This window comes from Natrialba asiatica DSM 12278, assembly GCF_000337555.1.
GTDB classification, from domain to species: Archaea; Halobacteriota; Halobacteria; order Halobacteriales; family Natrialbaceae; genus Natrialba; species Natrialba asiatica.
In genome coordinates this window covers 109,222-166,704 of sequence record NZ_AOIO01000023.1, presented here as the reverse complement: position 1 = coordinate 166,704, position 57,483 = coordinate 109,222, and the positions used below count along the sequence as shown (strand labels likewise).

Annotated in this window: 50 protein-coding genes and 2 tRNA genes (1 of these 52 only partly in view); 29 read left to right on the top strand and 23 right to left on the bottom strand. The window is 62.8% G+C overall.

The features are described from left to right. The first annotated feature begins 52 nt into the window (after positions 1-52). On the top strand, positions 53-2,338 hold the full coding sequence (locus C481_RS09950) for a DUF6789 family protein (RefSeq protein WP_049904566.1): 2,286 nt from the start codon (positions 53-55) through the stop codon (positions 2,336-2,338). Further along, positions 2,335-2,913 carry a hypothetical protein gene (locus C481_RS09945; RefSeq protein ID WP_006109065.1) on the top strand — a complete coding sequence of 193 codons (579 nt, stop codon included), beginning with the start codon at positions 2,335-2,337 and terminating at the stop codon, positions 2,911-2,913. Before C481_RS09950 ends, C481_RS09945 begins: the two co-directional genes overlap by 4 nt. 169 nt (positions 2,914-3,082) lie before the next feature. Here the strand turns inward: C481_RS09945 and C481_RS09940 are convergent, their stop codons facing one another. Continuing rightward, on the bottom strand, positions 3,083-3,943 hold the full coding sequence (locus C481_RS09940; protein ID WP_006109064.1) for a manganese catalase family protein: 861 nt from the start codon (positions 3,941-3,943) through the stop codon (positions 3,083-3,085). Positions 3,944-4,148: 205 nt separating this feature from the next. Here C481_RS09940 and C481_RS09935 point away from each other — a divergent pair, with 205 nt between their 5' ends. Next, positions 4,149-4,571, top strand: a complete 423-nt coding sequence (locus C481_RS09935) for a hypothetical protein (protein WP_152422166.1) — start codon at positions 4,149-4,151, stop codon at positions 4,569-4,571. A 6-nt stretch (positions 4,572-4,577) separates the two neighbouring features. On the opposite strand, the gene C481_RS09930 is transcribed toward C481_RS09935, so the two are convergent. Beyond that, positions 4,578-5,492, bottom strand: a complete 915-nt coding sequence (locus C481_RS09930) for a cytochrome c oxidase subunit 3 (RefSeq protein WP_006109062.1) — start codon at positions 5,490-5,492, stop codon at positions 4,578-4,580. A gap of 96 nt (positions 5,493-5,588) precedes the next feature. Continuing rightward, entirely contained in the window at positions 5,589-6,974 is a 1,386-nt protein-coding gene (locus C481_RS09925) for an NAD(P)/FAD-dependent oxidoreductase (protein WP_006109061.1), read from the bottom strand. Positions 6,975-7,119: 145 nt separating this feature from the next. Between C481_RS09925 and C481_RS09920 the strand changes: the two genes are divergently transcribed. Further along, complete coding sequence (locus C481_RS09920; protein WP_006109060.1) at positions 7,120-8,160, top strand: D-2-hydroxyacid dehydrogenase; 1,041 nt, start codon at positions 7,120-7,122, stop codon at positions 8,158-8,160. A gap of 238 nt (positions 8,161-8,398) precedes the next feature. Further along, positions 8,399-8,827 (top strand): universal stress protein, encoded by a 429-nt coding sequence (locus C481_RS09915; RefSeq protein ID WP_049904578.1) that lies wholly within the window; start codon positions 8,399-8,401, stop codon positions 8,825-8,827. A gap of 70 nt (positions 8,828-8,897) precedes the next feature. On the opposite strand, the gene C481_RS09910 is transcribed toward C481_RS09915, so the two are convergent. Continuing rightward, the gene (locus C481_RS09910; protein WP_006109058.1) at positions 8,898-9,329 is read right to left on the bottom strand and encodes a DUF7344 domain-containing protein; all 432 of its coding nucleotides are present in this window, start codon (positions 9,327-9,329) and stop codon (positions 8,898-8,900) included. A gap of 131 nt (positions 9,330-9,460) precedes the next feature. Then, complete coding sequence (gene asd, locus C481_RS09905; protein WP_006109057.1) at positions 9,461-10,495, bottom strand: aspartate-semialdehyde dehydrogenase; 1,035 nt, start codon at positions 10,493-10,495, stop codon at positions 9,461-9,463. A 368-nt stretch (positions 10,496-10,863) separates the two neighbouring features. Here asd and C481_RS09900 point away from each other — a divergent pair, with 368 nt between their 5' ends. After that, complete coding sequence (locus C481_RS09900; RefSeq protein ID WP_049904577.1) at positions 10,864-11,127, top strand: hypothetical protein; 264 nt, start codon at positions 10,864-10,866, stop codon at positions 11,125-11,127. Positions 11,128-11,458: 331 nt separating this feature from the next. Here C481_RS09900 and C481_RS09895 read toward each other — a convergent pair whose 3' ends face one another. From C481_RS09895 to C481_RS09885, 3 genes are all read right to left on the bottom strand, one after another. Further along, entirely contained in the window at positions 11,459-11,650 is a 192-nt protein-coding gene (locus C481_RS09895) for a 30S ribosomal protein S17e (protein ID WP_004267024.1), read from the bottom strand. A 171-nt stretch (positions 11,651-11,821) separates the two neighbouring features. After that, positions 11,822-12,517: a DUF447 domain-containing protein gene (locus tag C481_RS09890; RefSeq protein WP_006109053.1), complete on the bottom strand. Its 696-nt coding sequence runs from the start codon at positions 12,515-12,517 to the stop codon at positions 11,822-11,824. Continuing rightward, positions 12,514-13,365 carry a triphosphoribosyl-dephospho-CoA synthase gene (locus C481_RS09885; protein ID WP_006109052.1) on the bottom strand — a complete coding sequence of 284 codons (852 nt, stop codon included), beginning with the start codon at positions 13,363-13,365 and terminating at the stop codon, positions 12,514-12,516. Before C481_RS09885 ends, C481_RS09890 begins: the two co-directional genes overlap by 4 nt. A gap of 569 nt (positions 13,366-13,934) precedes the next feature. Between C481_RS09885 and C481_RS09880 the strand changes: the two genes are divergently transcribed. Together C481_RS09880 and C481_RS09875 are read left to right on the top strand one after the other, a co-directional pair. Continuing rightward, positions 13,935-14,864: an HhH-GPD family protein gene (locus C481_RS09880; RefSeq protein WP_006109051.1), complete on the top strand. Its 930-nt coding sequence runs from the start codon at positions 13,935-13,937 to the stop codon at positions 14,862-14,864. A gap of 138 nt (positions 14,865-15,002) precedes the next feature. Continuing rightward, complete coding sequence (locus C481_RS09875; protein ID WP_006109050.1) at positions 15,003-17,732, top strand: type IV pilin N-terminal domain-containing protein; 2,730 nt, start codon at positions 15,003-15,005, stop codon at positions 17,730-17,732. Between the two features lie 10 nt (positions 17,733-17,742). Here C481_RS09875 and C481_RS09870 read toward each other — a convergent pair whose 3' ends face one another. Then, complete coding sequence (locus C481_RS09870; RefSeq protein WP_006109049.1) at positions 17,743-18,393, bottom strand: hypothetical protein; 651 nt, start codon at positions 18,391-18,393, stop codon at positions 17,743-17,745. A 255-nt stretch (positions 18,394-18,648) separates the two neighbouring features. On the opposite strand from C481_RS09870, the gene C481_RS09865 reads away from it, so the two are divergent. From C481_RS09865 to C481_RS09845, 5 genes are all read left to right on the top strand, one after another. Further along, positions 18,649-19,314, top strand: a complete 666-nt coding sequence (locus C481_RS09865) for a hypothetical protein (RefSeq protein ID WP_006109048.1) — start codon at positions 18,649-18,651, stop codon at positions 19,312-19,314. Between the two features lie 81 nt (positions 19,315-19,395). Beyond that, a complete protein-coding gene (locus tag C481_RS09860) occupies positions 19,396-20,466 on the top strand; it encodes a DNA-methyltransferase (protein ID WP_006109047.1) in 1,071 nt (356 codons plus the stop codon). A gap of 423 nt (positions 20,467-20,889) precedes the next feature. Next, positions 20,890-22,575 carry a gamma-glutamyltransferase family protein gene (locus C481_RS09855; RefSeq protein ID WP_006109046.1) on the top strand — a complete coding sequence of 562 codons (1,686 nt, stop codon included), beginning with the start codon at positions 20,890-20,892 and terminating at the stop codon, positions 22,573-22,575. A gap of 108 nt (positions 22,576-22,683) precedes the next feature. Then, a complete protein-coding gene (locus tag C481_RS09850) occupies positions 22,684-26,034 on the top strand; it encodes a GAF domain-containing protein (RefSeq protein WP_006109045.1) in 3,351 nt (1,116 codons plus the stop codon). A 113-nt stretch (positions 26,035-26,147) separates the two neighbouring features. After that, the gene (locus C481_RS09845) at positions 26,148-26,438 is read left to right on the top strand and encodes a HalOD1 output domain-containing protein (RefSeq protein WP_006109044.1); all 291 of its coding nucleotides are present in this window, start codon (positions 26,148-26,150) and stop codon (positions 26,436-26,438) included. Between the two features lie 17 nt (positions 26,439-26,455). Here the strand turns inward: C481_RS09845 and C481_RS09840 are convergent, their stop codons facing one another. Next, entirely contained in the window at positions 26,456-26,773 is a 318-nt protein-coding gene (locus tag C481_RS09840) for a HalOD1 output domain-containing protein (protein ID WP_006109043.1), read from the bottom strand. 827 nt (positions 26,774-27,600) lie between these two features. Here C481_RS09840 and C481_RS21940 point away from each other — a divergent pair. Next, positions 27,601-28,020 (top strand): hypothetical protein, encoded by a 420-nt coding sequence (locus C481_RS21940; RefSeq protein WP_006109042.1) that lies wholly within the window; start codon positions 27,601-27,603, stop codon positions 28,018-28,020. 964 nt (positions 28,021-28,984) lie between these two features. Here the strand turns inward: C481_RS21940 and C481_RS21685 are convergent. Further along, a tRNA-Met gene (locus C481_RS21685) sits at positions 28,985-29,136 on the bottom strand. A gap of 102 nt (positions 29,137-29,238) precedes the next feature. On the opposite strand from C481_RS21685, the gene C481_RS09830 reads away from it, so the two are divergent. Beyond that, entirely contained in the window at positions 29,239-30,477 is a 1,239-nt protein-coding gene (locus C481_RS09830; protein WP_006109041.1) for a DUF7115 domain-containing protein, read from the top strand. Between the two features lie 114 nt (positions 30,478-30,591). Here C481_RS09830 and C481_RS09825 read toward each other — a convergent pair whose 3' ends face one another. After that, on the bottom strand, positions 30,592-31,050 hold the full coding sequence (locus C481_RS09825) for a DUF5830 family protein (protein WP_006109040.1): 459 nt from the start codon (positions 31,048-31,050) through the stop codon (positions 30,592-30,594). Between the two features lie 200 nt (positions 31,051-31,250). Between C481_RS09825 and C481_RS09820 the strand changes: the two genes are divergently transcribed. Further along, on the top strand, positions 31,251-31,988 hold the full coding sequence (locus C481_RS09820) for a TVP38/TMEM64 family protein (RefSeq protein ID WP_006109039.1): 738 nt from the start codon (positions 31,251-31,253) through the stop codon (positions 31,986-31,988). An 81-nt stretch (positions 31,989-32,069) separates the two neighbouring features. Here the strand turns inward: C481_RS09820 and C481_RS22190 are convergent, their stop codons facing one another. After that, positions 32,070-32,240 carry an HVO_2523 family zinc finger protein gene (locus C481_RS22190; protein WP_006109038.1) on the bottom strand — a complete coding sequence of 57 codons (171 nt, stop codon included), beginning with the start codon at positions 32,238-32,240 and terminating at the stop codon, positions 32,070-32,072. A 118-nt stretch (positions 32,241-32,358) separates the two neighbouring features. Then, entirely contained in the window at positions 32,359-35,496 is a 3,138-nt protein-coding gene (locus C481_RS09815; protein ID WP_006109037.1) for an adenosylcobalamin-dependent ribonucleoside-diphosphate reductase, read from the bottom strand. Positions 35,497-35,941: 445 nt separating this feature from the next. Here C481_RS09815 and C481_RS09810 point away from each other — a divergent pair, with 445 nt between their 5' ends. After that, entirely contained in the window at positions 35,942-36,124 is a 183-nt protein-coding gene (locus C481_RS09810) for a hypothetical protein (protein WP_006109036.1), read from the top strand. 111 nt (positions 36,125-36,235) lie between these two features. Here the strand turns inward: C481_RS09810 and trpG are convergent, their stop codons facing one another. The 4 genes from trpG to trpD are packed head-to-tail and all read right to left on the bottom strand — an operon-like array spanning position 36,236 to position 40,404. Next, positions 36,236-36,913 (bottom strand): anthranilate synthase component II, encoded by a 678-nt coding sequence (gene trpG, locus C481_RS09805; protein ID WP_006109035.1) that lies wholly within the window; start codon positions 36,911-36,913, stop codon positions 36,236-36,238. Continuing rightward, complete coding sequence (gene trpE / locus C481_RS09800) at positions 36,910-38,706, bottom strand: anthranilate synthase component I (RefSeq protein WP_006109034.1); 1,797 nt, start codon at positions 38,704-38,706, stop codon at positions 36,910-36,912. Before trpE ends, trpG begins: the two co-directional genes overlap by 4 nt. Before the next feature lie 4 nt (positions 38,707-38,710). Then, positions 38,711-39,373, bottom strand: a complete 663-nt coding sequence (locus C481_RS09795; protein WP_006109033.1) for a phosphoribosylanthranilate isomerase — start codon at positions 39,371-39,373, stop codon at positions 38,711-38,713. Next, a complete protein-coding gene (gene trpD / locus C481_RS09790) occupies positions 39,370-40,404 on the bottom strand; it encodes an anthranilate phosphoribosyltransferase (protein ID WP_006109032.1) in 1,035 nt (344 codons plus the stop codon). The genes C481_RS09795 and trpD overlap by 4 nt, the downstream gene beginning before the upstream one ends. A gap of 179 nt (positions 40,405-40,583) precedes the next feature. Between trpD and C481_RS09785 the strand changes: the two genes are divergently transcribed. Continuing rightward, a tRNA-Val gene (locus tag C481_RS09785) sits at positions 40,584-40,658 on the top strand. A gap of 235 nt (positions 40,659-40,893) precedes the next feature. Then, complete coding sequence (locus C481_RS09780; protein ID WP_006109031.1) at positions 40,894-41,802, top strand: AEC family transporter; 909 nt, start codon at positions 40,894-40,896, stop codon at positions 41,800-41,802. Between the two features lie 61 nt (positions 41,803-41,863). Here the strand turns inward: C481_RS09780 and C481_RS09775 are convergent, their stop codons facing one another. The 3 genes from C481_RS09775 to C481_RS09765 form a co-directional block, all read right to left on the bottom strand. Further along, positions 41,864-42,760, bottom strand: coding sequence for a hypothetical protein (locus C481_RS09775; protein ID WP_006109030.1), 897 nt, complete (start codon positions 42,758-42,760; stop codon positions 41,864-41,866). Between the two features lie 105 nt (positions 42,761-42,865). Further along, positions 42,866-43,642, bottom strand: a complete 777-nt coding sequence (locus C481_RS09770) for a CAP domain-containing protein (RefSeq protein WP_006109029.1) — start codon at positions 43,640-43,642, stop codon at positions 42,866-42,868. Between the two features lie 45 nt (positions 43,643-43,687). Beyond that, a complete protein-coding gene (locus tag C481_RS09765; protein ID WP_006109028.1) occupies positions 43,688-44,008 on the bottom strand; it encodes a lycopene cyclase domain-containing protein in 321 nt (106 codons plus the stop codon). A gap of 142 nt (positions 44,009-44,150) precedes the next feature. On the opposite strand from C481_RS09765, the gene C481_RS09760 reads away from it, so the two are divergent. From C481_RS09760 to C481_RS09750, 3 genes are all read left to right on the top strand, one after another. Next, positions 44,151-45,308 (top strand): CBS domain-containing protein, encoded by a 1,158-nt coding sequence (locus tag C481_RS09760; protein ID WP_006109027.1) that lies wholly within the window; start codon positions 44,151-44,153, stop codon positions 45,306-45,308. Between the two features lie 273 nt (positions 45,309-45,581). Further along, complete coding sequence (locus C481_RS09755; protein ID WP_006109026.1) at positions 45,582-46,514, top strand: ABC transporter ATP-binding protein; 933 nt, start codon at positions 45,582-45,584, stop codon at positions 46,512-46,514. Next, on the top strand, positions 46,511-47,371 hold the full coding sequence (locus C481_RS09750; RefSeq protein ID WP_006109025.1) for an ABC transporter permease: 861 nt from the start codon (positions 46,511-46,513) through the stop codon (positions 47,369-47,371). The genes C481_RS09755 and C481_RS09750 overlap by 4 nt, the downstream gene beginning before the upstream one ends. A 5-nt stretch (positions 47,372-47,376) precedes the next feature. Here C481_RS09750 and C481_RS09745 read toward each other — a convergent pair whose 3' ends face one another. After that, positions 47,377-48,228, bottom strand: coding sequence for an AAA family ATPase (locus C481_RS09745; protein ID WP_006109024.1), 852 nt, complete (start codon positions 48,226-48,228; stop codon positions 47,377-47,379). 125 nt (positions 48,229-48,353) lie between these two features. Between C481_RS09745 and C481_RS09740 the strand changes: the two genes are divergently transcribed. Continuing rightward, the gene (locus C481_RS09740; RefSeq protein WP_049904575.1) at positions 48,354-49,118 is read left to right on the top strand and encodes a hypothetical protein; all 765 of its coding nucleotides are present in this window, start codon (positions 48,354-48,356) and stop codon (positions 49,116-49,118) included. Positions 49,119-49,267: 149 nt separating this feature from the next. Here C481_RS09740 and C481_RS09735 read toward each other — a convergent pair whose 3' ends face one another. Next, complete coding sequence (locus tag C481_RS09735) at positions 49,268-49,969, bottom strand: phosphatase PAP2 family protein (protein ID WP_006109022.1); 702 nt, start codon at positions 49,967-49,969, stop codon at positions 49,268-49,270. Between the two features lie 183 nt (positions 49,970-50,152). Between C481_RS09735 and C481_RS09730 the strand changes: the two genes are divergently transcribed. From C481_RS09730 to C481_RS09700, 6 genes are all read left to right on the top strand, one after another. Then, complete coding sequence (locus C481_RS09730) at positions 50,153-50,992, top strand: hypothetical protein (RefSeq protein WP_006109021.1); 840 nt, start codon at positions 50,153-50,155, stop codon at positions 50,990-50,992. A gap of 597 nt (positions 50,993-51,589) precedes the next feature. Then, positions 51,590-52,474 carry a MarR family transcriptional regulator gene (locus C481_RS09720; protein ID WP_006109019.1) on the top strand — a complete coding sequence of 295 codons (885 nt, stop codon included), beginning with the start codon at positions 51,590-51,592 and terminating at the stop codon, positions 52,472-52,474. A gap of 285 nt (positions 52,475-52,759) precedes the next feature. After that, positions 52,760-53,533, top strand: coding sequence for a UTP--glucose-1-phosphate uridylyltransferase AglF (aglF, locus tag C481_RS09715; RefSeq protein WP_006109018.1), 774 nt, complete (start codon positions 52,760-52,762; stop codon positions 53,531-53,533). A gap of 172 nt (positions 53,534-53,705) precedes the next feature. After that, on the top strand, positions 53,706-54,371 hold the full coding sequence (locus C481_RS09710; protein ID WP_275040064.1) for a class I SAM-dependent methyltransferase: 666 nt from the start codon (positions 53,706-53,708) through the stop codon (positions 54,369-54,371). Between the two features lie 53 nt (positions 54,372-54,424). Beyond that, complete coding sequence (locus tag C481_RS09705) at positions 54,425-56,863, top strand: hypothetical protein (protein ID WP_006109016.1); 2,439 nt, start codon at positions 54,425-54,427, stop codon at positions 56,861-56,863. A 212-nt stretch (positions 56,864-57,075) separates the two neighbouring features. Then, positions 57,076-57,483, top strand: the start of a protein-coding gene (locus C481_RS09700) for a sugar transferase (RefSeq protein WP_006109015.1). 690 nt of this gene lie beyond the right edge of the window; 408 of the gene's 1,098 nt are visible here — the first part of the coding sequence; it begins with the start codon at positions 57,076-57,078; the stop codon falls past the right edge of the window.

Genomic DNA, 57,483 nt, shown 5'->3' with positions numbered 1-57,483 from the left:
CTATGCAGGACGACGAGCGATGTAGTTGGGACAGGGGAGGTGATGGGCGACGATGAACCGTGCACTCGTGGAAGTATCGTTGTTTGGCGCTATCCTTATCGGTTGTCTTCTGGTTGTCCTTCTAGCACAGCGACTGCGAGCCGAGCCGTCGCCGGACGGCGGCTATGCTGTGGGTCGGTCGCGCCGGTTCGGTCTCGCGGACGTGAAAGCGGCTGCTGTTCGGTGGACGACAACGACGAATCATCGCGAGATCGGATTGCTGTACATCGCGTTCGGTACCGTGGCGGCGATTTGGGGTGGAATCGACGCGATGATGATTCGCACGCATCTGTTGACGCCGTCGGCGAACCTCTGGACCGAACAGACGTACAACGAACTGTTCACGATGCACGGTCTGACGATGCTCATTTTCTTCGTCGCGCCGGTGTTTTTCGGGATCGGGAACTACTTCCTACCGTTGTTGATCGGGGCCGACGACATGGCGTTTCCGCGGCTCAACGCGATCGGATTCTGGCTGTTGCCGCCATCGCTTTTGCTTGCACGTCTGGGAATCGTCGCCGAAGTAACGGGATCGATACTCGCGGTCGTCGTTCCGCGCGACTTCCTGTCCGTCTTGCTCGCGTTTCAGGAACCAGCGATCGGCTGGACGATGTATCCGCCGCTATCATTGGCCCCGAATCCACAGACGAATTTCCTCCTGTTAGGCCTCCATTTGAGTGGCATCGCTACCACGATCGGTGCGATCAACTTCATCACGACGATCATCTACGAGCGCGACGAGTCGATCGGCTGGGCGAATCTCGATATCTTCTCGTGGAACATGCTCGTCACGAGTTCGATTATCGTCTTTGCGTTTCCGCTGCTCGGTACGGCCGTCTTAATGTTGCTGTTTGACCGGAACTTCGGGACGACGTTCTACGCGATCGAGGGCGGTGGGCCGCTTCTCTGGCAACATCTGTTCTGGTTCTGGGGGCATCCGGAGGTGTATATTATTTTCCTTCCGGCGACCGGGTTGATGAGCCTGATACTGCCGAAGTTCGTCGGTCGAAAGCTGTTCGGATTCAAGTTCATCGTCTATTCGACGATCGCGATCGGCGTACTCTCGTTCGGCGTCTGGGCGCATCACATGTTTACGACCGGGGTCGACCCGCGCGTTCGGGCGAGTTTCATGGCGACCTCAATTGCGATTGCCGTGCCAAGTGCGATCAAGGTGTTCAACTGGATCACCACGATGTGGAACGGCGATGTGAGGCTGGCTGCGCCGACGATCCTCTGTATTAGCTCGATCGGGTTGTTCATCGTCGGCGGTGTCACGGGCATCTTCCTGGCCGTTATTCCCGTGGATATCATCTATCACGGGACCTACTACGTCGTCGGCCACTTCCACCTCATCGTCATGGGGATCATCCCGCTGATGATGTTCGCCGCGAGTTATTACTGGTATCCCCTGATCACGGGCCGCATGTACGATCGTCGGCTGGCGATTTTCCAGTCATCGTTACTTGTTGTCGGCTCTGTGCTCACGTTCTTGACGCTGATGGCGCTTGGGTTTCTCGAGTTGCCTCGTCGGTACGCGACCTATCCGGCGGAGTACTCGGGACTGCAGATCGTCGCGACCGTGGGGGCCTTCCTTATCGGTATTAGCGTCCTCATGTGGCTCTATAACATGATCTGGTCGTACTTTCAGGGTAAGCCGGTCGAGACCGCCGATCCGTGGGAGTTGAAGGCGACCGAGCAGTTCACGCCCGAGTGGCGGTGGTTCGAGGACCGCCTCGAACGCAAGCGCGGCGTCGCGCCGACCGAACCGGAAGAGACCCGTCCGTCGTACGTTCCCGCACGAGAGGACCGCCCGCTCTCGATCTACAGTCGGATCAAGCCGGTCGCACGGACCGTCGCGAACGATGCGGGAGCAGGCGCGGCTGGTGGCCTCTTCGGGACAGTACTCATGTCGGGTGCGCTTTTGCTGGCAGTCGCCCTGGGTGTGTTTGATCTTGCGACGTTCGCGGACCTCGCGACACTCGTTGGGTTACCGGCGAACATCGGACTCGGCTACGCGCTGTTCCTCTTTGCGGGGATGACGGTCTGGCCGCTGTTGTTCCTCTCGCTGGGGGAGTATCTACCGGGTGAACTCACGTTCGTGACGGGGCTGTGGTACGCGACGGTTATCGCATCCGGCTTCGCGATCGCCTTCTACACCGGCCAGACCGGCCTTGAACTTGTTACGTACCTCATCTTCGTTATTCTCTCACACTGGATCTACGGGCTGGGACTCGCGGGAACGATCACGTATCTCGGCGGCCGACAACGGCGTCCGTCGACGGAGGACGAGAACGAATGAGTTCCGGTGACGACGCGTCTTCCGACGAGCCGTCCACCGCTACCGGAACGGGACCAACCGAACCGACGACGGCGTCCGAGTCGTTGCTGCTAACCTACGCTGCGCCCTTTCTCGGCGTCCTTCTGATCGCTATCGGACTCCCTCTTTCGATCGTCGGCGGATACGTCGTGATTCAAGATAGCGCCGGACTCTGTGGGGAACCCACCATCGCGGTGACCCCCGATGACGAGTATTCCGGTGCAACGGATACCATCGAGACGCTTCCGGCAGGAGAACTCACGACGGCCGAACAGCGTGCCCTCGAAGAGGCGATCGATAGCCCGCTTCAGGAGGCGAAGGTCCAGGGTGATCTCCAAAATCGAGAGGCGTTTCTCGAGGGCGTGATCGTCGAGTACGAGGGCGACGGATACTACGTTCAGATCACGTCACAGAACTCCTGTCTCGAGGTCCAGCCGTTGTTGTTCCCGATCGGCGGAATCGCGATCCTCGTGGGCGTTCTGGGCGTGTTGACGCCGCCGATCTACCGGAAGATGGCGGGATTCGAAGAGCGAATGCAACGCGACCGGGCGGAGTAATCGCCGTCGTCCTTCTGTTCTCGCGTTCTCACCGCTCGGCCACGAGCCTGCACATTATACGCTAACCGTTCGCCGAACATCCCGGACGATGGCAGTCGGCCGAACGATGGCACCCAACCGTCGGCTCTCGGAGAGCCGGTTCCACAGCGGGAAATCTCAACGGCGGTGGCTATTTGCTCGACGTGGTCGAGTCGTCCGAATTGTCCGACTCGCTCGTCCGATTCGGTTCGTCGTTCGTCATCGGGTCGGGCTGTGGAGCGATGACCTCACCGTCACCCGGCTGTTCGGCGGCGTAGGAGAACTCTCCCATTCCGTCCGGCGACTCGCCCTGGGTCCACGGATAGCCCGGATCGGGCTGTTCCTCCCGTCTGGTCGAGATGAACGTGTAGTTGAACTCCTGGTTCTCCTGTTCCTGCGGGAAGCTCGCGGGGACCGGAACCGGATCGTCGAGCGTCTCCAGCGCGCGTAGCCACTGGTTCTGGTGCATCGTGTCCCGCGCGATGAGGTAGGACAGCATGTCCTTCATGCCGGGGTCGTCAGTGTACTCCCAGAGGCGGGTTGCGAGAGTTCGGCCGGTCGCTTCGGCCATCACGTTCGCGTAGAGATCACCCGCAAGGTTGCCTGACGCGGCGATGTAGCCGCCGGTGAACGGAACGCCGTTGCTGTCGACCGGCATCGCCGACTGGCCGGCCGAGAGGAACTGCCGCGGATTCTGCCCGGTCATCGCGGCGGCCGTCGCCGCGGTTTCCTGTGCATCCTCGCTCATCTGTTTTGGCGAACCGCGCAGGTTCTTCGTCACGGCGCTTGCGAGCATTTCTATGTGACCGAGTTCCTCGGCGGCGGTCTCCATCAGCAGGTTTCGATACTCTTCGTAGCCTTCCGGGAGCGCCCAGGCCTGGAACATGTACTGCATGGCAACGCGCATCTCCCCTTCCTGCCCGCCGATCGCTTGTTGCAGGAGTTTTGCGAAGTGCGGGTCCGGTTGCTCGACGGTGACCTCGTACTGGAGTTCGGGTTCTTGGAAGAACATTCACTGATCCCTGCCCAGCCCCAACAGGATAAAGCTCTGTTACGGCTGAATCTGAACGTGTCATCGTCTTGAATTACCCCGAAACGGTTTATTCAGCGCTGGTAGCAATCACGAGGGGTGTTTGTACTGGGGTCACGAACCTCTTTCGACCGTTGTGTCATCATGCCAAATGATTATATCACCGCTGGTAGTCGGGGACCAGCGCATGTGCGAGAATACGCAATGGCCGATGGCGCGACGGACGTTCGTCAAATGCGGTGCCGTCTCGACGGGCGCGCTGTTGGGAACGTCAGGCGCGAGCGCACGTACCGACTCGACATCTCAGGAACCCGAGACGGAGACCGTCGATCACGGACTGCTCCTTCCCTACCAGTTTCGCCCTGGGAGCCGAGTCACAGTCGCCGCATCCGAACTCGACTGGCAACCGGAGCGGTTCGAGCGCTCGTATCAGACGAACGTCATCACGTACGATCGTGCACCGTCGTATCGTGCCTTTCTCTTTACGGAGCCGAACGGAGCCCTCGCGCCGGCACAGTCGCTCGAGTTCAGCGGTGTCGAGCGATCAGCGAACGCTGTCGACCAGGGCCAGGGGGTCGTCACCGTCGGTCTCGAGTTTGATTTCGAGTGAGTCCTCTCAGATCGAGGCGCCGACGTAGAGGACGACCACGAGGAACAGCCAGACGGCGTCGACGAAGTGCCAGTACAGCGAGACGGTCGCAATAGAGGTATCGCGGTCCGGTCCGTAGTAGCCGCGAAGCGCCCGCCAACAGAGGATGGCGATCGCGCCGATGCCGAGCGCGACGTGGAAGCCGTGGAGTCCGGTCAACCCGAAGAAGGCGCTCCCGAAGATGCCGCTCGTGAGGGAAAAGCCCTCCGCGATGATGAACTCGTAGTACTCGTAGGCCTGGCCGGCGAGGAAGACGACGCCGAGTGCGAGAGTCGCACAGAGCAGTGTGAGAAAGCGTCGCCTGTTGCCGTGGCCGAGCGCTTCGTGAGCGTAGTGGAGGGTAATGCTGCTGGTGACCAGAAGGGTGGTGTTGATGACCACGAGCGAGCCGAGCAGCGGAGGGAGTTCTGCGGCCGGCCACGTCCCCACCCTGATGAAGAAGTAGTAGATGAACAGGCCGCCGAACGTCGACACGTCGGTCGTGAGAAAGAGCATCGTGGTCGAGACGTACGATCCCCGAGACTTGTGTGGCTCCTGTCCCTCGCGCGCGGGTGCAAGAAACGCCTGGTTGAGCCAGCCTCCGATACCAGCCAGGAGTGCGGCCGCGCCGACGACGGCGAGGCCGATACCGATCGGGCGCGGCACGAGTTCGGTTTCGGCCCCGAAGATGAAGAACGCGAAGCCGCCGTAGAGGGAGGCGGCGCCGATCGCGGCGATAAACGGCCAGCGACTTCGGTGCTCGTGTTCGGGTTCGTCGTGCTCCCCGTGGCCGCGGTGGTCGCCGTACTCCTCGGGTGCCTGTCCCTCCGGAACGCGGTGGCCCGAGCCGTCGGCTCGGGCGGTGTCGTCCGCGGGCGGATCCGCGTGTCCATCAGAATCCATACGACCACTTCCACATCGACCCCGAAAAAGACTCCCGCGTAGGAGCAGGCCGGGGACGAGTGCACGCCAGTCGAGTCGGGGGTCCGAGGTCAGGAGTCAGTAGTGATAATCGCCCGCGTCGAACTGCACGTACGTGCCGTTTCGGTAGGTGAACTTCCGTTTCTTGTACGAAACGAGGAGTTTTGACGCGGCGATACCGGCACCGTAGGTCCGGTTGAGCAGGACGTTCTCGCCGCTCCCGCCCTGCATGTCGGTGACGATGTCGAACGCTCGGTCCCAGTCGCCGGGTTCGTAGTCCGCGACGATGTCGGCGAAGGCGACGTTCCGGAGGATCTCGTCACCGATCGCGCGCTTCCAGAGATCGTTGTAGTGCTCGAGCGAGTCCGTCGCGGCGAGACGGCCGGCGATCTTGCCGGTGCGGACGGCGACGTGATACCCACCCTCGTGGAAGGCGGAGGTCGTCCCCATCGCGCCGCCGGCCACGGCGATGTTCGCGCCGACGGGCGAGTCGATCGGCCGCGTCGAGGAGATCGGGTACGTTTCGGTGCCCGTCGACTTGCCGCGGTCCTCGACGATCGGCATGTCCGACTCGATGTCGTACTCGTCGCCGAACTCGTGCTCTAAGAGGCGGGTGATGTACTCCGAGCCCGACGGCAGTCGCTCGTCCGAGGAGTCGAGTAGCGCGTAGGACGCCGGGTTATCGACGTCGTCGAGTTCCATCCCGATCGGCATCGTCAACCCGACGCGGGCGACGGTGCCGTCGTTGGGGAACACCCACGGATAGGCGGTTTCGCCCGGCATGTATCCCCACCAGAATTTGAGCCAGTCCGGGTCGAACAGCTCTTCGGGGAACTCCCGATACTCCTGGTAGGCGATGTGGTTCGCCGTCGGCGGCGAGAGCGCGTCGGCGATGCTTCGCCCCGGTGGCGTGAACTGATCCAGTGCCTCGAGCGTAATGCGTCGCTGTGGGCCATCGGCGAGGATGACGTACTGGGCTTCAATCTGATCGCCGTTCGAGAGCGTCAGCGTGTGCGTCGGTCCCTTCGGGCTCGACGAGCGGAGATCCGTCTCCAGATCCGAGACGCCGGTTCCCACGCGCAGGTCGGCCCCCGCGTCGGTCGCACGCTCGTAGAGCCAGTCGTCCATCCGCGCTCGGTGGAAGGTGTAGCCGAACTTCGGATAGCTGGCGTCCATTCCCGTCGTCGTCAACTCGACGGCGCTGTTCGGTCCGACGAACTCGGTTCCCTCGAGTTCCTGGAGGACGACATCGTCCGGGATCTCCGCGTAGTCGAAGTCCATGATGTCGATCCAGTAGTCGAGCATTCCGGCGGCGTCGGTCGAGTCCGGTCCGAGCCCCTCGCGGTCTTCGCGGGGCACTCCCTGCTCGAAGAGGACCGTCTCGGCTCCGTGTGCGGCGGCCCGTTCGGCGGCGGTGGCACCTGCGGGACCGCCACCGACGACCGCGACCTCAACGCGTTCCATACTCCGTGTGGAATCAGTGGCCCGTATTAAAGTACCTGTATTTCGCGTCTGGAACCGACTGCGTGCGACGACGCGTGCGCGAACAGCGGGTGTCAGCGCCCGCACGCCGTCAACGTTTTTGACCGTTCCACGCGAGGGCACGTGTATGAGTACGCACTCGAGCGATGGGCGCGATGACCGTCCCGGAAGTACTGATGAGGGCGGACGCACGGATGAGACGACTACCGGAACCGAACCGGACGTGCTCGTCCTCCGGAAGGGGACCCACGGCGTCCCCGTCGAACAGTACGCCGGCGCGCTCCGTGACCGACTTCCGGATCACACCGTCTCTCTCGCCCGAACGCCCGCCGCCGAACGCGAGGCCATCCGGTCCGCCGCGTTCGTCACCGGCATGATGCTCGATAAAGACCTGCTCGACCGCGCCGACGACCTCGACGTCTTCGCGTGCGCGTATGCCGGTACCGGCCACCTACCGCTCGATGAACTCTCGGAGCGGGGTGTCACGGTGACGAACGCATCCGGCGTCCACGGGCCGAATATCGCCGAGCACGTCCTGGGGGCGATCCTGGGATTCACGCGACGGTTTCACGTCGGCGCGCGCAGACAGCGCCGCCGGGAGTGGCGCCACTACAAGGCGCACGAACTCCAGGGAGCGACGGTGACGGTCGTCGGACTGGGTGCGATCGGCCGGGCCGTCTGCGACCGCCTCGACCCGTTCGGCGTCGAGACGATCGGCGTCCGCTACTCGCCCGAGAAGGGCGGCCCGACGGACGAGGTCGTCGGCTTCGATGGCGATGCGTTCGACGACGCCCTCGCGAGAACCGACTACCTCGTCCTGGCCTGCCCGCTCACGGAAACGACGCGCGGCCTGATCGACACCGAGGAACTGGTCACGCTCGATCCCGAGGCCGTCCTGGTCAATATTGCCAGGGGCCCCGTCGTCGACACCGACGCACTGGTGAGCGCGCTTCGGTCGGGAGCCATCCGCGGTGCCTCCCTCGACGTTACCGACCCCGAACCGCTCCCCGAGGACCACCCGCTGTGGACCTTCGAAAACGTCCAGCTCACCCCCCACAACGCCGGCCACACGCCGGCTTACTACGATCGTCTCGCTGACATCGTCGCCGAAAACGTCCGGCGCTACACCGCCGACCGCGACGAACTCGTCAATCGGGTCTCGCTGTAACGCCACTCCGCTCGAGTTCTGACGTGATCGCTGCTCGGGTGCTGATCGGGATCGGGGTCGGTTCCGAAACCGTCCGCGTCCTCGCACGTCTCGTCCGCTCGAACCTCCACTGCGGATACTTTTTTGCCCCGCACCCGCGATGTGCCACTATGCACACCACAGTTATCGCCGCTACCGAAGCGTTCGACGGAGGGCGCAAACAGTGCCCGTGGCGTTCATCCGGCACGCGGAGGCGACGATGACACTCACCTTCGACGGAACGGTGATCGTTCCCGTCGCGGACCCCGACGACGGCAAGCAGACGACGACAGCACTCGTTCCGCATCTCACCGACAGCAGCCACGTCGTTCTCGTCAACGTCATCGAGAAAGGCGGTGGGGCGATCGACAAGGCCTCGCCCGAACAGCGCAAGGAGTACGCCGACGAAATCTTCACGGCCGCGCGCAAGCCGCTTGCGGACTCATCGGCGACGATCGAATCCGAGGTCCGTTACGGCACCGCCGTCGCCGAGACGATCTTTGGGGCCGCAACCGACCGGGACGCAGAAGCCGTCGTGTTCACCCCTCGAAAAAGCAATCGAATCGCCGAACTCCTGTCCGGCGATGTCGCCAGACAACTGATAAAGAGCGGGTTTGTCCCCGTCGTCGCACTGCCACAGAACTCCTGATTCGTTCCGCCTCGTACGCGGTTTTCGTCTCAGTCCTTACGTTCGCCCGTTCTCCAAACCGTTCTCAGGCTCAGGCGATCGTCGCTTCATCCTCAGCAACATCTCTCTCAGCACCCGCTTGCTCGAGTTCTGCGGCCACCGCTTCTCCGTCCTCACGGAGCGCCACCGTGTTCGCGTCCGGATCGAACGTGACCAGCCCGGCTTCCGCGAGCCGCGGGACGTGGTTGTGCCGAAGCGAACTGTGAACTCGTTTTCGGGTGCCAAACAGCGCGTCGCCGGTCGTGGCGAGGACGCCGGAGCGCTGGTCGTCCGCGTCCGTCTCGAGAACGACGAAATCTGCGAGATCGGCGAGTGAAACCCGTTCCGTCGGGGCGTGCGTCACAAGATAGCGAAGGACCGCTCGACGGTGGCGATCGGCAAGAATATCGATGTCGGCGTCCGTGTCCGCCGTTGCACCGACAAGCGGGGTCAGCGATTCAGGATCGGAGATGACTGGAAGCATATCACACCGTTAGCATCGTATCTATTTGGGCCCCGTGCCAAAATAGCGTGGGATGGCCGACATTCGAACTCGATCGAAAATGCCGTTTGCGTCCGCACTCGGGCCGCTGCCGCCGATGACGGGGGCCGTCGTTACAGGTAGCCGTTCTCGGCGAGCAACTCGCCGTTCAGTACGCTCGCGCCGGCAGCTCCGCGGATCGTATTGTGGGCCAGACAGTTGTACTGCAGCCCGAACGGCGTCTCCTGCATCCCGCCCGCTGCGATCGCCATCCCGCCGCCGACGGTCCGGTCCATCCGCGGCTGCGGCCGGTCCGGCTCGTCGAAGACGTGGATCAGCGGATCCGGTGAGGAGTGCAGGTCGAGCGAGGGGAACGCCTCCATCGCTTCGGCGGCGGCTGCCGCGTCGAGTTCGGCTTCGGTCTCGACCCAGACGTTCTCGAGGTGGCCGTCGATCGTCGGGATGCGATTACAGGACGCCGACACGGCCACGTCGTTGTGGGTCAGCGACGCGCCGTCGAACTCGCCGAGGAGCTTTCGGGATTCGGTCTCGAGTTTGTCCTCCTCGCTGCCGATGTAGGGGATCGCGTTGTCGATGATTTCCATCGAGCTGACGCCGTCGTAGCCGGCTCCGGAAACGGCCTGCAGGGTCGAAACGTGGACCTTTTCGAGGCCGAACTCCGTCAGCGCGGCGAGCGTCGGGACGAAGGTGATCGTCGAGCAGTTCGGGTTCTTGATCAGCGCACCGTCCCAGCCGCGCTCGTCGCGCTGGACTTCGAGAAGATCGAGGTGTTCGGCGTTGATCTCCGGGATCACCAGCGGTACGTCGTCGTCCATTCGCCCGTTCGACGAGTTCGACGAGACGACGTAGCCGGCCTCACAGAAGCCGGGTTCGACGGCTGCGCCGACGCTCGAGGGGAGCGAGGAAAACAGCAAGTCGATGTCGTTCGGGATCGCATCGGGTTCGGTCGCCTGGACGGTCATCTCGGCGACATCGGCCGGGATCGGGCTATCGACGCGCCACTTGGCGGCCTGTCGGTACGTCTTGCCGGCACTCGAATCGCTCGCTGTCAGGGCGGCGAGTTCGAACTTGGGGTGTGGATCGAGAAGCTGAATCAATCGCTGTCCAACAGCGCCGGTCGCGCCGAGTACGCCTACTCGTACTGCCATTTTGTGTCACTGTGTATCGTGGCCGCAAAACCGTTTGGATTCGTATCGCACGCGCTCTCACAGCCATTTTTATTTACATATGGGCACTTTTGAGAGACAGATCGACGACCAGGTTGCGGCTGTGGGCCGCAGTCGCTGCGACGCCCATAGAAGAAATTAAGAAAACGGGGCGGTATCTTCCGACCGATGAACTCTCGACAGACCCGATTCGATGTCAGTGGCGGTCGTCCGGCAGTGTCGCCGGGGTGTCCGTCGGCGGGACGGGTTCCTGGATCGACTACAGCTGCGGACGGTGGTTCGAACAGAGTGCGTTCGTCGCTGTTGGCGGCTGTGCCGAGCACTCGTCGGACCGGTCCGGAGGCGAACCAATGACGGATACGACGACGAGTTCAGGGTCACGCGAACCCGGGCTTTTCGAGACGCCGTTTAGCATCGGGGCGACCGTCCTCTCGGCGCTCAGTGCGCTCGTCGCGGTCCTGTTCTTCTGGACTGGCTTCCAGGGGTCGACGCTGCCGGTCGTCGGACTCGAACTCTCGATTCTGACCGGGACCGTTGGCTCGTTGTTCGCGCTGCTCGTGGCGGTCGTCGCGCTCGTTGCTGCGTTCTATATGGAACTCGGCTTCGATTACTGACGGCGTTGTCGTCGGATCGCGTTTTTCGCGGCCAGCGTTCACGGAGAGGGAGCTGAATCGGGCCACTGGTGGCGTAGTGTCACCCTCTGCACCTGAGCCCGTCTCGCGTTCTGGCGGCCGATCCGCAAGAATCGATCCGCCGGCTCGGAGACGCGGCCGTCGGGGTATCCGCTCGCCTCGAGAACCGACCAGGAATGGGATGAACGGATCTGGCGCGGCCACCGTGGCTCGCGTAGTGCCGAAATGCAACCTGATTCTCAGTTGGTCTTCCAAGTAATCGCCGAGCGAGCGGCTCACCGGCCGGGACAACTGAAGACGAGAACTCGACGGATTACGCGGGAACCTGCGCGCCCTTCTTTCGCGTCACGTAGCCTGCAATGCGGTTTCGAACGCCCTTGGATTCGACGTTGGTGAGCTTGTCGACGCTGTCTTTGTTCTGTTCGAAGTCGGTCGTGAACGCGTCCGGGTACCGCTCCAGCAGGAGGTTCCCGGTCTTCTTGACGTAGGCCGGTTTGATTGCCATACAGGGTCGTTCCGCCCAGAGGCTCTTAATCCCTTTCTCTTTCGTTTTGTTCCCGTTGCTCCCCACGCCGGGTTGTCTCTGGATTCGAGTTCACCCGAGTCGGTACCGCCCTTTCGAGCCGTTTTGCGGTCGCGAGTTCGAGACTGGACTGCAGCAGGTCCCTTGCGCGTCTTACCACTCAGCGTGGTCTCGAACGCGTTCGATGGCCAGTCGTTCTCGCGGTCCCCCGGCGCGGTCGACGACCGACGCGAAGAACTCGAGTCGGTTCCGTAACGTTGCGTCGTCGTAGCCGGAAACGCCGAGTCGCGAGGCGGCGACAGTCGCTTCGATGACGGCGTTGAAGCCGCGATTGATCGTGGGGACGGTCTCGCGTTCGGTTCCGGTTTCGATCGGTTCGAGTTCCCATTGTTCCCACGTTGTGCCGTCGTCCGTGCCGGAATCGATCGGGGTTACGGAGACTCGCGCCCAGGCGTTGGCGGCGTCGAGGACGGGGGAGTCGAGTTCGGAGATCGTGAGGGCGGCGTCGGCGAAGACGACGGGGTCGGTAACGAACTGGATGTAAGCCTCGCCCTGTCGGTGGAAATTCCGGCGGGTGCGGGTATTGCCCCAGGTTCGAGCGGTGACTGGTGATGTTTCGGGTGGGCGCTTGTCGCTGGCCGCGTTGGAATCGGCGTTATCGACGCTGTCGTCGGCGTCGGTATCGTCGGTGAACAATCCGAGTGCGGCGACGTTCCAGCGGTCGTTGGGGCCGAGCGTCGTGACGATGGATTCGGTGACGCCGGAGAGCGGTGCGGGCCAGGCTGTCCCCCCGGACGGGTGGCTCGTTTCGTCCCCGCTGTGTGTGTCCGCGTCGCTTCCGTCGTTCATATCTCGACTGTGTCGCGCTCGAGGGCGATGAAAAGCCCGGCCGCGGTGATATCCGCCGTCGTTCCCGGATTGATTCCGCGATCGACGAGTTCGGTTGCGAACGTTTCGACGGCGTCCCGATCAGTAGCGATGGCGTTGCGGTCGACCAGCGCGGCGGCGCGCTGGCTCACCTCCCGCGCGGTGGTCTCGTCGCGTCGGTTTGCGACCAGGGTGTCGGGGCGGTCGGCGAGCAGGGAGAGGAAGACCGCTGCAGCGCGGTCGGGCAGCGGACCTGACTTTGTTTCGAGGCGGTCGGCTGCGGCGAACGAGCGCTCGAAGCCGGTGATCCATTCGCGGGCGACGTCGTCGCCGGGGACGCTTCGGTCCATCACGTCGACCAGCGTGAGCTCGCGCGCTTCGAGTGCGGGGATCGCGTCGGACCCTCGGCGAACGTCGAGCGGCGCCATGTCCGCCGGCGGATCGGGGACGAAAACGTCGACGTGTTCGAACGCGCGGTAGAAGGCTGCCGCGTCGTCGACGGTCGTTTGCTCGACGACCGATTCGACGGCTGATCGGGAGAGATCGTTCCGCGTGGCTCGCACGAGCGGCACGAGCAAGAGCAGTGCGCCGAACTGCGTGTTGTCACCTTCCTGTGCGGCCATCCCTTCGATAGCCCGTTCGAAGGCGGGACCGATCGCTGAGTCGGTCGCGGCCATTTCGAGTCCGTCCCGAGCGCCGACCGCGCCCGCGAGAAAGTGCTCGAATCGCAGGTCGTCGAGATCGCGGTGGCGGTCGACGTTCCCCGGTTTCGGGGTGCTTGCGACCTCGAGTAGGAGTGCCAGTTCGCCGTTCTGTGCTGGCGTTCGCATGGGTGGATCGAATGACTGCGACGGCTTAGGCGTACGGTTGTCGGCATCGTTCCGGCGGGCCGGTTACGATCGACTATCGACGCAATTGTGCCGCCGAAAAATGCGACAGCCCCGCGACTTGGACCCGGACGGGAGTTCGTTCGACGGTCCGTACGGCCGTGCTGGCGTCTGCCAGATTCACGAACGCCAGTTACCTGGAATCCGTTACTTGGCCTTCTCGTCGTCTTCCATGGAAGACGAGTGGTGAACCGTTCGGTTCTCCTTCGGAGTACGCATCTCGTATCCTTGTGACGTGATACTCGATTTTCTCCGATCCTCCGCAACCGGTTCTTGCGAACGGATCGACGGAGGTCGTCCGATGTGTCCTCGCGGTGCCGCTACACTGTGTGTTACGGTAGCAATGAACATAAACGTTCTCTAGCGGGACGGAGACTGTGCGGCTTCCTGATCGAATCCGGGAGCCGCGAGAGCCGCCCGCGATGCGCGAACGACCGTTCGACGAACGTTGTCAGCGTTCGCGATCGATCGACACCACCATCCCTAAACCGTCCATCCGCCAAGTGTCACCGATGACTGACACGGAGGCAGCACCGGCGTGGAGCCTCCCCGACGACCGCGACAGCGTTCGCGACGCGCTGATCGACTGGTACGAGGCCGACCACCGCGAGTTCCCCTGGCGACGGACCGACGACCCGTACGCGATCCTCGTCAGCGAGGTGATGAGCCAGCAGACCCAACTCGACCGCGTCGTCGAGGCCTGGGAGGCGTTCCTCGAGCGCTGGCCGTCCACAATTGAACTCGCGGCGGCCGACCGAGCCGATGTCGTCGGGTTCTGGACGGATCACAGCCTGGGATACAACAATCGGGCGAAGTACCTCCACGAAGCCGCCGGACAGATCGAATCGGACTACGACGGCCACTTTCCGGAGTCACCCGACGAACTTCAGGAGCTGATGGGCGTCGGCCCGTACACCGCAAACGCCGTCGCAAGCTTCGCCTTCAACAACGGCGACGCCGTCGTCGATACGAACGTCAAGCGCGTGCTCTACCGCGCGTTCGACGTTCCCGACGACGATTCGACGTTCGAGGACGCCGCGAGCGATCTCATGCCCGCTGACCGCTCGCGAGTCTGGAACAACGCCATCATGGAACTCGGCGGCGTCGCCTGCGAGCAGACGCCAGCGTGTGACGAAGCCGGCTGTCCGTGGCGCGAGTGGTGCAGCGCCTACGCCACCGGCGACTTTACCGCGCCGGACGTGCCGACTCAACCCAGTTTCGAGGGCAGCCGCCGCCAGTTCCGCGGCCGCGTGATCGGAACCCTTCGAGAGTACGACGAACTCGAACTCGATACGCTGGGTCACCGAGTTCGCGTCGATTACGCGCCAAACGGTGAGTACGGCCGCGAGTGGCTCCGCGGATTGCTGGCGGATCTAGAAGCCGACGGCCTGGTTGAACTCGACCGAAACGCAGAGCCGGCGGTCGCACGGCTCCGTCGGTAACAGACGGTACCGGCGATCGCCGTCGGCTGAACGGTGACGCATCCGCAACACCTCGAGTTAGAATCCGTGAAATAAACCTCAGAAATACTCTTTATGTTTCCAATAGATTGAAGGAGAAACGTTCGCAACAGGTCGTGCATGCGAAGACGCGAACTAATCGTCGGAAGCGGAACCGTCGCAGCCATCGCCTTCTCGGGATACACCGGTGCAGCGGCGGCGGATGCTGCCGACAGGCGGACGTCCCTCCCGTCCGACCTCGAGTCCACCCTCGAACTGGTTCCCGCAGAATCGTCGCTCGAAACGAGCTATCAGCACCTCGTCTACTCGCAGATCGATTCCCAGGAATCCCGGCCCGGGTACCTGGGTACCCACGGTGTGGTAGACGAGTTCGACAACGTCGATGCCGACTCGGTTGCTGAAATCGTGTTCGCCGCCGGTGAAGCGACACAACTCTCGGTCACCACCGGATCGTTCGACAAACCTGACGCCGGCGACGACGAGATCGACGGCTGGACCGTCGGCGAGGTCGATGACGAGGCGTTCGCGGCTGCCGATGGAAAACTGGTGATCGCGAGTGGCGACGGCAGTCGCTCTGTCGTCGAAACCGCTATCGCAACAGCAAACGGAGACGAAGCGACCGTCATCACCGATCCCGAAACGACCGAGGCGACGTTCGACTACCTCGGTTCGATGTCGTACGTTACGTTCGTCCCGAACGTCTCCACGACCTCGTCCCGCGAGTTCAATGACGGCACGGTCGAGGCGGTGGGGATCGGGTCCAAGTTGCCGCCCGCAGAACGAAGCGATGACGGGACTCTCGAAAACGGATACGTGTTTCACCTGGCCGCCGATGCGGACGTTGACGACGAGTGGGTCAACGACCGCCTCCAACGGCTCGAACAGGGTGAGGTCCTCGACACGACGATCGACCGATCGGGCGATGTCGTCCACGTCGACGCGGTCGTCGAGCAGCCGCCGGAACGCGACCGAGACGCTGCACCCGACGCCCGAGTTCAGGCCCGCTCGAACGCCGACGAGGGCGTGGTGACGTTCGAACACGTGGCCGGTGAATCGATCGATACTGACAACCTGGAACTGTGGAAAAACGGTGAACTCGCCGCCGAGCAACTCGCAGACGACCGCGCGACGTTCGACGAAGGCGATACATTCGAACTCGAAACGGGCCCGCTCGCAGCTGTCGGACTGCGCTGGTTCGACGAGGACGAGGACGTCTACTACTATTACGAGACGATCACCGTCGGCTCGGAGTCGTTCGACGTGACCCACGACGAGACGGACACCGTCGACATTACCTACGTCGGCGAACGCGAGGCCGATCCGGATCTCCTCGAGTTGGTGCGGGATGACGGTGCCGCCGGTCGCGAGCAGTTAGAACTCGATGTCTCCGACTCGCTCACCGCGGGCGAGACGATCACAGTCGAGGATGTCACGCTTGGCAACCGAGTGATGCTCGAACTGGCGGTGCCGGCCAATCCAAACAGGGGACGGCGATCCCTGGTCCACTTCCGGGTTCGCCCGCCACGAATGCATCTCTCCGGCCGCAACGACACTGTTACCGCCAGATACTGGGGCGATCAGGACCGTGACGCCGACGAGTTCCGCGTGCTGGTCGAGGACGAGCCTGCCGATGTCCAGTTTACCGACGTGACGGAGACCCTGTCTGCGAACGACGAAGTCGAACTCGGGGACATCGACTACGGCACCCACGTCGCCATCGAGTGGCTCGAACCGGACGAGCCCACCGTTATCGCGGACCGGGTGATCCGCCCGTCCGCACACGTCGATCTGGCGTACGACGACGCCGAGGGAACGCTTACGGTCGACTACGTGGAGGGCGATGCGATCGATGCCGATGACCTTTCGCTTCGGCTCGGCGACGAACCGACGGCCGTGCAGCCGACCGACGAGTACGAGACCTTCGAACCCGGCGACGCTTTCACCGTCGACGTGAGGCCCTTTGTGAGAGTTAAACTCGTCTGGGAAGGCCCCGACGACACCGAGCATTCGATCAGCCAAACGACCGTCAGTCGGGCGCTGTTCGACGCCGCGTACGATCCCGACAACGGCGAGGTTGAACTCGTCTACACCGGCAACCAACCCGCTGATCCGTCGACCCTAAGTGTCGCCCATCGTCGTGACGGACCGTCTAGCGTGGACGAGGACCTGTTCGCCCAGGCGTACGACACGCTGACCACCGGCGACAGCATCGTCCTCGAAGACGTCGGGGTCGAGGACAGCATTGCTGTCATGCTCGTACAGGAAGGCGAGAACTACGTTTCGAAGAGTTCACTCTTCAACTTCCGGCCGGAGCCGCGGTGGGCCTTTAGCATCGGCGAGCGCGCGGACGGGATCGTGGCCGTCTACCGGGAGGAGACGAGCCGAGACGCCGCCAATTTCGAACTGCTCGTGGACGGCGAGCCCGGCGACAGCCAGCCGTCGGACCGATACGACACGTTGTCCGCGGGTGATGAACTCGAACTCGGCGAGTTCGACGCTGGGACCGAACTCACCTTCCGGTGGGTCGTTCCGGACGAGCCACGCGAGATTCGCAGTCACGTGGTCGTTCCCGACGCCGCGTTCGATATCGACTACGACGCGGACGACGGCGAGGTGACCGTCGAACACGCCGGTGGCGACGAGATCGATGCCGATGCCCTGGGTATCGTCGTCGAACCGACGCGGTCCGAACCGGCCGGCTGGGACGAGTACGAGACCGTCACCGAGGGCGATACGACGACCGTCGCCGTCGATGGTGAGACCGGTACAGAGGGTGATCGCGACCCGATCGGAGTCACGGTCGTGTACCGGGAGAAAAATACGATCACGCACGAGCGAATCGACGACTGATCGGGTGAGTTTAGAGGTCGGGTTCGAGTAGCCGCTGGAAGCGGTGCTGGTGGGCGAGGAAGGCACAGAGACCGAACACGACCGCGGCAAGCTGGATCGTTTCGATCCGAATGGCGATAATTCCGGCGTCGAGTTCAGCGAGCGGGGAGCTGATCGTCCAGTCGACGAACCAGGCTGTTGTGAGGAGCGCAGCCGCGCCGAGGGCGAGAACTGCGGCGGAACGGACTGGGGTCACAGAGGAGGGAGTCGGGGTCACGGAGTGGAAGACGTAACACTCGAAGCAGAACTGGGCGGTGAGAGCGCCGGTGAGACAGATCGTTGCGACGAGGACACCGGTTACGCCGCCGAGGAATTCGGCGAGGAGGAGCCAGACGACCCAGCCAGCGGTGAGCGTGAGCGCGGTTCCGACCCGTTCGAGCGTGAGCCGTGGCGTTGAGTCGGTAATCGTCGTCTCGAAAATGGCGATCCGGAGAAGCGAGCCGCAGAGAAGAATCCCGAGTCCGACGAAGGCCGTCGTCATCGTTCGAGCGGTGATAACGAGGCCGAACCAGAGGCTGACGGCGAGCGCTTCGACGACGGCGACCGTCAGTGCGGCGGCAAGCCCGACGAGCCGACGGCGGGTCCGCTGCCCGAGGACGCCCGGGTGCCGGATGACGCTCACGATATCACTGCGCCGTCGTTCGTCCGAACGGGGTTTCGTTATCCGATGGTTACTGCGTTCTGGGCCGGTGTGAGGGGGATATATACGCCGGAAACAGTGTATTGGTGCGTGTTCTGTCTGCTTCGGTGATGCTGTGGCGACGGGCACCCGTGGACGTCGTTGAACGCGGTAGGTTGGTGTTACGTCACGTGGTCGTGCTCACTGTCTGGAAAACGGTCCACAGAGTTATGTAGGGTCGTGTTGACGTAGCGGATTATGCCGGACACAAAACAACAGGACACACTTTCCGAACTCATCGTCAAGGAAGCAATCGACAGAGGGCTGGACTCGTCGATGCGTGATTCCATCCTGGAGGCCGTCGAAGAAGCCGAGGGGTCACGGGGGCCGAGAAAGCGACCGCTCGCATTCGCTGCGGGCGCGTTCGGACTGGGGGCGGCAGTCGGTTTTCTAGCCGGTCGTGAGTCCCCCTCGATCGAGGAGACGCCGCTCTCAGATGTCGAGGAGCCCGAGATTATCGAAGACGTGCGAGAGACTGCAACCGGCAAGTCCCCGGTCGAGGAGATCACGGAGGTGACCGAAGAGACGACGGCCGAGTCGGAAACGGACACCGGGAAATCACCGAGCCGATTCTTGGGGCTGGTACTCGTCCTCGGCGTCGCCGCCGCCGTCGCGTATCTGCGGCGTCGGTTCGCCGGTGACACGGAGGATTGGGAACCGATCGAAGAGTTCGAGCCGGCGACGGATCTGATGGAGGAAGACGAGTCGAGCGACGAAGCAGCGATGGACGAAGACGAGACCGAGGAGGAAGCGGACGAAGCGGGTGACGAGGACGAAGACGCAGATACCGACACTGATACTGACACTGACACGGATGCAGACGCAGACACAGCCGACGAAACCGAAGACGACGACGAGGAATAGGGCTGCGGTCTGCGTTCAACACACTCGCCGCCGACGCGATTGACGAAGAGCTAAGGGCCCGACGCCGACAGTGTGAACGCAATGGAGACGACCCATCGCGTCTTCGTCGGCGATTCTCGGACCCTCGAGACGATCGACGATGACTCCGTCGAACTCGTCGTCACATCCCCACCGTACCCCATGATCGAGATGTGGGACGATCTCTTTACCGAACTCGATCCCGATATCGGTGTGGCCCTCGACGACGGCGACGGCCGCCGCGCGTTCGACGCCATGCACGCCCAACTCGACCGCGTCTGGGACGAACTCGAGCGCGTGCTCGTCGACGGCGGTATCGCCTGTATCAACGTCGGTGACGCGACCAGATCCGTCGACGGAAGTTTTCGCGTCTTCCCGAACCACGCCCGGGTTCTCGAGGCCTTCGAAACCCGCGGCTTTGATCCGCTGCCCGACGTGCTCTGGCGCAAGCCGACCAACAGCGCCGCCAAGTTCATGGGCAGCGGCACGCTCCCGCCGAACGCGTACGTTACCCTCGAACACGAGTTCATCCTGCTCTTTCGCAACGGCGGCGACAGCCGCGAGTTCGAACCCGGCGCGGATCGGCGGTACGAGGCGGCGTACTTTTGGGAGGAACGGAACCGCTGGTTTTCAGACGTGTGGACCGACGTGCAGGGCGAACTGCAGGACCTTCCGGAGACGGATGCGTCGGACGACCGTCGCGAGCGCTCCGCCGCGTACCCGTTCGAGATCCCCTACCGCCTGATCAGTATGTATTCGACGTACGGCGATACCGTGTTCGACCCGTTCTGGGGTACCGGGACGACGACGCTCGCAGCCATGTGCGCCGGCCGACACTCGCTCGGAAACGAGCTCGAACCGGCGTTTCTGGACGACTTCGAGGACCGGGTCGAGAACGTGCCGTCGTTCTCTCGATCGGTCGCTCGAACGCGTCTCGAGCGCCATCGCGAGTTCGTCGAGCGCCAACAGCACCAGGCGGACGGGACGGCGTGTTCGTACGATGCCGTCCACTACGAGACGCCGGTCGTCACGAAAATGGAACGCGAACTCCTGCTTCGGGAGGTGACGGGTATCGAGACGATCGAGAACGGGTACCGTGCAGTTCACGAGCCAGTCGTCCCGGGCGAGAACTGAACTCGTGCGGTCGACTCACGGACCGGTAAATCCGAAGTCACTTCCGCCACAACCGGGACAGAGGTCCCAGTTACGGGGTTGTGGAGCGGTGGTGGTCTTCGATCGAAGAACGAACCCGCAACCCGTACATTCGATATATTCGTGCACCTGTACAGCACGTAGTCCGCCGATACGCAGTACTCTTGTCCCATGGTAATTTGGATGTGCTGTGATACGATCGGTGCTGCGTCCGTCGGTGGCCGGGACGGTTTGTCGCGTCGTCGTGTTTCTCGGGCGTCGCTTTCGACGAGTGCACGCATTGCCGACCGGTTTCGCACTGGCTACCCTGCTCCCGGCGGTCGGTCGCGGTACCCGTCTCGGATTCCGTCGGCTCCCCTCGTCTTGATACGTTGACCACGAGTTCTTTTGACGAGTCGCGTTCGTATGGTTATTGTGACCACAGTGAACGATCAGATCGACCTCGATCGCTTCGACTCGCGGCGCTCGACGGCCTACGCGACCGGCGGAATGGTTGCGACCAGTCAGCCGCTCGCGGCACAGGCGGGTGTTTCGATCCTGAAAGACGGCGGGAACGCCTTCGATGCCGCCGTGGCGACGGCAGCCGCGTTGAACGTCGTCGAACCGACTTCGACGGGGCTCGGCGGCGACGTGTTCGCCCTCTATCGAACCGCCGACGGCGAGGTCGGTGCGATGCGCTCCTGTGGCGGCGCGCCGGCCGGGGCGACGATCGAAACCGTAACCGAAGCGCTCGAGACGACAGCCGAGCCGGGACGGTACTATCCGGAGTCGCGCGGCTACGCCGTCGATGGCGGGGCTGATGCGACCGACCTGGGGATGCCGTTTCTCGGGCCGCACGCGGTCACCGTCCCGGGGACCGCCCGCGGCTGGGAGGCGACGGTTCGGGAGTTCGGTCGGCGGTCGCTCGCCGACGTGCTCGAGCCGGCGATTCACTACGCTCTGGAGGGGTACCCCGTCTCGCCAGTTATCGCCCGCCACTGGGACGGGGCCGAGGAGCTGTTTACCGACGAACACGCTCGCGATGCCTTCCTGTTCGACGGTGAGAGTCCGGAGCCAGGTCAGATCGTGACGCTCCCCGAACTCGGAGCCTCACTCCAGCAGATTGCGGATAGGGGCGCGGACGCGTTCTACGAGGGAGCGATCGCCGACGCGATAGTCGGGGAGGTCCGGGACGCCGGTGGCGCTATGACGCACGCCGATCTCGCCTCGTTCGAGCCCGAGTTCGTCGAGCCGGTGCGGACGACCTACAACGGCGCGACGGTCTACGAACTCCCGCCGAACAATCAGGGACTCGTCGCGCTCGAAGCGCTGAACATCGCCGAGGAGATCGGTGCCGGCGAGTACGCCTACGACTCGCCCGAACGGATTCACGCTTTCGCGGAGGCGACGAAACTGGCCTTCGTCGACGGTCACCACTACATCACCGATCCGGCCTACGAGACGGTGCCCCCGCTCGCCTCGAACTCCTACGCACGAGAGCGCGCCCGTGCGATCGGCGAGACGGCCGTTCGAGAGCCGCCGGTGGGCGTCCCGAACGCGCCCGCTGAGGACGCCGATACGGTCTTACTGACCGTCGGTGACGAAGCGGGCAATCTCGTTTCCTACATCAACTCCCGGTTCGCCGGATTCGGCAGCGGCCTCGTCGCCGGCGATACCGGTATCGCGCTGCAGAACCGCGGTGCGTCGTTCTCGCTCGATCCCGACCATCCGAACAGGCTCGAACCCGGCAAGCGCCCCTTCCACACGCTCGTTCCGGCGATCGCTGAACTCGGGCCGGACGACTGGCTTGCCTTCGGCGTGATGGGCGGTTATATGCAACCCCAGGGTCACGTTCAGGTGCTCTCCAACCTTCTCGACTACGAGATGGCTCCCCAGGCTGCACTCGACGCCCCACGGTGGCGCCATCGCGAGGACGGCACGCTCGGCGTCGAAGAACGGCTTCCCGCGCAGACATCACTCGCGCGGCGAGGACACGACGTTCGCGTGCTCCCGCCGGTCATGTTCGGCGGCGCACAGCTCGTCCGCCGAACCGGGGAGACGCTCGCCGGTGCAACGGAACCCCGGAAGGACGGCGTGGCGATCGGCGTTTGAACGCTGACAGTCTTCCTCCCCAGGCACGCGACTCCACAGTAGCCACTTCCACTCCTCCACACCCCATATCGACGCGACGTTTTTACCGTTGCTTCACTCAGTGGGTGTATGAACGATCGGCTCGAGACGCCCCCCACACCCGAGCCTCCACGGTGGTCCTCCCCAGAGACGCTCCACGTCCTCGTCGCTGGCTCGGCAGCGCTCCGCCGAACCGTTTCGGAGACGCTCGCTGACAGCGCCCTCCTCGTCTCTACCGCCGACGATCTCACTGGCAATACTACCGCCGACGATACCGTCGAATTCGACGCCCGACGTGAACTCAACCTCGATTCGTATTCCGAATCGCAACCGGACTGCCTGCTCACCGACGATCCGTCGCTATCCACGGATCTGCAAGCGGACGAGTTCACGATCGTCGTCGTCTCCGATTCGGCTGGTGACATTGATACTGACACTAACACTGACTCGCCGTCGGTCGAGTTCGTCCCACGGGAGACGATCGAGACGCAATCGCTGCTCGAACATCGGCTTCGCCGGGCGGTCGAGTTCAGTGCAGTGCAACGGCTCCAGTCGGGCCAGGCGGAGTGGTATCGGTCGCTGTTGGAGCGCTCGTCGGATCTGTTATTCGTCCTCGACGAGACGGGTGAGATCACGTACTGCTGTCCGCCCATGGGTGATGAGGATGGCCCGAACGGAAACGAACCGACGGGTATCCACGCCCGGAGAGACGACCTGCAGGCACTGCTCGGGACACACTTTCTGGAGCGGATTCACCCCGACGATACGGCGCAGGTTCGCGAGACCATCGCGGCCGTTCGGACCGCCGCGGCCGGCACGTCCGAGACGATCGAATACCAGTTTCAGACCGGCACAGAATCCGACACCTGGTGTATCCACGAGGCGACCCTGACGAACCGACTCGGGGACGGACTCGTCGATGGCATCATCGTCTCGGCTCGAGACATCACCGAGTTCCACCGCGTCGAACGCGAACTCGACGAGTCGTTCCGCCGCGTGACGGACGCGTTCTTCGCGCTCGATGCAGACTGGCGGTTCTCGTACGTCAACGAACAGGCCGCAGAAACCCTCGATGCCGATCGGGAGACGCTTCTCGGACAACCGATTCTCGACGTATTCCCCGACATGGCCGGGACGGACTTTCAGACGGCCGCACTCGAGGCGATGGACCAGCAAGAACCGCGTGCCCTCGAACGGTACTACGGCCCCTACGATCGGTGGATCGAGACCCGTATTTACCCGTCACCGACCGGCATCTCCGTCTACTTCCGCGACGTGACCGACCGCGTCGAACGCGAACGCGAACTCGAAGTGCGTACCGAACGTCTGCAGGCGATCGTCGACAACGCCCCCATTATTCTGTTCACGCTCGATCCCGACGGCACGGTGACGCTCGCCGAAGGCCAGGGGCTCAACCGTCTCGACACCGTCCCCGCCGAAGTCGTCGGCAGGTCGGTTCTGGACATCTTCGACGATCATCCCAAGGTCTGGGCCGACTTCCGCGCCGCACTCGAAGGATATCCCATCCACGTTCACAACGAAATCGACGGTCGTGTTCTCGAGGCCTGGTGCCGGCCGATTATGGCAAACCGAGCCCCCGGAAACGGCGCGACAGCAACCGGTGACGACCCCACTATCGAACGCATCATCGGCACCGCCGTCGACGTCACCGAACGCGTCCACTACCAGGAGACGCTCAATGCCATCCACGACGCCACGAGCCGCCTCCTCACCGTCGAATCCAAACAGACCGCCTGCGAATACATCGTCGACGTTGCCGGCGATGTTCTCGACCTAGACGCCGGCGTCTACCGCTTCGACGACCAGCAAAACGAACTCGTGCCGGCCGCCTACGCAACCGCCTTCGAATCCGTCGTCGGCAAACTCCCCCGATTACAACCCGGCGGGAGCATCACCTGGGAGACGTTCGTCTCCGGCACCCCAGCCGTCTACGACGATGTCACCGACGCCGACCTCGCCTTCGACGAGTCGACAGCCGTCCGGAGCGGTCTCTACGTTCCCCTCGGCGAACACGGCGTCCTCGTGGCTGCCTCGCGCGAACCCGGGCAGTACGACGATGAAACGGTCGAACTCGCCCAGCTATTCGCCCGCACCGCCGAGGCTGCCCTCGATCGAATCGGTCGAACCAGCCGCCTCCACGACCGCGAGCGCGAACTCAAACGTCAAAACACCCGCCTCGAGCGCCTCAATGCCGCCAACCGTGTTCGACAGGACATCGAGCAACTCCTGTTGCTGAGCGACACGCGCTCCGAAATCGAACGGGGCATCTGCAGCCGACTCACTGAACTCGAGGCGTGTTCGATGGCCTGGATCGGCACTCCGGACCCGAGCGGCACCCAACTTCGACCCCGCGCCCAGGCCGGTCGTGACCACGGCTATCTCGACGCCGTCACCGTCACAACCGTCGACGACTCCGCCGCCGAACCCGCCGGCCGAACCGCCCGCACCCGCTCGCCCACCTACGTCGAAAACATCGCCGATGCGGTCCACGACGGCGACTGGCGGGCCGAAGCGCTCTCACAAACCTTCCAGTCCGTCTACGCCGTTCCGCTGGTCTACGACGAGTTCCATTACGGCGTCCTCGCGCTTTACGCCGACGACCGCGATGCCTTCGATTTCCAACTCCGGGACATCCTCACCGAACTCGGTGAAACGATCGCCTACGCGATCGACACCGTCAAACACAGGCAGGCCGCCGCTGACAACGACCGCTCCGAGGTCGAACTCGAAATCGAACGGGGCTCGCTCCTCTCCGCGCTAGCGACGCGACTCGACGCCACCGTTGAACTCGAAGGTGCAACGGCCGGAACGGATGGGGCCTTCGTCTTCGTCTCCGTCAACGGCACCGAGTTCGGGACGGACGAATCGGAGTCGTCTCCCGAATCCGCTGAGTCACTCCCTTTTCTGTCAGAACTCTCCGGGTTCGTCGATGCCTCGGTGATCGCCACTGCTGAGGGACGAACGCTCTTCCAACTCCAACTCACGGAGCCGTTCCTCGGCTCTATCGTCGAGTCCCACGGCGGGACACTCCGCTCGATCGTCGCCACAGCGGATGGCTCGACCCGCGCTCGCCTCGACGTTCCAGACGCTATCGAAGTCCGCGACCTCCTCTCGGGACTCGCCGACAACGACGTCCACGCATCGCTCGTCGCCCGCCGCGACCAGCCTGCAGACACGTCTCCGTCGCTCGATCCCGCTAGCCGAAACGCCATCCTCGAGCAACTCACCGATCGCCAACGCGAGGTCGTTCAGACCGCCTATCACGGCGGCTTTTTCGAATGGCCGCGCCACACGACCGGCGAAGAAATCGCGTCCTCTCTCGAAATTTCCCCGCCCGCGTTTCACAAACACGTCCGTGCCTCCGAACAGAAACTCTTCGAGACGCTGTTCGAAGACTCGTTCTCCGCGCCGGGCGGTTAATCAATTAACCCTCCCGAGAGCGCACGGTTACACAATTAACAGTCAGCCTCTTTACAGTCAACCGTGAAGGAAGACTACCTTCCACGGAATTGGGGGCTACTGCAATGACTAAAATGCCTTCACCATCGCAATCAGTATCACGCACAGGGGAGCCGTATACCACTCAGTACGACCGTCTCGACGACGAACCACTCAGTGTCGCGGTCGCAACCGCCGTTGCAACCGCCTGCAACGAAGACGTCACTGAACTCGAACCGCTCCACTACGCAATCAACGCTGACGCCCTCGAACGACTGTTCGAGCCGCGTGCCAACGGACTCCGAAGCGACGGCTCCGTCTCCTTCGAGTACAGCGACTGTCTCGTCACGATAACCGCGGACGGCACGATCCAGGTCGAATCCTAGGTTCGACGATTCACTTATCAGTCACTCTGGACGTCCTCCGTCGAGTTCGCTCGTGACTCTGAAAGACGATCTGTTGTTGGCCTTACGTCGACACGGCCGGTCTCGTCCACGCGAACTGTATACCCGGAGTAGGTGAACTCGATTTTCGAGCGTGTCGCCTCCGTCTGGGTTCCGAAGCCAGTGGTCGTCCCGTCGGCCATCGACTGAACCAGTGTATCGAGCGCGTCCGGATCGATAACGCTGTAGAGCGGCGGTTCGAGTTCAGTCGGATCGACACCTTCGGCTGTCGCAATCTGCTGTAGTATCTCGATACTCGGTTGGGTCCCCGACCCCATACTACGCTGTGCCACACCATCCAAGATAAAACCGCTGATGGTTTTCTGACGCGTGGCAGCCACTCGTCGGCCACCCGTCTGACGATTTCCCGATTCGCGGGCCGATTCGGTAGATAACCGGGGCCGTTTCATCGCGAGCCGCTCGCTCGACACGAGTATGTGACTGTGCCGTCCAGCGTCCCCGTCACCGTCTCGGAGCCCGAATAGCCGTTCTCGAACCTGCTTTCGATACCGTAAGCGGTCCGCCCCTCGGCCGAGTTGAACTCGATTATTTTTGTGTCCCTCTCGAGCGAGAAGCAGCTGCTATCCCAGCGTAGAGGGCACGTAGATTCTTTCGGCGTAGTTCTCTCGAATCCCGAACGATATTGATTGCATTCGTATTGAAATAGTGTACGGAAAACACGTTGTTCAGCCACGCGTCCCTGAAACAGTTACACCGAGTGATGAATTCGCCTCCGTTATTCAGTTTAGAAGACGCACGTGTCGATTATCGCGAAGTAATAAATTACTATTTGCGTTCTACGCCCACTGACACTCGGTCGAACACCGACTCTTCGCAGCGTATAGCTGATTACTCCGAAACAAGACAGAACTGTTCTCGTGATGACGTTGGTTACTGATTCCAACCCGACTACCACTCATTCGAATAGGTTCACCGCTTCATACTTGGTACGGGTCCTCTGAATTTCGAGCAGTTGTTTGGAAGCGAGGCTGATAGCTCTCTTTTAGGTCGATCGTTTTGATTCTAGTTAGGGATGGTTAACATTGTAACATTTGTTACCACTAATGATGGCATCTGGATGAGTGAGTAGTGAGGTGCGAATTAGATGACAGACGACCACTCGTCCAGTACGCGCCGCAACGTTCTCCGAACGACCGGGATCGTCAGTCTCGGTGCGATCGGACTGACTGGTGCCGCTTCCGCACATAGCGGCGAGAAGAAGGACGACAAGAAACACGGCAAAAAGGACGACAAGAAACACGACAAGAAGGACGACAAGAAACACGACAAGAAACACGGCAAGAAGGACGACAAGAAACACGACAAGAAACACGGCAAGAAGGACGACAAGAAACACGGCAAGAAGGACGACAAGAAACACGGCAAGAAGGACGACAAGAAACACGGCAAAAAGGACGAGAGGCATAAGCAAAACGGAATCGTCGTGGAGCTGGGCGGCATGCGAATCAGGATCGGGGATTACGGAATCAGTGTCAAAACCTCGAATGGCACTTCCAGTATGTAAGGTCCCGAACGGTCACGGATGCACTGTCTGAGCCATTCTTTTCGCTGAAAAGCTCTGGAGGACGATTTAAATCGCTTCGAATGCGAACCAGAGCCGGGAATCACTTGAAATTCCTCACACACGAGATTAACAGTCAGAATACCGGCCAGTCCGGTTCACTTTCGGACCCGATTGACTTGACCGTCCGCGTTTTTCACTTCGTGCATATTCCGCTTGAGAGCGCCTCTCGGCGCTCTCTTTCCGGTGTAATACGCAAACCGTTGGATTAGCGGAAACTCATCCCCCGCTACCGATATACGCGACTCACGCTCGAGACGATTTCCTGCGTTTCACGACCGCCCGCCATCACTAGCGTTCTACGATGCCATTCGCCGCTGATCGCTTCCGGATTACTGATTGGTACCCAGTTGGATTCGCCGGTGGGAAGTTCCGTCGTTCGGAAGGGAACGATTGAACAATTTATCGAGATAGGACTCTCGAGTTCTACACGCAATCCCGTACTTCCCAGCAATCCTCCACCGATTGGCCACTATCTTTACATGACCCTGGACAAACCGTTGGGGAGCAGGGAATGCACATCCGTCGTTGCCAACCACGGACACCCATGCTGGGGGCAGTTCCCTGCTATCTCATCTCATCCACTCCCTTCACCGGTATAGGCACCGTCCGCGTCTCACTGGGAACGCTCAATCCGTCACCGCTCAGCGACGTAATCGAACTCGCTTTCTCGAATAGCGGTGTCAATCGGGACGCTCTCGTCGGCATTCCTCCTGATCCCTGGCGAGAATCATCTTCGCGCTGCTTCGAGCAACCGTTCAGATCACAACTTCGGCGCTGGTAATCCGGACGACGATGTCGGTTGCAGACAGCGCAACTCTCCGTATACGTCGGCGTCGTTCCCAACGGTACCGAATTCGCGACGGACTCTGTGGGTAGTTAGAGCGACTGGAAAGAACGTTGTAAATGCCCGGGGAGGGCTCCGAACCCTCGATCTCCGCATGTCCCAGGTCCGAGGCTCGGCAGTCCTCTGTGGGACACGGAGGCTTCCAAGGCGAAACCGCACCGAATCTCTGAACCCTATGAGTGCGGCGCTATGTCCAGCTAAGCCACCCGGGCTCACTCTTCGGTAGTGCCGTCTCTCTCTTTAACCTTCTCATTCCCGTCGGTCGTGCAATCTGGACCCACGGATTTATCACACGTTATTACGAACTGCGTTTCATGAACGTTCCCGGCATCGTTCAGTCTACTCTCGATGGCGAGGAGATCGCGGCACGCGTCTCTCTCGGCGGCGAGGATGAACTCTTCATTACGCCCTCGCGGACGCTCGTTTACCGTTCGGAGGGACTCTTGAGCGACGAATCGGTCAACGAGTATTCCCACGACGCGGATCGACTCACTCTCTCGGAGGGTCGTCGCAAGACCAAATTCACGCTCGAGTACGCACTTGAGGGCACACAGGAATTCTCCGTTCCGTCGAGCAAGACGGACGATGCGTTGCACCCGGTGATTGCGGGTATTTTGAACGGCAACGAGATTACGGAGCCCGGTGAGACGGTCGTCCAAACGTATCGCTTTAGCGAACTCACGCTGCTCATCACGAGCGATCGGTTAGTCAAACACATCGGTGGCGCAGTCTGGGACGAGGACTACGAGGAGTACGCCTTCGAAGACGTGACGAACCTTTCGTTCGAGGACGGCAGCGTCGCTACTCAGATCGTCCTTTCCGTCGACGGCCGCCCGCAGCGGATCAAGGCCCCGAACGACGAAGCAAACGACCTCCGCGAGCGCCTCCAGCGTGCACTGTTCGAGTACCACGATGTCGAGTCGCTCGCCGAACTCAACGAGACCGTCGGCGAAGACGACTCCGATGACGATACCGGAACGTCCGACGCCTCGATGGATTTCGGCGACGGTGTCGACCCGCTCGACGCCAACCCGCCAGAGTTGACGGACCACGATGATGGAGAGCGAGAGCGCGATCCATCCCGGAGCCAGACACAGCAGGATCATTCCGCTGATCCGCTTGGCCAGCAAGCGGACGCGCGTTCGGCTGAGAGCCAGTCGGGCCGTGCAGAAACGCAGTCTCAGCCTCAGTCCCACGCTCAATCCAGCGCTTCCGACTCAGCCCACACCGCCACCGTTTCGGAGCAATCGTCTGGCGCCGCTCCCGAGACCGACTCCGGAATCGTCGATACCGATTCGATTTTTGACGAGACCGACGAGGCCGCCGGGGAGAACGAGTTCAGTTCGGCTGCTGGGTCCGGTGCGGGTGGAGGTTCGGGTGCGGGAGCGACCCAGGGGGCAGCGACGAGCGATACTCCCAGCGCCGGTACCGACCCCGAAGTCCTCGACCGACTCGACACGCTCGAGGCGGCACTCGAGGAACAGAACGAACTCATCGAGCAACAACAACAGACGATCGAACAGTTAATTACTGAACTTCGCCAGGGCCGATAACGTCGCAGTTGCCGGCGCACTCTTTACTCTCTACTCCCCGCTCCGTTGTTGTCGCACTGATCTGGGGGCGGGTCACACGACCACCAGTCGTCGCTCTCGCTGCCGTGCACTCAGTCAGTCCGTCTCGCGTCCGGTCACCTTCCGGATACACGACGAGCCGAAGGGCCCGAGTTCACCCGCGTCGAGCGTGATGAAGTAGCCGGTCGAGAGGCCACAGCCGCACCGGCGGCAACTGAACTCGCCGTCTTTGGTGACGACGTCCTGTTCGAAGCGAACGTACTGGCGGCTTTTCGGTCGGACGATGCCGTCCTCGCGGTCGATAATTCCGCGAAGTTCGGCTTCGTCGAGGATGGTTCGGGTGATCGTGGGATCGGTCGTGACCGTCTCGATTCGATCGACGACGTCGGCGAGCGAGAGGGAGTCGTGTTCGAGGCGCTCGAGGAGTGCGAGGCCGAGTTCGACGCGGTCGTCGTGGCTGTTGGACTGTCCGTGGTGCTGTGGCTCGGTTTCTGTGTTGTCTGCACGCTCACGTTGCTCGCGTTCGTGTTCGTTCCCGGACCCGTCGCGCGCCATCGATGGGAGGTCACAGAGCGGGGCGAATAAACGTTGTGACGTGTCCGAACGAGCGGCTTTACGGTTGTAGTTATGGTTCTGGTTGTGGCCGTGGTCACAGTCGTGATGGTGGTCGTAGCCGTCAGTTCGCAATTCGCGCGGACGGTAACCGACAGCGTCGGAGCACAAAGGCTTCAACGATTGCCGAAAAATCCCGACCGATGTCGGTGCTGCCGATCTCGACGCGAGTTCTCGCTGGCGTGCTCGTCGCCAGCGCAGCCGTCACTGCGGGACTTCTCGTTTCGCCGTCGTCGGTCGTTGCGGCCGTCGGATCGCTGGCAGCGAACCCTGTCGCGTTCGGTATAGCCGTCGCCGGACTCTATCTCGTTCGACCGCTATTTGCCTGGCCAACGACGCCGCTTGCTGCCGTCGTCGGGTACGGGTACGGTATCGCAATGGGAGTTCCGTTCGCGCTCGGTGGCGTCGTCGTCACCGTTACGCCGGTCTTTCTGGGCGTTCGGATCGCTGCCGGTGACGGTGCCGACGGCAGTACCGATACGCAGGCAGATGAACGCGAACGCGCACGCGAATCGCCGTTTGCCGGACTGCTCCAGCGGACAAACGCGGTCATCGCCCGCTACTACGGAGCCGCGGGCCCGCTTCGCGGGGTCACAGCCTCGCGGTTGGCACCGGTCCCCTCCGACCTCTCGACGTGCGCTGCGGCGGTCAGCGGTGTCTCCTTTCGCACGTTCGTTCTCGGGACCCTCCTCGGCGAACTCCCGTGGACAATCGGCGCGGTCGTCGTCGGCGCGTCCGCTGGCACGGTCGAAACTGATGGCGTCGGTGAACTCGGGTTGGTGCTATCGGTCGCCTGTTGTCTGGCCGTGTCGTGTTTACTTGCTGGACCGGTCTACCGCGTGGTTCGCTCGCGGCAACAGCGGTCCACCGGGAGTCGGTAACTGCGATGTCAGTACTCTGGTACCTGGTTTCACCGATGCACGCTCCCTGCACTGGACGGCCGTGACACAGCGTGCGTCGCCTTACGTCCAGAACGTATCGGCACAATCGTACACGACACCGTGTTGCGGACAGACGTACTTGCAGTGGCGTTTGAATAACTCGCCGCGGCAGCGAGGGCAGGTCGGACCTCCTGCAGTCTCCGCGGCCGTCTGATTCCGATCGAAGTTATCGCCGCCATCGTCGCCGGCCATACGATTCACTACCGGCCGTACGGTGCTAAGTGTTGGTGATCCGATTCGGAGACGGAACGCGATTGAAAACGAAAATCGACCGGAAACGAAACCGAGGTCGCTTCGCTACGTCGCCCGCTTAGCACTCGCTCCAGCCACAGGACTCACAGGTCTTGCAGCCTTCGGAGAAGTAAAGCGACAGGGAGCCACACTCGGGACACTCCGGCGACTCGCCGGCGTCGATGAGATCCTGCGTCGCATCGTCACCGTCGCGGTCGGCAACGCCTGCACCGCCGTCGGTTTCCGGCTCGCTGAACTCGGCGTCCGTTCCCGTCTCGGCTGCGTCCTCCAGGGTTTGCTGGGTTGGATACGGCTTGTCGATCTCGTCTTCGAGGTATCGGCGCATCGCGGTGCCGATTGCATCGGGGATCGACTGGATCTGTTCGCCCTTGTCCCAGGCGACCTTCGGACTCCGGGTGCCACAGAGTTCGTCGACGATTTCGTCGGGGTCGACGCCCGAACGCAGCGAGGTCGAGATGACCTTCGCGAGCGCTTCGGTAAAGGAGTTCGTAAAGCCGCCGGAGTGACCGATGTTGGCGAACAGTTCGAACGGCTGGCCGGTTTCGGGATCTTCGTTGATCGTCACGTAGACCTTGCCGTAGCCGGTGTCGATGCGCTGGCTGACGCCCTGCAGCGCGTCGGGACGCTCACGCTTTTCGGTGAAGTCGACGTGAACCGGCTCTCGATCCGGTTCTGCAGCGGCATCGCGAGCGTCGCCGGCGAGTTCGTCGACGTCCTCCTCGAGTACTGCCTGCACGTCCTCGCTCTCGAGGAAGGCTTCGAGACCGCCGAAGATCTCGTCGATCTGGTCGACGAGGGCCTCGGCCGCTTCGGTTTCGTCCGCGAAGTCGGTGTTCTCGGCGCGCGTGGTGAGCACCTGCTTCGACCGGGTGCCGTCGCGGTAGTAGGTAACGCCCTTGCCGCCGTTCTCGTAGACCCACTCGAAGACCTCCTTTGCGTCCTCGAGCGTGGAGTCGTTCGGCGCGTTGACGGTCTTCGAAATCGCGGAGTCGACGCCCTTCTGGCAGGCACACTGGACGGCGGCGTGGTCTTTCGCGGAGAGGTCCGCGGTGATGACGAACAGTTCGCCGATCGCGTCCGGCACCGTCGAGAGTCCTTCGACACCCTCGAACTGGTTGGTCGCCATCTGTTCCTGGGCCTCTTCCTTGACGGCTTCGACGTCGATGTCGTTGGCCTCCAAGGTGCGCAGGAAGTAGTCGTCGAACTCGACCAGCATCTCGTCGCCCTGCACGTCGTCGGTGACGTTCTTGTAGTAGGCGACGTTGTAGATCGGCTCACAGCCGCCGGTCGTGTTGCCGACCATACTCGTGGTGCCCGTGGGGGCGATGGTCGTTACGTTGTGGTTCCGAATGGGGAACCCGTCCTCCCACTCGTCGGCGTCCTCGCCGGTCTGGCGCTCGAACCACTCGCGGTACTCGGTCGGAGCCGCGTACTTCGAGTCGTCCCAGTCGTTAAAGGACCCGCGCTCTTCGGCGAGTTCGTGGCTCTTTGCCTTCGCGCCGTGGTTGATGTGGGTCATCAGCTGGCGGGCGATTTCGTTGCCCTCCTCGCTGCCGTATTTGACGCCGAGCTGAACGTACAACTGTGCCAGCCCCATGATTCCCAGGCCGATCTTGCGCATGTCCCGGACCGTCTCTTCGATCTCTTCGACCGGGAAGTCCGACATCGTCACGACGTTTTCGAGGAAGCGCGTCCCGTACTCGATGCGCTCGTCGAACTCGTCGTAGTCGATAGCCTCCGCGAGGAAGGCGTCGATGGCCTCGGCTCGCGAGGTGAACTCGTCCGCGTGCTCCTCGGACCAGACCCGCCAGTCGGGTGCTGCCTGATCGGCGAGCGTCGAGAGGTTGATGTGGCCGAGGTTGCAGGCCTCGTGTTCCTCTAGGGGCTGTTCTCCACAGGGGTTTGTTGCAAGTATTCTGTGGTCGGGGTTCGCTTCGGTGTCGAAGGAATGTTCCTTGTTCACCCGCTCGAGGTAAATGACGCCGGGCTCACCGTTTTCGTGAGCGCCCTCGACGATGCGTTCGAAGATGAGTTCAGCCGGAATCGACAGCGGCTCGCCGACCTCGACGTGCTCGCCGAGATCGTAGCGGCTGTACATCTCCTTGGTTTCCTCGGTCGCGATGTGCGGCTCTTCCGTGCGCGGGTTGGTGAACGTGTACTCGTCGCCGTTTTGGACGGCCTCCATGAACGCGTCGGTGACGCCGACGGAGATATTGAAGTTAGAGAGATGGCCTTCGACGGCGTTGCGCAGATGCTTCGGGACGCGGCCGTCTTCGTCGATCAGGCCGCGGGCCTCCTCGAGCGCTTCGCTGAAGGAGGTGTACGTGTAGTCGTCGGGGTCGTTGAGACGGAGACAGTGAGCCAGCGAGACGTCCTTGTTCTTCGCGTGGATGAACTCGATGACGTCGGGGTGGGAGACGCGCATGATACCCATCTGGGCACCGCGGCGGGTACCGCCCTGGGCGATGGTCTCGCAGAGCTGGTCGTAGGTCCGCATGAAGGTGATCGGGCCCGAGGCGATACCGCCGGTGGAGCCGACCGCGTCGCCGTAGGGGCGCAGTTGCCAGAACCCGTAGCCGACGCCGCCACCGGACTGGAAGACCTCCGCGGCCTTCTTTGCGGTCTCGTGGATGTCCGAGAGGTCGTCGTCCGGGCTCATGACGAAACAGGCCGACAGCTGCTGGAGTTCGTCGCCGGCGTTCATCAGCGTCGGCGAGTTCGGCATGAACGAAAGCGATTCCATGCCCTCGGTGAACGTTTCGGCGACGTCCTCGACGTGCTCGCGGACCGTGTCCGGAAGTTCTGGAACAACGGTCTCGTAGGCGAACTTGTTGACGTTGTGTTCGGTGAGCTCCGTTTCGACATCGTCGTCGGCCGTGGTGCCAGCGCCGAAGACCTCCGCGGCGAGTTCGTCTCGTCGGGGGTGGTCCGGTTTAAGCTGGTCTGGCGTGACGGTGATTTCCGTGTCCTGATTTTCGGCCTCGTAGACGGCTTCCGCCAGAGCGATGTTCTTGCCGACTCGTTCGAAGAGGTCCTCCTGTTCTTCGATGAGGTCGCCGTTGGCGTCCTTGCGCAGGTAGCGTGCGGGAAGGATGTTGTTGTAGGCGTTTGCGGTCAGTCGCTGCTCGAGCGTCTCACCGTCGGTGCGTTTGATCGGGAGGGTGAGATCCGCCGCGGAGATATCGTGTTCGCTCACGCGCGGGTCACCTCGTGGGTATCACGTCGCGCTGTGTCGATTCGTGCGTGTATCCGAGTCCTGGCTCTCATCATTCGTGACGAAGGTCTGGTATTCATGCATCCCTCATAAAACGTGGTGTTGTTATCCCACTCGTGTTGGAGTAGCACAAGTGTAGTTGTAAAGATATCTCTGTGATATCTGTTCGTGGACGACCGGGAGTGTCGCCGCTCGTGCTAACTACTGCTACGTGGTCGAGTGCCTTAACGATTATCAGAGCAACCGAAACGTGTGCGGAGAACGCCCCTCGTTGTTCATCAATGACACCGGAAAAACGGCTCTACCGACGCGTACAGCGGTAGAATTCGCGTCTCCGGAAATAACCATCAGTTCCAGATATGGTCCCGATTCCACTGCTGTCAGGATATCCGGAAAGATTACGGCACTGGGGGACAGGAGTTCGGACATGGTCGAACCACTGACGGGGTCGACGGTGCTTCTCGTGCTGGCGGCACTCGCCGCCTTCGCGGTCGCTGTCATTGCGATTCGTATTGCGATCAAACTGGCCGTCCGCGTCGGGATCATCGCTGCGGTCGTTCTCGCGGCGCTGTATGCCACCGGTACGCTCGGCATGCTTCCTGGCGTCTAATAGGCCGTTCTGGCGCTCGTACTGCTCTATTTCTCCCAACACGGATATCGAAACTCATCGGGAACGACGGTCCCGGCCGATCTGTCGCGTCAATCGTCACAACGAGTGGCGCTACTCGTCGCCCTCGTCTATGGCTGCGAGGAAATTTTCGATAATATCGTGGCCGACAGCCGTGAGCACGCTCTCCGGATGGAATTGAACGCACTCGATCGGATACTCGCGGTGGCGAATCCCCATCACGAGTTCGGCGTCGCCGTGGGTCGCCGTCGCCGTCACCTCGAAGCAGTCGGGAACGTCGGTCGCCACCAGCGAGTGGTACCGGCCGGCCTGAAAGCCCTGCTCGAGGCCGGCGAAGACGCCCGCCCCGTCGTGATCGACCGTCGACGCCTTGCCGTGGATCGGGTCGGGCGCTCGCCCGACCGTCCCGCCGAACTCGTAGACGGCGGCCTCGAGTCCGAGGCAGACGCCGAGCGTCGGTACGTCGGGACTGAACTCGCGGAGCACGGCCGTCGAGACGCCGACGTCGCGGTCGTTCTTCGGGTGGCCGGGACCGGGACTGATGATGATCGCGTCGGGATCGGCGGCCCGCACGTCCGCGATCGAGGCCGTATTCTTCACCACGGCGGTCTCCGTGTTCGCCTGCTGGCTCACGTACTCCACGAGGTTGTACGTGAACGAATCGTAGTTGTCGACGAAGAGTACGCGCTGTGTCCGCGTCTGTGTCTGCGCCTGCGCCTGCGTCTGTGTCCCCCGCGCCGCGTCGCGCCGATCGACTGTCCGCTCGCTCATCGACTCACCTCCGGCGTCTCGGCGGACGCATCGACGGTCGTAGTCTCCGCCCCGTCAGCGCCGGCATCGGCGTCGGCGTCACACTCGATTGCTTCGAGCGCCGCGAGGACGCCGCCCATCTTTTGCTCCGTCTCCTCGTACTCGGCCGCGGGATCGCTATCGGCGACCAGGCCGGCCCCCGCGCGAACCGTGATCCGATCTCCCGTTCGCCCGTTCGAATCGGGAACCGGCGCGTCCGCTTCCACCGTGGCCGTCCGAATGACGATCGCGAAATCGGCGTCGGCCGTCCAGGAGTAGTAGCCGACGCCCCCGCCGTACAGCCCGCGGGGCTCGGTCTCGAGTTCGTCGATGAGCTCCATCGCGCGGATCTTCGGCGCGCCCGAGAGCGTCCCCGCGGGAAACGACGCCCGCGTCGCGTCGAACGCGTCGGCGTCCGCGGCCAACTCGCCCGTCACCGTCGACTCGATGTGCTGGACGTGGCTGTACTTCAGCACGTTCATGAACTCGTCGACGCGGACGGAGCCGGCCGCCGAGACGCGCCGTACATCGTTTCGCGCGAGGTCGACCAGCATGGTGTGTTCGGCGCGCTCCTTCCCGTCTGCGAGCATCTCGCCCGCCAGTCGGCGGTCCTCGACGGGGCTCGTCCCGCGGTCGCAGGTGCCGGCGATCGGATTCGCCATGACTTCTCGCCCGCGCACCGATAGCAGCGTTTCGGGGCTTGCACCGACGACGGTCAGGTCGTCGTGCTCGAGCAAGTACATGTACGGCGAGGGGTTGATCTCCCGCATCGCCTCGTAGAAGCCGATGGGATCGACCTCCCCGTAGAGTTCGCGCGACCGGGAGATGACGCCCTGGTAGATGTCGCCGTCGAGGACGTGTTCTTTCGCCCGTTCGACGCTCGCTTCGTAGCGTTCCGGCGACCCGGCGACCTCGTTTTCGCGAACGAAGCCGCCGGGATCGGACCGTTCGGCGGTCCGCAGCGTCGACGCGACGGCGGCCGCCTCAGCGCGGAGGTCGTCGTAGACGGCGGCGGGATCGTCTTCGGCGTCGACGACCGGTGTGAAGACGAGCGAGATCGTCCCGTCGCGTTCGTCGAACGCGAGCGTCTTCGTCGTCAGGACGAACTGCGCGTCCGGGAACCGCGAGTTCGGTCGCTCGCAGCCGACCTCGTCGAGCCAGAGGTCGTAGACGGCGTCGTAGGCGAGAAAGCCGACGAGGCCGCCGTCAAGGTGCTGTCGGTCGTGATCGGGAACGTTCGCGAGGCGCACGTCGGGCATGGCCCGTCGAAGCGCGTCGACGGTGTCACCGGTTGCGCTGGCATCGTCAGTACTGTCGTCGGCAGCGATGAACTCGAGCGGCGCATCCGCCGAGAGCGCCTCGACACGCATCCCGTCCGGTTCGACGGTGATGACGGCTTCGGGGTCGTAGCCCACGTACGAGAATCGCGCGTGTCGCTCTGTACCGTCGGACCGCGGCCGGAAAGCACCATCCGGATCGCTCGACGGTGTCTTGTCCGCGCTTTCGAGCAGGAAGGCATACGGCGAGGGGTCGCGATCGGTCGCCGTTGTCTCCCCGTCTGCGTTGGTTCCCGCTCTCGTTTCTGCGTTCGTTCGTCCGGTCAGCGCCGCATAGGCAGTCAGCGGCGTCGTCTCGAGATCGAGTGTTGCGACGGTACGAACGACGGCAGGTCGGTCGTCGGCCGTTGTCGTGTCACCGGTGGCATACGCACAGAACGTTTCACGGTCGATATCGAACGAAAGGAGGTCGTCTGCATTCGAAGTCGTGTCACTCATAACATTACGGCTGCAACCCCGTCGTCTGTTCGGCGTGTCTGGCTCGGTCGACGAACGACCGAACGGCATCAGTATCCTTGCTCCCGCCCGTGGTCTCGACGCCGCTTGCAACGTCGACGGCGAACGGATCGACCGCCCGCACTGCGTCCGCGACGTTTTCGGGCGTGAGTCCCCCGGCGAGAACCACCGGCGTCTCAAGCGCGTCCGTCACCGTTCGCGTTCGATCCCAGTCATGTGGTTCGCCGGTGCCACCACCGCCGTCTTCATCCGCGCTGTCGACAATGAGCGCATCGATCGCCTCAGCATACTCGCCGGCGAGCGGGGCATCCATCTCGCCAGCATCGACCGCCGCGATGAGGTCTGCATCGATCGTCTCGTGCAGGGACCCGAGTTCAGTTGGCTCCAGGCTCCCGTGGACCTGCACCGCGTCGGGGCCGACACGCTCGACCAGGTCGATCGCCGCCGCCGGCGTTTCGGGCATCGTCACGAGCACCGCCGTTACGAACGGCGGCACGGCCGCGACGAGTTCGCGTGCTCGGTCGACGGCGACTTCCCGGGGCGTGTCGACCGGCACGTCGCAGATGACGCCGACGGCATCGGCACCGGCGTCGACCGCGGTTTCGATGTCCGCCGCGCTCGTCAGGCCGCAGATCTTGACGCGCGTCATCGGGGTTGTGGCTCCGGCTCCGGCTCGGACGCTGCCGCGGTCGTACAGAGCTGCTCGAGCTTCGTCGCCGCCGCGCCCGACTCGATCGCCTCGCGCGCGACTGCCGCGCCGTCTGCGAGCGAGTCCGCCTCGCCGGCGACGTAAATCGCCGCGCCAGCGTTCGCGAGGATCACGTCGCGCTTGGCTCCGGTCGCAGATCCCTCGACGATCCCGCGCAGATCGGTCGCGTTCTCCGCGGGCGTGCCGCCGGCGATCTCACCGATGTCGTGTTCGTCGAGCCCGAGGGTTTCGGGATCGGTGCTGAACTCGTCGACGGTCTCGCCCTCGACCTCCGCGACGGCCGTCTCGCCGTGAATCGCGATTTCGTCCGTGCCGGCACCGTGGACGACCAGCGCCCGGTCGACGTCCATCCGCGCAAGCGCGTTTGCAAGCACGGGCACGAGTTCGGCGTCGTAGACGCCGATCACCTGCGCGTCCGCGCCGGCGGGGTTCGTCAGCGGCCCGAGGACGTTGAATATCGTCCGCATACCGAGTTCTTTGCGCGGGCCGATGACGGCCTTCATCGCCGGGTGGAACACCGGCGCGAGCATAAAGCCGATCCCGTCGCGCTCGATGGCGTCCTCGACGGCCGGCGGTTCGGCCTCGACGTTGACCCCGACTTCCTCGAGTACGTCCGCGCTTCCCGACGACGACGACACCGAGTAGTTGCCGTGCTTTGCGATCGGAACACCGGCCCCGGCGGCGACGATTGAACTCGTCGTCGAGACGTTGATGGTGTTGTAGTCGTCGCCGCCCGTTCCGCAGGTGTCGACCAGCGGTTTTCGATCCGGTTCGATCGTCCGTGCGACGTTGCGCATGCCTTGTGCAAAGCCGGCGATTTCGGCTTCGGTCTCTTCTTTCGCGCGCAGTGCAGCAAGCAGTGCACCGATCTGTGCCTCGGTTGCCTCTTCGAAGACGGCCGTCGAGGCCGCTCGAGCCTCCGATTGTGTGAGATTCGCTCCGTCGGTCACTCGTTCGACATACTCCTGCATAGTGGACACCAATGTACGTTGTTGTCTTATGATGTTCATATGAGTACACCATCTTAAGCTTGTTGGAGCGTGAGGACCAGTTGCGTACGACGATCGATTCGAAACCTTCAATTACGGTGGCGGGCAACGAACGAGTGCAGACAGCGTGGCGCCGCAGGCCACGGAAAGCGAAACCAGGCGGGTTGGTGGTCTAGTCTGGTTATGACACCTCCTTGACATGGAGGAGGCCGGCAGTTCAAATCTGCCCCAACCCACTACTTCTGTCGCGAACAAATCCGTGAGCGATTGAGTTGTAACGTTGGGAAGATTTGAATCAGGGAGTATAGCGAAGCGGAACGACCGTGGTTCAAATCTGCCCCAACCCATTTCTCAGCGACACAATTCGACGAGCGCCTTGCTACGCTCGCCGGACGGTCATCGCTCGTTCGGTCGTTCCCAGTACTGTCCGGAACCGAACGGTAGAAATGCCCGAGTCGACTGGGGCGGCATATGGACGTGCTCGGTCGGCTGCTTGCGTTGCTCGCGTTGTTGGTGTTCGGTGCCGGACTCCGAACGGTCGGCATCCTCGATACGACACGAACGGCGTGGCTCAACGCTGCCGCGTACTACGTTGCGCTGCCGGCGCTCGTCTTCGTTGCGACGTACGACCAGGCGATAGACGAGTTGCTCTCGCCGTCGCTTGCAGGCGGACTGGCGCTCGTCTTCGGGCTCACGGCGGGCATCGCCTGGCTCGTCCATCGAAATCGCGCGGCTGACTCGCGCCGAAGCGTGGCTATCGTCCAATCGTACCACTCGAACCTCGGCTACCTCGGCTTGCCGCTCGTCGCGGCGACCTTTGCCGACGACGTGACGGCGATCGCAAGCGTCGTCCTCGGCGTCGTCACGCTATTACAGTTGCCGCTGACGATTCTCGTCCTCTCGTCGCTCAACGGGGCAAACGCCACGCTCAGTGCAGAACTGCGTCGACTCGCGACGAATCCAGTTCTCCTCTCGCTGCTAGCCGGCCTGGCGATCGGGTCGGCACACGTCTCGGTTGCGCCGGCTGTCACGGCCGGGCTCGACGTCCTCAGTATGTTCGCCCTCCCGCTCGCGTTGCTCTGCGTCGGCGCTTCCCTCCAGATCGACACGCCGTCGATCGACGCGGGTGCGACGGGTGCCGTCGTCGCGCTCAAAATCTGTTGCATGCCGCTGCTCGCGTGGGTAATCTTCTCGTGGCTCGCCGTCGATACCGCGACGGTCACCGCTACCGTCGTCATGCTCGGCACGCCGACCGCCGTTTCGACGTTCGTCTTCGCAAACGAACTCGGCGGCGACGAAGCGTTCGCCTCGCTGAACGTGTTCATAACGACGCTCGCGTCGATCGCGACGCTGTTCGTGCTTATTACACTCGTCGGGTAATTGCGTTCGGCCTCCCGTGATCGAACTCGCACTCATCGGCGGCACAATCGAACGGCCGAGACTATCGCGAGAAGAGTTCTTTGAGGCGGCCGAGCAGTCCCGGCGAGTCGTCAGTTGTGGCGGTGCCGTCGGTGTCGGCTGGATTCTCGGCGCGGTTCGATTCGTCGATCGAACCGGCGAACGGTCCGGCGTCATCGGGGAGATCGGCGATGGCGTTGGGCGATCCACTGGCGGGTGAGCCGCCGCTTTCGGTCCCGGTATCGCCTGCGTTTGCGCTCGTTTCGGCGGCTGCCGTCTGGAGGTCATCGATCGACAGATCGATTTCGTCGATGTCCGGTGTGGACTCGCGGCCGGTTCCGGCTTCCGCAGTGCGAACGTCGGCACCGGTAACGGTGCCCTGTTCGATGCGGGAGGCGAGGTCGGAGCTATCGGTACCAGTCTCGTCGGTGATCGTCTCGGCCCTCTCACCGGCGATCGCAGCGCCATCCCCTTCGCTGGAGTTCACGTCAGCACCCACCTCACTGGTGGCTGTCCCGGCGGTATCACTACCCCGAGTGCCATCCGTGCTGGCGTCGGTCGTGTTCTCGATCCGAGAGCTGCTCGCGACACGTTCCGCAGCCGTTTCCGTTGTCGCCGTCTCGCTCGCCACCCGCGCGTCGCCAGTCGAGTTGGTCGTTGCTGACTCGCCGTCGGGGTCCGCGGACTCGCCGCTCGTCGCGTGGTCGTCCGCAGATTCGTCCGCCGTCGGGCCGTCATCCGCGGGAACCGCTATCCGCGAGGAGTCCGCCGTCGCGTCCGTCTCCGCGAGCGAGTCGAGAATATCGTCGACGCTCTCTTCGGAAACGACGCGGTTGGGGCCCCCACCCGGTTCGAAGGGCTCGGAGTCGGCACCCGATTCCGGTGTCGACTCGGCCTCGCTTTCGGAGTCGGAGTCGGACTGAACTCGGTCGTCGCTCATCGTGCGGGTCTGCTGGTGCCGGAACCATAACCGTTCCCCTGCTCTGGTGGCGGTTGTGGGTGAATGTCGGTGTCCGCATGCCGTGACACCTACGACTTCGACAGCCTACAACTCGCGACAGAAGTTCTGCGACGCGTAGACCGCACCGTCGTCGTCGATGTAGACGCCGACTCCGGCCCGGTCCCAGCCCTGGGAGCTGTGCTGCTCGAGGATGGCCTTCCGGTGGTCCGTCGAGTTCATCCACTGGTTGACGAGGCCGGTCGCAAGGCCTTCGGCGGTCTGGTGTTCGACAACGGTCTCTTCGTCGGGGGACTCGACGCGTCTATCGACCCAGGTCATGGCGATGTTTTCACCGTAGGCGCGACAGTAATTGTCGACGTCGGTGAATCGGTCGTATGGTCCTTCGCCGGCAGGGTTCGTATGCGAGAAGTACTCCTGCTGAGCCATGTCGGCGCTGTGTGCGCGGGAGACGGAGGCGATGGTCCCGTCCCACGCCAACGGGTCGAGCCCGTGCTCGGCCCGTCGCTCGTTGACTTCGGCGTGGACGAAGTCCTCGACGGTAGTCGCCGTCACGGTCTCAACGTCGGTTTCGTAGGCCGAACCCCCGGGATCGTCCGGGTCGGTTACCTCGGGGTTTCGCTCGCCGGCCGGCGGCGGATCTGAACTCGGGGCGGGGCGTTCGGTAATGGGGATGTCGCCGATAGAATCGAGGTCGTCTATTGCGATCGGTGCGAGCATCGCCGTGCCGGCGAGCAGCCCGCCGACGAGGACGGCTGTGAAGAGGAGTCGTCCGAGGGAGCGAACCGTGGAGCCAGCGCGAGTGCGGGAGCCGTCCGATGGCTCTGGCTGCGTTTCGGACGTCGACTGATCCCGTCGGTCCATCATCTCCCTCGTTGGTGTCCAGGAATAAGACAGCCGTGATTACTCTCATTCGGTGATAGATGTCCGTCCGTTGCCAAATATGGTCTCGTGAAAGCCGATGACGAGGCCCGGGACGACGGCCATGAAAAGGTGTTCTTCGAGCGGGATGCCGGCGATCTCGATTCCCGTTCGGAGTTCGATACTGAAGACCCCGACGGCGAGCGTGTATCGGTCCCAGAGGTACGCGATGGGATAGAGGGCGAGGATCGTCACCGCCGCTTTGCGGACTGCGTTTGCCCGGTACAGTAAGGCGGCCGCGATCGTTCCCCAGAATAGCTCCGTTGCGAGGTACGTGTACCGACCGAAAACGCCGATATCGGGTATCATGCGCGCATACGTACATCGGGTCCGGACAAAATAGTGCCTGCCCCTGCTAGCCAACCCGGATCGACCCATTGCTCAGCGGTCCGACCCGGACAAACCGTGCGGTATGTTCAAAACCCTTGATGCAGTACATCCATTCGCAAGGATGAATATCGCTGATATCGCCACCCAGGACTACATCGAAGTCGATGTCGGGACGCGAATGGGGAAGGTCCGTTCGACGTTCGAGGACGGCAACCCCAAGGGAATCATCGTCACTGACGACGGGGACTACGAGGGCGTCATCAGCGAGCGGGAGCTCCTCCAATCTCACGTCGAGGACGACGCGAAGGTTGCGGCACTCACCAAACCCAGTCGGAGCACGCCGTCCCCGAAGGTCGACCGGCAGGAAGATATTCGGGAGACTGCCCGCGTGCTGGTCGAGAGTAACGCCAAGGTCGCGCCAGTCTTCGAGCACGACGATCTCTGGGGCGTCATCTCCGACGATGCGATTCTCGAGGCGGTTCTCGAGAACCTCGATGCGCTTACTGTCGAGGATATTTACACGGCTGACCCGGTCACGCTGCAGGAAGACGACGGGGTCGGGAAGGCGATCAATCACCTGCGCGAACACGGGATCTCGCGATTGCCGGTGTTGAACGAAAACGGCTACCTCACCGGTGTGATCACGACCCACGACATCGCCGACTTCGTTATTCGGGAGAATCACACGACGACGACGGGCGATCGCGTCGGCGATTCCCAGCGCCTGCTCGATGTGCCGGCCTATGACATCATGAACAGTCCGGTCAGCACGACGACCCTCGACACCACTGCCGAGGAGGCCGTCAAGACGATGCTCGATAACGACTACGCAGGGCTGATGGTGACGCCCGAAGACGACGATCAGACCGTCATCGGGGTTATCACCAAGACGGACGTTCTGCGGGCGCTGACGTTCACCGAAGAGGAACACATGGACGTCCAGATTACGAACGTCTCGCTGCTCGATACGATCACCCGAGAGTCGATCGTCCAGAGCATCGAGAACGTCTCGGACAAGTACGCCGACATGCAGGTGCTTCACGTCCACGTGCGATTCAAAGAACACAAGGAGAAACTCCGCGGCACGCCGTTGATCCACTGCCAGGTCCGCCTGCGAACGAACAAGGGACAGGTCGCCGGCACCGGCGAGGGCTACGGCGCGGAGAACGCCTTCCGCGTCGCGCTCGACAAACTCGAGCGCAACGTCCTCGAAGTCAAGGGAATCACGAGCGACGAGGAGTACCGCGGCCAACTCCTCCGGAAACTGAACGAACTGTAGCGGACGGCGTTTCGCCGTCTTTTTCCGTTTTCATATAGGCTGCTGTACCGAGTTCCCGGCACAACCGCAGAGCGATTCGCGGTTGTACCGGGACTGACCGACAGCAGTCCGTCCCGCACTCTGCTCAGTACCGGACCGTCACAGCCACCACGATCAGCACACCCTGTCGCTCAGCAGCTATTCTCACGAGTTCAGCGTTCCAATCCCGGCCCCGTCGCGCGAACTTGACAGCCGAACACAAAGTCTATTAGCGATGACTGTGGGGTCTGCTGTATGGTCGCCATCGAATTCAGTGGCGTGTCAAAGCGCTACGGGCGTCGCGGTATTATCCGAAGTAATTCCGTGACTGCCCTCCGGAACGTCGATCTCACCGTCGAAGAAGGGGAGGTGTTCGGCTTTCTCGGCCCGAACGGGGCCGGCAAGTCGACTGCAATCGACATCATGCTCGATTACGTCCAGCCAACCAGCGGATCGGTCCACGTCCTCGGTCACGACGTCCAGACCGACAGCGTCAGTGTGCGCGAACGCACTGGCGTCCTTCCGGACGGCTACGGTCCGATCGGCGAACGGACGGGGCGCGAACACGTCGAGTTCGCAATCGAGTCCAAGAACGCTACCGACGACCCGGAAGAGCTGTTAGAGCGGGTGAACATGCTCGGTCCGGACGCCTACCCCGTCGACCAGTACTCGAAGGGGATGGCCCAGCGACTCATGCTCGCGATGGCGCTGGCCGGCGAGCCCGACTTGCTCGTCCTCGACGAACCGTCGACCGGCCTCGACCCCAACGGCGCCCGCACGATGCGGCGCATCGTTCGCGAGGAGCGCGACCGCGGCGCAACCGTCTTCTTCTCGAGTCACATCTTAGAACAGGTCGAAGCGGTCTGTGACCGCGTCGCCATCCTCGACGCCGGCCAACTCGTCACCGTCGACAGCATCGACCACCTCCGCGAAACCGTCGGCGGCATGGCCCGCGTCACGCTCGAACTCTCGCAAGTTCCCACCGGCGCACTCGACCGCCTCTCGTCTATCGACGGCGTCGCGGAACTCGAGACCAACGGGACGACGATCGAAGTCGCCTGTGAGAACCGCGCGAAAGCGCCGGTTATCGCCGCCTGCCACGACTCTCCCGCGACCGTTTCGAACGTCTCGACGACCGATCCGTCGCTGGATGAACTCTTCGCGACCGTCACGGAGGGTGTCGCATGAGCCAGGCCGGTCACGGGTTCCTCGACCGTCTGCTCCTCTTTACTCGGGAGGACGTCCACGACGCCGTCCGCGACCGGCAAGCCCACGTTCTCGTCGGCATGTTCGCGCTGCTCGGTGCCGGACTCGCGTACGCGGCGGGCCGAAACGCCCGGCGAACGTCCGCGCAGGTCGACATCGAACTCGTCTCCCAGTTGCTCGCTCCGGTCACGCTGTTGATTCCGCTAGTCGCACTCGGGGTCGTCGCCCCCGCGCTGGTCGAGAAACGATCGACGGGCTCGCTGACGGTGCTGCTCGGCCTCCCGTTTTCCCGGCAGACGGTCGTTCTCGGGACGCTGCTCGGGCGAAGCATCGTCATCGCCATGAGCGTCCTTGCGGCACTGCTCGTCGCCGCGCCGATCGCGCTCGTGATGGGCGTTTCGATCGACGGAACGCTGTTTGCCGGGTCCCTGCTCGCCTTTTTCGTCCTCACGATCACGTTTACCGCGATTGCCGTCGCTATCTCGGTCGTCACGAAAACCTCGACTCGAGCCTCGTTTGCGGCGTTCAGCGCCTACGTCGTCTTCGTCTTCCAGCTCTGGACCGTCCTTCCGCAGATTCTCCTCTACGTCGTGTCCGGCTTCACGCTCCCCGAGACATCGCCGCCGTGGGTCGACTTCGTCGTCGCCCTGAATCCGATGACCGCGTTTACGAACTTCGCCGGCGGACTCGTTCCGGCGTTCGAGAATATCCCGTTTCACGCCGTTCCGGACAATCCGGCGGTCTACGAACAGCCGCTGTTCGCGTTCGTGATCCTCCTCGGCTGGATCGGCGGCCCACTCTGCTTCGGATACCTGCGATTCCGAAAGACGGACCTGTAGTGTAACTAGCGCCGTCCCCTCTCGCCGTCGCCTTCGACACCTCCATCCGTAATCCGGAACTGTGCCGACTCTCCCGCCGGTTTCGAGCGGTGTTTTTCGAGCATCGCACGTCGTTTGCCACCGCGAAAGCGCTCGAGTCGCAGGACGACGCCGGTCCAGTGTTCGAGCGTGTTTCCGCCGAGTGCGCGCGTGCGGTCCGAGTCGGGATCGGCGAACACCTGATTCGTGAGCACGACCGCGAGTTCGTGTTTGCGCGCGAGCGAGAGGAGGTGTGTCACCTGTCTGGTGACGCTTCGCAGGGCTTCGCCATCGCTGCCCTCGCCGGTGCGTTCGAGTCGGTAGAAGCCGGTCGCGCTATCGAGGACGATCAGATCCGCCCGCTCGGCGAACTCTTCGGCATCGCGGACGGCTTCGGCCTGTTCTTCGAAGTCGAGGGCGTCTTCGATGACGATTCGCGAGGCGACGGTTTCGATGTCAGGGGGAGAGTCACCAGTGGCGTCTGTTTCGCGTTCAGGGTCGGATTGGGATTTGGGCCCAGTATCACGTTCCGTCGTCGATTCCGGCCCCGACTCGAGCGCGTCCGGGTCCGGGTTTGGATTCGGGTCCGGATCGCGGTCTCGATCCGTGGCGACGCGAGCGGACAGCAGTTGGTCGAAGCGATCGACCGAGACGCCTTCGGTGTCGATGTAGACGACGGTACCGCCGGTGGCGGCGGTTTCGACGGCAGCCGAGAGCGCGAGGTTGGTCTTACCTGCGGCCGGTGGGCCGTACAGTTGCGTCACGGTGCCGCGCTCGAATCCCCCGCCGAGTAACTCGTCGACCGGCCCGCAGCCGGTCTGGATTGCCGCGTCGTTCACGTCCGTAGTTGGGGTTGTTCGGGCAAAAAGTCCCCGAAACGTCACCGACGGCCGACTCGTTCTCGCGTCGCGGTGCCGGCGCTGGCGTCGGACACGTTTATTCGACGGGCCGGCGAAAGACGAGTGTGATCGTCGTCACGACAGCGGATTTCGAGGTCTACCACGGCGTCGTTACCGAACTCCGGGATCGAGGAACCGAGTTCACGACCGTCGAGTCGGACGCCGAGTTGCCGGATCGAACGTCCGTGGTAATCACGGACGCAGAAATGGAAGCCGAGTTGGGAGACGTGCCGACGGTCGTTGCCGAACCCGACGAGCCGCGGCAGGCGGTCGATCAGGCGTTGACGACGCTTCGAGGCGCGGGTGGGCGGACGATTATCGGCGTCGATCCGGGGCGCGACCCCGGCATCGCCGTACTGGCGGGCGAGATGGTCGTCGCCGCGTTTCAGGTGCCACTCGCCGAGGCGGTGGCCGTGATCCAACGCGAAGCGAACGACGCCGCCGACCCGATCGTTCGAATCGGCGACGGCGCGCGCCTCCGGAGTTCAAAATTGGTCAACGACCTGGAGGACGTGCAAGTCGAACTCGTCGACGAGACGGGGACGACGCCCTACCTCGGGACCGGCGCGCGAGGGATGGGCGACGTGTTGGCCGCGGTCAACATCGCTCGGCACGAAGGGGAGATCGTCGACGTCCGCGATATCGAGCCGACGGCGGGTGAACTCCAGGTGATCAAGGACCGCTCGCGCGAGCAGAGCCGGACGAATCGAGCGATCGACGAACTGCTCGCTCGTCGCGTCGCGGCCGGTGAGTTGACGATCGAAGAGGCGCTCGCCGAACATCGATCCGACGCCGAGTCGGCGGCTGAAGACGGGGCACAAGGAAACTAGCTGGTAGTACGGAGGCGATCGATCCCGCCGGTGAGGCGGCTGCCGATACCGCCGACGGCAACGACGATGCTTGAATGGGCCCGATTCGGCTACGGACTAGCTTTCAGTACCGCGCACAGTAATGCAACGGCGTCGGCTGCCGAACGCCGCTACTGGACCGCCGACGGCCACCGCTTTCGAACTCGGGGCCGCGTGCTCATCCACCACCCGGTCGCACCGCCAACACAGCTCCCGAACGCTATCCACCCCTCGTCGGTACCGCCCGTAGCGATGACGGCAAGGCCACCGAGTACCGCTGTGCCGGCGAAGGCCCGTTTCGGTTCCCCGTCGGTGGCCCACGCTGCGACGAGCAGATAGACGATCCCGAAGCCGATCGACGCCAGCACGTCGACGAGGTAGTGAACGCCGAGTGCGAGCCGCGAAACCGCAACGAGGCCGATGACGAGGGCCGCCCCGGCGAGTCGCCGACGGAGCGTCGAGTACACGCACCAGACCGCAAGCGCCCCCCAAAGCACCGTCGCAGCCATCGCGTGCCCGCTCGGAAACCCCTCCCCCGAACGCGGAACCGCTTGCAACGACGACGGCGGCCGCGGAAGACCGAACGCCGTCTTCAGGATCAGCGTCAGCGCAAGGCCACCCAGGACGACCGCTAGCACGAACGCTGCTCGATTCGAAACGAGGCGATCGTAGTCGCGAGTTGCCCGCCTGTACGCGTCGGAACCGGTAACGAGTGCCAGCACGCCCACGACGACGAGTTCGTCGCCAAGCAGTGCGATGTACTCGAACGCCGGGACGGCCCACTCCGGCAGCGTCTCTCGAATCAGTTCCGTGAGGCCGACGTTTCGGTTCATAGCCGGCCCGCTCCCGCCCGTTGACCGCGTTCAACGCGTTGCTGCAGTTTCGTCATTGTGCTCGCTACGACTGCCCGACAGTTAATTCTTGCAAACCGACACCGTGGCCCGCGCTTTATTATCGCCGTCGGTCTATCTCCGCGCGAGAACCGTTCCAGTCTCGGAACCGGGTGGTCGCAGTCGATGGCTCCTGCACTCGTTCACTTCCTCGCCGGCGCAACGCTCGTGCTGTTCGGAGCGGCGCCGCTGGCCGTGCGCGGGCACCTCGCCGGTCGTCACCTCTGGCTCGTCGCCGTCGGCGGACTCTGGGGAATGATACCGGACAGTCACTACATCACGCCGGTGTTTCGGCCCGAACTCGCCGCCCTCCATCGCACTCACTGGGGCGACCTGTGTGCGTTTCACTACGCGCTCGATCAGCCACCGATCGCAACGCGTGAACTCGAGAGCATCGCGGTGGCGGTCGCATCGTTTCTCGTCGCGATCACCGTCTTCACAGCCGCAACCGCAGTCGGCGACCGTCGCACTCGCGCTGCTCGCTCGCCACGAGCTGAACTCGTCGCTCGAACGCTTCTGACGGGCTATGCTGCGAGTCTCGCTGCGATGATAGCGGCTGTCGCCGCTGGATTAGTCCTCACCTGGACCGGTCGAATCGACACGGTGGCGGCGCTGTATGGCCGCGAAAGCGCGGTTGCGGGATGGCTGCTACTAGGCGGTGGGAGTCTCGTCGCAAGCGGAGTCTTTGCAGCACTTTTCGCCCTTCTCAGGCATCGGTGGGACGTGACGAGTTCGCGCGCTGGCGCGGCGCTCGGATTGCTCTTCGGGGTCGCCGGCTGGCTGACCGTCGTTGTGATTGCAGCGCCAGTCTGGATGCGCGTCGTGTTGGATCTCCCGCGGCCGATTCCGTACGTTCACCTGATGAGTCTGCCCGCACTCGTTGTCTTTGGACTCGTCCTCGGGACAGTCTATCCTTTGGTCCGGCGCATTCTGTTCCCGCCGGAGATGGATCAAATCGGGTCGTAGCTGCCGACTGTACGCCGAATTGCAGCGGAAAAGCACTAGAAATTTGTGTTAGTGATGAGCGGGTGAGAAAAGTATAACCCGGTGGTCGGTGTGGGCTCGCGTAGCAACCTCCTCGGTGCCCGGTAAAATGAGCGATTCGACATCAGCTACCCCTGGGCGGTCCCATCCTCACAATGACACCATCCCCCGCGCCATCGTCCACAAAAAGATCCTCGACGCCGCCGAATCACGACCGGAGGCATCGCTTTCGGAGATTGCAGACGATGTGAGCGGTGTAACCGTCTCCATCGTCGAGCAGGTTCTCGACGAATACGGCGATCCAGGACGGTCGGATGACTCGGATGATGCAGTGACGCTCTCCGAAGGAGACGCTGCGACCGGCTCATCCGCTGGGACGGCCCCTCCTGTGTCGTCCGTAGAGCCCGCGACATCCGAGTCAACTCAGGAATCCGATGACTCGGCCCGAACCGATCACGCCGACCCCCAAGCGGACGACCCATCGATGACAACCGATAATTCGGCCNATCCGAGTCAACTCAGGAATCCGATGACTCGGCCCGAACCGATCACGCCGACCCCCAAGCGGACGACCCATCGATGACAACCGATAATTCGGCCCACGGCCACGGCACGAGTTCCGATGCGCTAATCGATCCGGACGCGCTCACCGCCAAACAACGAGAGACGCTTCGAGAAATAGCCGCCAGACCCGAAGCAACTCAGGCCGACCTCGCGGACACGCTCGGCGTCACGAGCGCCACCATCAGCCAGCGTGTGAACTCGATCGACGGCTTCGACTGGTCGAGACGCCGTGCATTCGTCTCGGGTCTGTTCGACGCTGCCCCGTTGCCGGACGATACCGACACCGGAGACGGTACGGTAAGTGGCACCGAAAACGGTGACTGGAATTCCGAGGGCGACGGCACCGACAGTACCGAGACGGCGCCACCAACCGATTCGACGGGTGACGCAGTGTCCGAGCCGCTATCCGATGGTGCGTCGGGTGCTGCATCCGAGGCTCGAACGCGATCCCGGCCGGCCGAGAGCGCCACTGCATCCGCTCCCGCTCCCGTACGTGAGCCCGATCAGTCCCCCGCCGTGACCGGCGACGATACCGAGAGCGAGACGCTGAACTCGGACTCGACTGCGCGGGCGAAACCGATTGCGGAGCAGACGAACGAAAGCGAAGACGAACGTGTAACCGGGACCGCAACCGAGACCGATACCGAAAGCGAAACCGCAACCGACTCCACGACCGAGACCGCCCAAATACGCGCTCTAACCGACCAGTTGAGAACCCTCTCGCGGCAACTCGATGAACTCGAAGCGAAATCCGCTCCCGGTGGTCGCGCGTCGGGTCCGCTTTCGGATCCCGAACTCGCGCACAAAATTCTGCACGCCTGCCTCGACGCCGAGTACATTTCGCGGGACGAGGAATTGCGAATTATTCGGGCCGTGACGACCGGCGATGACTCCAGTTGACCGATAGAGCCGCTGTAAGTCACTGCACACCCGATCGCACGGCGACTACGCGATCGGTGCGTGAATCGTTGCAGTCGTTCCCCTAGACTAAGCGTGCCCCGCTATCGCATCGAGTCGCAACCTAGGGAGACAACCGTGCGTCGAAGCGCTAGTACTAGCTAGTACTAGTCTCTCGCGACGCTGCTGCCCTCGTCTTCCAACTCGTTCTAGACCGTCTCGGTTACCGGATCCGTCCTGCAGTCACAGGGGCCAGCTATTTACTCCCCCTCGGAGTGGCCAGTGTCTATGCAAGCTGTCGTCCTCGCGGCAGGAAAGGGAACACGTCTGCAACCACTCACCGACGACAAGCCCAAGGCACTCGTCGAAGTCGACGGTCGACCGATCATCGAAGACGTCTTCGACAACCTCCTCGCAGTCGGTGCCAAAGAGCTGATCGTCGTCGTCGGGCACCTGAAAGAGCAACTCATCAATCGCTACGGCGACGCCTATCGCGGCATCCCGATCACCTACGCCCACCAGCGCGAACAGCTCGGCCTCGCACACGCCATCCTCCAGGTCGAATCGCTCGTCGAGGACGAGTTCATGCTCATGCTCGGCGATAACGTGTTCCGAGCGAACCTCGGTGACGTCGTTTCCCGCCAGCGCGAAGACCGCGCCGACGCGGCGTTCCTCGTCGAGCAAGTCCCCTATGACGAGGCCTCCCGGTACGGCGTGCTCGATACGAACGAGTACGGCGAGATCGTTGAAGTCGTCGAAAAACCCGACGAGCCGCCGTCGAACCTCGTGATGACCGGCTTTTACACGTTCACGCCCGCGATCTTCCACGCCTGCCGACTCGTGCAACCGAGCGACCGCGGCGAGTACGAACTCTCGGATGCGATCGATCTCCTGATCCAATCGGGCCGGACGATCGATGCGATCCGCATGGAAGGGTGGCGCGTCGACGTCGGCTATCCGGCGGACCGAGATCGAGCGGAAGCGTTCTTGCAGGGTGAGACCGTGCCGCCCGCCGAAGTCAGCGGACGCACCGTTGACGCGCCGGAAGCGGAGATGGACTAAGTCCGTGGCGGTCCAGCCAATCGCCGATCCATCGACCTACTCGTGACACTGATCCAAGCTATAAGTCATTTCAACGGATACACATCTCATGGTCTCGGTTCGAAACGCGATTAAACGCGTTAATTCCCGCGTCGACGATCGGCTCGCTCCCCCGCGTCCCGACAGATCCTCGATCTACCGGTCGTTACTCACAGACGAGGAGTTTTCTCGCGCATTACATTTCGGCTCGGGACGAGATAAAAACGGGGTGGCTGACCGGCTCGAATCGGACGGGAACGAAATCGTCTCGATCGACCCTGATAGCAACGGATTGGAACAAAACCCGTCCGAATCGAAGGTGAAAGGGGACGGGCAACGGCTCCCTTTCGAGGAGAACTCGTTCGATCTGGTCTTTTCCGAGTACGTCTTCGAACACCTTCCGAAACCCAGTGCGGCGCTGGAGGAAATCGATCGAGTACTGCGACCCGCGGGATCGTTCGTCGTGCTCGTCCCTAACCCCCGACACTACTACGCGCTCATTGCCGACCGCACCCCGTTCTGGTTCCACAGGCTCTGGTTTCGATTGCAGGGCGTCGAATCCGCTGACGACGATCGGTTCCCGACCCAGTACGAGTGGGGAACGTTTTCTGATATTCACGCGACCCAATTCGACTGGTCGTTGGAACAGTTCTACAGTTTTCCCGGGCCGACCTCGTACACCAAACCGTTGCCGATTCATTTCGCGTTTACGCTGCTCGACCGGTCGGTAGCCGACTATCCGCAGTTTCACGTCGCGTACATCGCCCGGTACCGGAAACGGGAATCCGTTGAGGCGCGTCAGCCGACCGAGATCAACTGAACGCACTCCGTGCACTCGCAGTTTTTATCATATTACCCATAGACGTACACCTAATGGCCGACGAATCGGATCCTGCTGTCGTCGCCGATGCGACAGCTACCTTCTGCGAGGACCACGACGGCGGTCGCGATGCGGTCGAGGCTGTTCTCGCGGTCGACACCGAACGCGACACCTGGTCGTTCGACGACGTACCGCTCGATTCGGGGACGTTCGGTGAACTCGTCTCACGAGGTATCGTGACGAAAGACGGCGGCGAGTACCGTATTTCGAGCCCCGATGGCGTAACAGCGGCTCTCGAGGGCGACGAGGTGTCGAGTGCGGATGAGTCGCGTTCAGGGCGGGATCGCTTTTCGGGGCTTCCCGCCGTCGATGCGCGTGCCATCGGGGCGCTTACCGGAGCGCTCGCACTCCTCGTTGGGATGCGGTTGCTCACCTACCAATCGGTATTCCGCGATGGGAACGTCGTCTTGCGCGGAAACGATCCGTACTACTACCGGTACTGGATGGAGGAACTGCTCGCAGAGTCGGACGGAATCACGGATTGGAGCGTGGTCGGAACCCTCCCCCAGGGCGCAGTTGAACGGCGTCCGTTGACTCACGCGACGAACTGGTTTGTCGCCGAGTTACTCGGCGGAGATCAATGGGCAGCAGATATGGTCGCCGCGTGGTTGCCCGTCGTTGCAACGCTCGCACTCGGGATCGTCCTCTACTGGCTCGCCGTCGTCGTCACCGACGACGTTCGTGTCGGCGTCACGTCGGTTTTTCTGCTTGCGCTGACGCCGATCCACGCCGTGTACACCGGCGTTGGGTTTCTCGAGCACCGTCTTCATCAGTACTTCTGGCTCGGCGTGACGCTGCTTTCGATCGCCTGGATAGTGATGGATCTCAAGCGGCGGCGAGACGATCAACCGACGGTGGATCTGGCGATCCGCCGACACTTATCGGATCCGCGCACGTGGATCGCCGTCGTTGCATCGGGGATTGCGCTCTCCTTCTCGATTTTCGCGTGGGGCGGCTCCGTACTGATGCTCGTTCCCGTGGCGGCGTACCTCGGACTGAAGGTTGTAATCGATGTCCGAGAAGGGGTTCCACCGGTACGAGCCAACGCGTCGCTGTTGGCCGGTGTCGGCGTCTGTAGCCTCGTCTCGATAGCTCTCCACTTTCGGGTAGGCTGGCACGAGGCATTTGCCGGGCTCGTCCCCCTGCTCGTGGTGATCGGCGGCGTTGCCGTAGTCGGACTCGGTGAGGTGTGGCGGCGTTTCGATCGGTCCAGTACGAGCCTCCTCGGCTTCGAGATCGCTATCGCCGGCCTCGGTACCGCTGCGTTTCGCTCCCTTCGACCCGACGACTGGGCGAGGCTTCTCGACCGATCCGACGATCTGTTCTTCAGAGAGCACCACGGCGCAACGGAACTCGGCTCGCTATTCACGACGGAAAATTCGGTGATATTCGAACCGATGGCGCAGATCGGGCTTCACTTTTACATCGCGCTCGTCGCGTTGGGCTGGTGCTGTTGGAGCGCCTACAAACGGTACGAGCCCGGATGGTTGTTGCTCGCTAGCTACGGACTCGTTTGGCTCGTCTTAGCGACGATTCAGATGCGTTTTGCGGCACAGTTGATGATCCCGTTGTCAGTTCTCGGCGGTATGGGTCTCGTGTACCTCTTTTCGTGGGTCGACCTCGCCCGCCTTCCGAAACCGCTCCGGGAGAGCGACGGGGCGCGTGCGGACCGTCCCGATCCCGCGACTGACGGGGGCGAGTACGCACCGAGCATCGTCGTCCCGCGGAACTGGCGAAAACTCGTCACGCTCGTCTGGGTCGCGCTGTTGATCTGCGGAATGAGCCTGATTTTCCTTCCGTCACTGAGCGCGCAGACGACGTACAGCGACGCCGAGTTCGGGGCTGCGATGGCTATCGACGAGCACGCCGAAACCGCCGATCGAGAATACCCGGAAAACTTCGTGTTGAGCACCTGGGGTGATAACCGAATGTACAACTACTTCGTCAACGGTGAATCCCAGAGCTACGGATACGCTGCTAGTAACTTCGAGGAGTTCCAAACCGGGAGTGATCCGGACGGCTGGTACGACCAGTTCGAAGACCGCGTCGGCTACGTGGTTCTGACCGACCAGAGCGACGTCTCCGCGGAGATGACTCAATCACGACTCCACGAGGAGTACGGTACGGGCGGGAATCAGACTGACCCGCTGGCGCACTACCAGGCAGTCTACCTCGACGAGGAGGTAACGGCGTTTGCCGTCGTTCCCGGAGCGACGATCACCGGTTCGGGCGAGGCCGGCGAGAACGTTACCGTCGAAACCGAGACCGTCGTTTCCGGCGAAACACTCACGTACGAGCAGTCGGCGACCGTCGGCGATGACGGCACCTTCTCCGTCACCGTCCCGTACCCCGGCGAATACGATGTTGGCACGGCGTCGGTCGACGTTTCCCGTTCCGCAGTCGAGTCGGGAGAGTCGGTTCCGTTGAACTAGCGTCGCTGTTCGATGCGAACGTGTGCCGTCTCAACTCACCGTTTGAAAGCGACCGCGGCGTTGACGGTTTCGAACCTGCATCCGTTCTCCGAATCTGATACTATCTCTCGGTCTCCGTGACGGTGCCAGTCGGTGATATCACTGGGTAAGCGGAGTTCAACAGACGAGTGAGTCTCAAGTGGTCATACCGCCTTCCGCGTGCAACGCTCGTGATGACCGTCGGCGTGCTCGGACTCGTCCTGCCGGCCTGGTTCGTCTGGATCCGACGCCGCCCAACCGACGATTCCGACCGCCTCCTGCTCGTCGGTGACGACCCCGAGCAGTTGGCTCAGATCCCGACGACGATCTCGATGCCGATTCTCGGCTATCTCTGTCCGTCCGTTCTCTCCCCGCGCGACGACGCCGAGCCCGCGGCCGACGGCGGGCTCTCGATCTCTGCAACTGCCTCCTCCGAACTCGGGTCGGACTCGGCGGTGGAGCAACCCGGCATAGAGCGAATCGGCGGTCTCTCCCGGCTCGAAACCGTTCTGGTGGAGTACGACATCGACACCGTCGTCCTCGCGTTCCGCCACGCCGACCGCGCCGAGTTCTTCGGCGCACTCGATGCCTGTCACGCACAC

Excerpts from the sequence above, each read along its gene's own strand:
- C481_RS09830 (WP_006109041.1), top strand. The coding sequence starts at position 29,239 with ATGAACGTTCCCGGCATCGTTCAGTCTACTCTCGATGGCGAGGAGATC.
- C481_RS09730 (WP_006109021.1), top strand. The coding sequence starts at position 50,153 with ATGGCTCCTGCACTCGTTCACTTCCTCGCCGGCGCAACGCTCGTGCTG.
- C481_RS09875 (WP_006109050.1), top strand. The coding sequence starts at position 15,003 with ATGCGAAGACGCGAACTAATCGTCGGAAGCGGAACCGTCGCAGCCATC.
- C481_RS09915 (WP_049904578.1), top strand. The coding sequence starts at position 8,399 with ATGACACTCACCTTCGACGGAACGGTGATCGTTCCCGTCGCGGACCCC.
- C481_RS09930 (WP_006109062.1), bottom strand. The coding sequence starts at position 5,492 with ATGGATTCTGATGGACACGCGGATCCGCCCGCGGACGACACCGCCCGA.
- asd (WP_006109057.1), bottom strand. The coding sequence starts at position 10,495 with ATGGCAGTACGAGTAGGCGTACTCGGCGCGACCGGCGCTGTTGGACAG.
- C481_RS09765 (WP_006109028.1), bottom strand. The coding sequence starts at position 44,008 with ATGATACCCGATATCGGCGTTTTCGGTCGGTACACGTACCTCGCAACG.
- C481_RS09780 (WP_006109031.1), top strand. The coding sequence starts at position 40,894 with ATGGACGTGCTCGGTCGGCTGCTTGCGTTGCTCGCGTTGTTGGTGTTC.
- C481_RS09880 (WP_006109051.1), top strand. The coding sequence starts at position 13,935 with ATGACTGACACGGAGGCAGCACCGGCGTGGAGCCTCCCCGACGACCGC.
- C481_RS09775 (WP_006109030.1), bottom strand. The coding sequence starts at position 42,760 with ATGAGCGACGACCGAGTTCAGTCCGACTCCGACTCCGAAAGCGAGGCC.
- C481_RS09820 (WP_006109039.1), top strand. The coding sequence starts at position 31,251 with ATGTCGGTGCTGCCGATCTCGACGCGAGTTCTCGCTGGCGTGCTCGTC.
- C481_RS09855 (WP_006109046.1), top strand. The coding sequence starts at position 20,890 with ATGGTTATTGTGACCACAGTGAACGATCAGATCGACCTCGATCGCTTC.
- C481_RS09920 (WP_006109060.1), top strand. The coding sequence starts at position 7,120 with ATGAGTACGCACTCGAGCGATGGGCGCGATGACCGTCCCGGAAGTACT.
- C481_RS09950 (WP_049904566.1), top strand. The coding sequence starts at position 53 with ATGAACCGTGCACTCGTGGAAGTATCGTTGTTTGGCGCTATCCTTATC.
- C481_RS09825 (WP_006109040.1), bottom strand. The coding sequence starts at position 31,050 with ATGGCGCGCGACGGGTCCGGGAACGAACACGAACGCGAGCAACGTGAG.
- C481_RS09945 (WP_006109065.1), top strand. The coding sequence starts at position 2,335 with ATGAGTTCCGGTGACGACGCGTCTTCCGACGAGCCGTCCACCGCTACC.
- trpG (WP_006109035.1), bottom strand. The coding sequence starts at position 36,913 with ATGAGCGAGCGGACAGTCGATCGGCGCGACGCGGCGCGGGGGACACAG.
- C481_RS09895 (WP_004267024.1), bottom strand. The coding sequence starts at position 11,650 with ATGGCAATCAAACCGGCCTACGTCAAGAAGACCGGGAACCTCCTGCTG.
- C481_RS09865 (WP_006109048.1), top strand. The coding sequence starts at position 18,649 with ATGCCGGACACAAAACAACAGGACACACTTTCCGAACTCATCGTCAAG.
- C481_RS09840 (WP_006109043.1), bottom strand. The coding sequence starts at position 26,773 with ATGGGGTCGGGGACCCAACCGAGTATCGAGATACTACAGCAGATTGCG.
- aglF (WP_006109018.1), top strand. The coding sequence starts at position 52,760 with ATGCAAGCTGTCGTCCTCGCGGCAGGAAAGGGAACACGTCTGCAACCA.
- C481_RS09890 (WP_006109053.1), bottom strand. The coding sequence starts at position 12,517 with ATGAACGACGGAAGCGACGCGGACACACACAGCGGGGACGAAACGAGC.
- C481_RS09810 (WP_006109036.1), top strand. The coding sequence starts at position 35,942 with ATGGTCGAACCACTGACGGGGTCGACGGTGCTTCTCGTGCTGGCGGCA.
- C481_RS09885 (WP_006109052.1), bottom strand. The coding sequence starts at position 13,365 with ATGCGAACGCCAGCACAGAACGGCGAACTGGCACTCCTACTCGAGGTC.
- C481_RS09770 (WP_006109029.1), bottom strand. The coding sequence starts at position 43,642 with ATGGACCGACGGGATCAGTCGACGTCCGAAACGCAGCCAGAGCCATCG.
- trpE (WP_006109034.1), bottom strand. The coding sequence starts at position 38,706 with ATGAGTGACACGACTTCGAATGCAGACGACCTCCTTTCGTTCGATATC.
- C481_RS09795 (WP_006109033.1), bottom strand. The coding sequence starts at position 39,373 with ATGACGCGCGTCAAGATCTGCGGCCTGACGAGCGCGGCGGACATCGAA.
- C481_RS09925 (WP_006109061.1), bottom strand. The coding sequence starts at position 6,974 with ATGGAACGCGTTGAGGTCGCGGTCGTCGGTGGCGGTCCCGCAGGTGCC.
- C481_RS09910 (WP_006109058.1), bottom strand. The coding sequence starts at position 9,329 with ATGCTTCCAGTCATCTCCGATCCTGAATCGCTGACCCCGCTTGTCGGT.
- C481_RS21940 (WP_006109042.1), top strand. The coding sequence starts at position 27,601 with ATGACAGACGACCACTCGTCCAGTACGCGCCGCAACGTTCTCCGAACG.
- C481_RS09735 (WP_006109022.1), bottom strand. The coding sequence starts at position 49,969 with ATGAACCGAAACGTCGGCCTCACGGAACTGATTCGAGAGACGCTGCCG.
- C481_RS09850 (WP_006109045.1), top strand. The coding sequence starts at position 22,684 with ATGAACGATCGGCTCGAGACGCCCCCCACACCCGAGCCTCCACGGTGG.
- C481_RS09750 (WP_006109025.1), top strand. The coding sequence starts at position 46,511 with ATGAGCCAGGCCGGTCACGGGTTCCTCGACCGTCTGCTCCTCTTTACT.
- C481_RS09845 (WP_006109044.1), top strand. The coding sequence starts at position 26,148 with ATGCCTTCACCATCGCAATCAGTATCACGCACAGGGGAGCCGTATACC.
- C481_RS09900 (WP_049904577.1), top strand. The coding sequence starts at position 10,864 with ATGACGGATACGACGACGAGTTCAGGGTCACGCGAACCCGGGCTTTTC.
- C481_RS09755 (WP_006109026.1), top strand. The coding sequence starts at position 45,582 with ATGGTCGCCATCGAATTCAGTGGCGTGTCAAAGCGCTACGGGCGTCGC.
- C481_RS09705 (WP_006109016.1), top strand. The coding sequence starts at position 54,425 with ATGGCCGACGAATCGGATCCTGCTGTCGTCGCCGATGCGACAGCTACC.
- trpD (WP_006109032.1), bottom strand. The coding sequence starts at position 40,404 with ATGCAGGAGTATGTCGAACGAGTGACCGACGGAGCGAATCTCACACAA.
- C481_RS22190 (WP_006109038.1), bottom strand. The coding sequence starts at position 32,240 with ATGGCCGGCGACGATGGCGGCGATAACTTCGATCGGAATCAGACGGCC.
- C481_RS09720 (WP_006109019.1), top strand. The coding sequence starts at position 51,590 with ATGACAACCGATAATTCGGCCCACGGCCACGGCACGAGTTCCGATGCG.
- C481_RS09860 (WP_006109047.1), top strand. The coding sequence starts at position 19,396 with ATGGAGACGACCCATCGCGTCTTCGTCGGCGATTCTCGGACCCTCGAG.
- C481_RS09940 (WP_006109064.1), bottom strand. The coding sequence starts at position 3,943 with ATGTTCTTCCAAGAACCCGAACTCCAGTACGAGGTCACCGTCGAGCAA.
- C481_RS09935 (WP_152422166.1), top strand. The coding sequence starts at position 4,149 with ATGTGCGAGAATACGCAATGGCCGATGGCGCGACGGACGTTCGTCAAA.
- C481_RS09760 (WP_006109027.1), top strand. The coding sequence starts at position 44,151 with ATGAATATCGCTGATATCGCCACCCAGGACTACATCGAAGTCGATGTC.